Here is a 57,671-nt window from a genome sequence, read left to right as displayed (position 1 = left end):
GCGGTTACTTGGTACCGGGTTTACTCAGCTGGTTTGATAAATTTCAGCGTCATCCGGTCACTTTCGCCAATTGCCAGATATTGTTCCCGGTTGTAGTTGCCCAGTGCCAATGTTGGTGGCAGGGTGTATACACCTTTCGGGTGGTCTTTACTATCAAGCAAGTTTGCATTAATTTCGCTGCGCGCTACCAGTTGAAAGCCCACTTGTTCTGCTGCAGCAATAACATAAGCTTCGTCAAGATACCCCTCAACGGCCACGCTGGTGGTATCGGATAAAGGTGCGGCTCTGTGTTCCACTAAACCCAATACGCCACCGGGTTTAAGCAGATCATACAAAGTTTGCAAGGTCGCTGATAAGTGACCACTTTCATCCCAGATATGAGCATTACGAAATGACAGCACCATATCAAATTGCGCTGTAGCTAACGCTGGCTCAAAATAAGGGGGGTCAAGTTCAATCTGATTTACCTGGCCAAAATACGCTTGTTGCTCGAGGATTCTTGCTGACAATCCGGCACTCAAGCGGGCCCAGAACTTTGCCCGTTCATCTTTTAAGCTACCGTCATCATGCTTGAACTGGGCAATTGTCAGGTGGCCCCGCTCTTTTAAATAGGGTGCCAGAATTTCGGTGTACCAGCCACGACCAGGCCATACCTCAAGCACCGACATATCCGGCATTATGCCAAAAAAATGCAGTGTATCTGCCGGGTTTCTATATTGGTTACGAGCGATATGTTCAGCACTGCGTTCGTTACTTAGTGCAAATTCCGTTATTAGCTGACGCGGATCAGGCTCAGTCGCCAGCGTTTGCCAGGCAATACTAAGCCCCAGTGTCAGTACTATGTTTGTTATTATTCTTTTCATAGCTTCCTTTTACTACTATTGAGCTTACTAAACATCATACTTGTACGACCACAGCATAACGTGTTGGTTCTAAGATAGCCTGCCCCGCTAAAAATTGTCCAGCAAAACACTTCATTGATGATCTTTATTAAAAATTTAAATTAAAAAATGGTGCGCTTGTCTCATGGCACTTGGTTGGTCTGAAGAGTTAACGTACACTTCTGGTAGTACCGGAAAAGATAAAGGTTTAGTCAATGCGCATCGCTTTATTATGTCTTGCTGTGGCAAGCTTACTACCACCTTCAGCATTAGCTGTGCCGAAAAATATTATTTATATGATTGGTGATGGCATGGGGCCATCCTATGTTGCGGCTTACCGCTATTACCAGCGCGATCCGGCAGCCAGCGTGGTAGGCAATACAGTTTATGACGATTTACTGACTGGCATGGCCAGCACCTACCCTGATGATGATACTCTGGTAACCGATTCAGCGGCCAGCGCAACAGCCCTGGCAACCGGCATTAAAACGTTTAATGGTGCAATATCCGTTAACCGGCAACATATTCCTATTGGCACCATGATGCAGCTGGCCAAGCGCCTTGGCAAAGCAAATGGTATTGTCGCCAGTTCCCAGGTCAACCATGCCACCCCGGCATCATTTCTGGCGCACAACAGCAGCCGGCGCAATATGAATGCTATTGCTGATATGTATTTGGATTACCGGATTGATGGCAAACCGGTAGCCGATTTAATCATTGGCGGTGGTACTAAGTATTTTGTGCGGGAAGATCGTAATCTGATTGCCGGTTTTACTGAACTTGGCTATCAGTATACTGATGACTACAAGCAACTTGCTGGTTTAACCCGCTTACCGGCAATAGCCCTGCTAACAGACAATGCCTTACCTGCGGTATTAAACTCTGACTATGACAGCATGCTCGCGCCACTTACTGAAAAGGCGCTGCAATTATTGTCAACGGCTGATAAAGGTTTCGTGCTGATGGTCGAAGGCAGCCAGATTGACTGGTGCGGGCACGATAATGATATCGCTTGTGCCATGGCTGAAATGCATGACTTTGCCAAGGCAATCGAAGTGGCTAAAGCTTATGTCGATGCCAACCCGGATACCTTGTTAATTGTTACTGCTGATCATGAAACCGGTGGCTTATCATTAGGCGCCAACGGGGTATACCAGTGGCACACTGAGGTGATTAAAAGGGTTAAAGCGACAGGCCGGGAAATTGCCAAACAATTACAGCAATTGGAAAACCAGCAGGATATCAGTAAACGTTATACTGAACTGACCGGTATCAGCCTGGATAAAGCACAATTGCAATTACTGATCACTGCGCTTAGCAATGAAGATGAAAAAGTGGGACGCAGCCAGATACTGCAGTTTATTAACGATGCATCGTTAACCGGCTGGACCAGTGGCGGCCACACCGCAGCCGATGTGCCGGTAATGGCCTATGGTAAACATGCCGGCGAATTTAGTGGTTTTATGGATAACACAGCAATTGCCAAAAAGTTGATTCAGTACATTCAGCAGACTAAGTAAATTTACTCAAAACTCACAAGTAACAATCAATGTGCTCTGTTAGCACCGAGCACATTGATCCGACTTTTCACCCTACCCCTACTCTGCCGCTATTAACTGGCGACGTAATTTCGGAGCTGTGGTATCAGGGTGCAGCCAGATATCAAAAAAAGCCGGAGCAAAGTCTTTATCTTTAACCAAACCTATATCGGCGTCATTAAAATAAAACTGTACCTGGCCCTGCTCAGTCAGCAGCGCTGCTAAGCGATCACCTTCTTTGACATCCCGCCATAGTTCGGCAAGGCGCTCTGCCCACTCAGTTTGCTGTTGCTCGCTACTTCTGCCAAGTTTCTGCCATTGCTCTACGGTAGCATCAATAAACTGGTCTTTACTGATATCCCGTTTGTAAGTGAGTTCCAGTAACAGTGGGCTGCTTTGCTGATAAGTACTAAAAGTACCATCAGTACTGGCCAGCCTGGCGTCGTAAAGTTGCCAGAATAAATAACGGTAGCTGCCCTCACCTACCGTGGTCAGGCTAGGTGTCGCAGCTACCATACCAGCAAACCCCAGTGCGACAATGTTAACGATCAGTTTGTGCATAAAACCTCCTGCTGTAACCCAGTATCAGACCTAACAGCCCCCAAACCAGCACCAAAACCACAAAGGACACTGCTCCAAGCGGAAACTGCAGCACCCCACCACTTAATGCCGCGCCCCCAAGGTAAGACAGGGGGCCGCCGGTAGCACCTAACACCACACCAAGCCACCAGGGCTTTAAGAAGCCGGCCATAGTTTCAACTGCAGCCAGCGCAAACAGTGCCCACAGCAATACAAACCAGCCCGGCATTATCAGGCTGTCGTTAAAGGAAATAATGTGCAGCGAAACCAAAATTGCATCAATAACAATGCCCGCCACAGCGGTAAGCATTACGGCCAGGCGAGCCCGGTTCGGCAGCAAATACAAACCATATAGCAAGTACGCCAACACCGGTACGATCGCCATACTCTGAAAATAGACCAGCGTCAGCCAGGCCAGTTCAAAACCGACAATAGAACGCCAGTGAATACCCTTTTGAGGAGTTAAATAGCCAGTTGTCACCGTTACCGTGTTGCTATTGCTCATTGTTGTTTCATCTTTGCAGCCAGCTTATTCCGCAGGTTATACGGCAATAATCCCAGCATTTTTAAACTAAAACTTAACCGGCGCGGGAAGCGCAAGCGGCTTTTCATTGCCGTTATGCCGTCGAAAATACGTTTAGCTGCATCCTCGGGAGCCATTAAAAAAGGCATCTCAAAGTCGTTTTTCCGGGTAAGCGGCGTATCAATAAAGCCTGGTTCGATTAAACAGACATGAATATCAGTATCTGCCAGATCAACTCGTAAACTGTCTGCAAAATAACTCACCGCAGCTTTGCTGGCACCGTAAGCTTCAGAGCGGGTAAACGGGAAAAAATGGGCCATCGAACTGACAATAGCCAGGCTGGGTTTGTTACCTTTATTAAGGAATGGCATCAGGTAGCGGGTACAAGCAACCACAGCCAGCACATTAAGCGCAAAGGTTCGCTCAAAAGCCGCCAGGTCAAGGTCTGACGCCTCAACATATTCACAGTTGCCGGCATTGAGAATAACCACATCGAATTTTTCAGTTGCGGGTAACGCCGCTGTCCAACTGGCCAGCGCGACACTGTCTGTTACATCTAAGCTTACCGGCTTTATATTTTTACTATGCTTTGCCAGTTCAACCAGCTTATCGGCTGAGCGGGCAATAGCATACACTTGCCAGTCATTGGCGGCGTAGTGCAGGGCTGTTGCCTTACCCATGCCCGAACTGGCCCCCGTTATCAGACAAATTTTTGCCATAGTAAATCCTTTGCACAACACTGCCAGGCAGCTTGTAATCAGTTATTTATAAAAAGTATACGCGAAGACAGAAGATCTGGATTGGCTCAGGCGTAAAGATCAACGCCTAATAAAGACTGAACCTCAGCACGACGCTGTTCGTTCTGTTGGCTCTGGTAAGCGGCAACTGCCTGCTGGCCGCGGCTGCTATTACTGTTCTGAAAGTTGCTTTGTTTACTACGTTCGTTATCCAACTGATTAATTACCTGTTGACTGGCCCGAATACCGGATCCGGTATTGGCCGCACCTGACAACCGGTTGTCTGCCAGCAATGGCGCACGACGCTGTTCTGTACCGGCAAATACGCTGGCAACATTAGCGGGGGCATTCAGGCTTTGATTAACAGTCAGGCTCATAACATCTTCATAGTAAGCAAACTGGTTTAATTATAACCAGTTTGCCAGTTTAACCAAGTGTTTTATCTGCCAGGCAGCTTTTTCCAGCTGACGTCGTCGCGCACATATACCGGTTCAGCCTGTGAAGCGCTGACAAAAAGTCCATTGCTGAAGGCTGGCAGCGCCAGGCTCAGCATATCCTGGGCTGAAGGATACAGAATATCACTGGCGATATGAGCTGGCTGTGCCCGCAGCAGCTCGGAAGCATAGGTTTGCCAGCCAGTGCCTACCGCCATTACCTTACCACTTAAACCAAGTGGTGCCAGCAGCTGCGGTTTAATCGCCTGTTCGGCAGTTAATTGTTGCAACACGCCATTGCTGTCGCTGCTAAAACTTGCCAGATACACTTCTGCCATCCGGGCATCAATGGCGGCGACGATTTGGGTAGCCTGATGCAAACGCACCGCTGCCTGAGCCATGGCAGCCAGGGTCGAGACCCCAAAAACCGGTAAGTCGGCGCCAAACGCCAGGCCCTGCGCTACCGATACGCCAATCCGCACCCCGGTAAAGCTGCCGGGGCCGCGGCCAAATACAATACCATCCAACATGTTCAAGCTAAGGCCTGCCCCGGCCAGCAAGCCATCAATCATCGGCAGCACTCGTTTGCTATGTTGCTGCGGACATACTTCATCCAGGGCAATAATGTTACCCTGATGCAACAAGGCGACTGAACACGCTTCAGTTGAGGTATCTAATGCCAGTAACTTCACCTTAATTTTCCTGTGTGGTTTGTTGTAAAAACACTACCGCATCGTCCAGTGAACGGGTGCGGCGCATTGGTGGCAAACTCTTTAAAAAGACACTGCCGTAGGGCCGGGTAACCAGACGGTTATCACAAATAACCAGCACCCCGCGGTCGGTTACGTCGCGAATCAGCCGGCCGACACCTTGTTTTAAGGTTATAACCGCTTGCGGCAATTGCACTGTGCTAAACGGGTCGAGACCACGGCGCTGGCAATCTTCGCTGCGGGCTTGCAATAACGGGTCATCCGGCGACGCAAAGGGTAGTTTATCAATAATGACGCAGCTTAGGGTATCACCGCGCACATCTACCCCTTCCCAGAAACTGCCAGTGCCTAGCAGCACCGCATTTTCCAGGGTTACAAATTGTTCCAGCAACAGGCGCTTACCAGTACTGCCCTGCACCAGCACTGGCTGGCTGATCTGATCAGGTAGTGCGTTGGCCATCCATTGCAGCATGCGGTGACTGGTAAATAAAAAGAAACAACGACCATTATTGGCTTTGATCAGCTTTACTGCCAGTTCCAGCAGAGCCGGGCCCATTTGCTGCTGATGCGGCTCGGGTAAATAACGTGGCAGGCATAACAACGCCTGGCTGGCATAATCGAACGGGCTTTCCAGTAGCAGGGTTTGCGCATTGTCCAGCCCCATTTGCGAAGTGTAATGACTAAAACCCTCATTTACCGACAAGGTGGCAGAAGTGAAAATCCAGCTGCGCTGCTCAGCGGCCACTATGGCTTTAAAGCGTTCGCTAATACTTAACGGGGTTAAGTGCAAACTGACATGCAGCCGGCTGGTTTCGTACCATAAACTGACCCCGGTTTGGTTTAAGTCCTGCATTTTCAACAAGCGGTTTTTCAGCTGAGCGAGACGTTCAAACACACTGTCGACGGTATCACTGCGGCCCAGGCTGCTTTTTAATACCTGATATAACAAATCGATAGCATCGTTTACCCGGGTAAGCGCAGTTTGCATTGGCGTTTGCTGCGCTAAGTCACGCCAGTTACCACGACTGGGCTCAGCAGCAAACTGTAAGCGCCAGTCACGAACTAAGCTGGCCAGCTTCTCGGCTACTTTTACCAGTTGCGGGTGGTCGCGCAGCTCAGATTTGCAGGCCAGCTCTAAATCGCGGCATAAATCGAGCAGCAATCTGCTGGATACCTGTTCACCAAAATAGTCGCTGGCAATATCAGGCAGCTGGTGTGCTTCGTCAAAAATAATCACATCCATCTGCGGCAGCAGTTCACCAAAGCCGGTATCTTTTAACGCTAAATCCGCGAAAAACAAATGATGGTTCACCACTACTAAATCGGCCGCCTGGGCATTTTTACGGGCTTTAAGTAAGTGACAATCTTCATACACCGGGCAATCTTTGCCAAGGCAGTTGTCAGTGGTGCTGGTGACATAAGGCAATGCTTTAGAATCTTCGGCAATATAACTCAGCTCGCCAATATCACCTGACTGGGTTTCAGCTGACCATTTTTTGATCAGGCTTAGATCCTGAATAAGCTGCTCATCCTGCACCGGCACATGATTATAATGTTGCTCTAAACGAAATAAACATAAGTAATTGGCACGGCCTTTTAACAAAGCAGTATGAATAGGGCTGGCCAGCGCCTGCTGCACCTTGGGTAAATCACGTAAGAAGAGTTGTTCCTGCAGATTTTTGGTACCGGTCGACAGAATAACTTTTTTACCCGCCAGTAGCGCCGGCACCAGATAGGCATAGGTTTTACCGGTGCCGGTACCGGCCTCTACCACCAGTGCTGCATTATCGGTAATGGCCGTGGCGACCGCTTCGGCCATTTGTAACTGGGCAACGCGCGGGTTAAAGCCGCTGATATTACTGGCAAGCTTACCTTTGGCAGCAAAAGCAGCCAGTACCTGTTTAGCTAAAGGATTAGTCATGCAGTTGTTGGCCAACGCCGGGGGTAAAGCTATCCACTGCTGCGCCTGTTATAAATTAAAGAGCGCTATTATGCCTTTATCAGCAGAAAAATTCAGACAAAAATATCAAGATGACCGTCTTTGTCGACATGCTGCTCTTCTTCCGGCGTAGTGTACGGCGGTTCAGGATAGTCATCTTTGCGCCGGCCTCTGTTGACGCCTGGCCTGCGTAAAATAAGAAATTTATGTTCGTTTTGTTTAAGCGGACTTAACCTGGCGTCTTTAAATACCGGCACAACCTGTTTCGGATCAGGCTCTACCGGCGTGCCAGGCACCCGTTGTATAAACGGCAAAAATGCATCCATAACTATCCCCTGACCTAAATTATCCCCTGACTACAACGCTACTCTACATATCGGCCTGGCTAAAAATACCTTTAATAAATCCGCTCATTGACTATACAAGTTGACCATATTTCAACCGCAAAATTCATATTCAGGCTTGCCTTCGCAGTACTAAATTCAGGCAGCATTGCACAAAATAACCAAATGTGAAGAATAATCAATCACTTAAAAATAAATCGTTAAATGTATATTTACCAGAACACGCTTGCACTTTTGCCGCCGCACAGGTAACTTGTATAACATCTTAATACGCAAGAACACATAAATGCTGAACGTTATTGCCCTGCACCATCGTCATAGGTACTAGCCGTCCGATTTTTCGGAGGGCTGAAGTCTGGCGCTCCGGTGGTAACGTAACAAAAACCCCGAGCTCAGGCCCGGGGTTTTTGTTTATTGTATTAACCATTTTTTAGTTATCGTCATGGAGACCATTATGAGTCCGGCAACAGAAAGTAAACGCTTACGTATCGCTATGCAAAAATCTGGTCGTTTATCGGTTGATTCTCAGGCCCTTTTTACCAGCTGTGGTTTAAAGATTAATTTGCGTGAGCAACGGTTGATAGCCCATGTCGAGAATATGGACATCGATATCCTGCGGGTACGCGACGATGATATTCCCGGCCTGGTGATGGATGGTGTCTGTGACTTAGGCATTGTTGGCGAGAACGTACTGGAAGAAGAATCGCTGCAGCGCCAGCTGGATAATGACAGTTTCGATTATACCGTGTTAAAACGGCTTGATTTTGGTGGTTGTCGCTTATCTATTGCCGTGCCACAGGAAGATGAGTACCAGGGGCCAGTTTCGCTTGACGGCAAAACCATTGCCACCACCTACCCAAGGCTGCTGGGGCGTTATTTAAAGCAGCAAGGCGTTAATGCCCGGGTAGTTACCTTAAAGGGTTCGGTTGAAGTAGCGCCACGCGCCGGTTTAGCCGATGCGATATGTGATTTAGTATCAACCGGTGCCACGCTCGAAGCCAACGGCTTAAAAGAAGTCGATGTAATTTACCGCAGTAAGGCAGTGCTGATTCAGCGCAAAGACTTAACAGACAGCAAGCAGCTTAAACTGATTAATAAACTGATGCCGCGGATCAACGGGGTAATGCAGGCCAATGAAAGCAAATATATTATGCTGCATGCGCCACGCGCCCGCCTGGATGAAGTGATTGCCCTGCTGCCCGGTGCGGAAAACCCGACCATGCTGCCGCTGGCAGGTAACGACACTATGGTTGCTATTCATGTGGTTAGCAGTGAAACTTTATTCTGGGAAACCATGGAGCAATTAAAGGCGCTGGGCGCCAGCTCTATCTTAGTGCTGCCAATTGAAAAAATGATGGAGTAACTATGGCTTCAACTATGGCTACTGCTTCGGCTACCCTGTTTAACTGGCCGCAATTATCGGCAGAGCAACGACAAATAGCGCTGGCCAGGCCGGAGCTGGCCGACTCAGCAGGCTTAAGCGAACAAGTTCGTAGCATTATCACTACCGTCAAACAACAGGGCGACGCCGCACTTCGCAGCTATAGCCAACAGTTTGATGGTTTAACCGATAACCCACTGCGCCTGAGCGACAATAAAAAACGCAGTGTGCTGGCAACCTTACTACCTGAGCGTAAAGCCGCTATTGAGCTGGCCTATGACAATATTCGTAAATTCCACGCGGCGCAGTTACCCCGCGATATTGATGTCGAAACCAGCAGCGGCGTATTCTGTCAGCTGAAAAGCCGGGCTATCAGTGCAGTAGGCTTATATATTCCCGGTGGCAGTGCACCCTTACCCTCTACCGTGCTGATGCTGGGCGTACCGGCCCAACTGGCGGGATGTCCGCGGCCGGTATTAGTAACCCCACCGGGTAAACCGGCAGCTGACGATATCGCAGCGGAAATTCTGTATGCGGCGGAGCTTTGTGGTATTTCCGAAATTTACACCATTGGTGGCGCCCAGGCCATTGCCGCCCTGGCTTATGGTACTGAAAGTATTGCTAAAGTGGATAAAATATTTGGCCCGGGCAATCGTTATGTTACCGCAGCCAAGCAGCAGGTAAGTCAGGATGCTAAAGGCGCGATGATTGACATGCCGGCCGGCCCGTCTGAAGTGCTGGTGCTGGCCGATAACAGTGCCAACCCTGCCTTTGTTGCTGCCGATTTATTATCGCAAGCCGAGCACGGCCCGGATTCTCAGGTCCTGTTAGTTAGCGACAGTGCTGAGCTGATTAGCAAAGTACAAGTTGAAGTAACTAAACAACTGGCCAGCTTGCCCCGTAAGGATATTGCTCAAGCAGCACTTAGCCACAGTCGTTATATTTTAACAGCAGATTTAGCCGAAGCAGTCGCGGTTACCAATGCTTATGCGCCAGAACATTTAATTGTGCAAACCGCAATTGATGATGAGCTGATTGAGCAGTTTACCAGCGCAGCAAGTATTTTTGTTGGCCAGTGGACACCCGAGTCAGCGGGTGACTATGCCAGTGGCACCAACCATGTTCTGCCAACTTATGGCTACAGCAAAACAGTATCAAGTTTGTCACTGACTGACTTTTACCGTCGCTTTACCGTGCAAAAACTGTCAGCCACGGGTATGCGTAATATTGGCCCGGCGATCGTTACCCTGGCTGAAGCTGAAAGTTTAGAGGCCCACGCCAATGCGGTGCGGCTGCGCATGGCAGTGCTTAATGAGTCAGAGACGTGCAACAATAATAGCGGCGGAGGTAAAGTATGACTGAGGCAACAGGTTCCGGGGTGAATACGCTGGCCCGGCAGTTAGTTAAGGAGCTGGTTCCTTACGCTTCTGCCCGCAGCAGTATGAGCGGTGGCGCGGTGTGGTTGAATGCCAACGAAAATGCGCTGGCGCCGGCTTATCAGCTGGATGGTACTTTTAACCGTTATCCGTCATGTCAGCCAAAAGCTGTGATCAATGCCTATGCGGCTTATGCCGGCGTAGGCGCAGAGCAGGTACTTGTCAGCCGTGGTGCCGATGAAGGCATAGAGCTTTTGATCCGCAGCTTTTGCGAACCCAAGCTGGATAGCATTACCATTTGTCCGCCAACTTATGGCATGTATGCAATAAGTGCGGAGAGTAATCAGACTGCGGTTGATAAAGTATTGCTGTTAAACAGTGAACAGCTTGATCTGGATGGTATTTTTGCCACCCGCCCCAAGCTGGTTTTTATTTGCAGCCCGAATAACCCAACCGGCGATCTGATCCCACGCGAGCAGATTATTGCTGTGCTGGAACATTTCAGCGGCAAAGCACTGGTGGTGGTAGACGAAGCCTATATTGAGTTTGCGCCACAAGCCTCTGTGGTGCCGCTGTTAAGCCGCTACCCGCATTTGGTAGTGCTGCGCACCCTGTCTAAAGCCTTTGGCTTAGCCGGACTGCGCTGTGGCTTTACCCTGGCCTCAGCTGATGTAATAAACGCTCTGAAAAAAATGATTGCACCCTACCCGATTGCTGAGCCGGTTGCACAAATTGCTGCCCAGGCCTTGTCTGCAGCAGGCATAGCGCAAATGCAACAAAGCGTCGCTACTATTAATCAGCTACGCAGCGTCTTTATTGAGCTTACGCAGCAGCTGCCAGGCGTGTTGAGGGTCTGGCCCAGTAATGCCAATTATGTGCTGTTGCAAGTTGCAGATGCTGCTGACTGTGTCAGTGCCCTGATTAACGCTGATATTTTAATTCGGAATCAGTCCAGTCAGTTGGGCTTATCACAGGTGGTAAGGGTGTCGATTGGCAGCCCGGATGAAATGCAGCGCCTGCAGCAGGCAATGTTGAACTATTTTTCAGTTAATAAGAGAGAACACGCATGAGTGGCCAGCCTATTTTATTTATTGACCGCGACGGCACCATGGTGGAAGAGCCACCAATTGATAAACAATTAGATAGCCTGGAAAAGCTGGCATATGAACCAGAGCTGGTTCCTGCCCTGCTGAAATTGCAGGCCGCCGGTTACCGGCTGGTAATGGTAACCAACCAGGATGGCCTCGGCACCAGCAGCTTCCCTCGGGATACCTTTGATGCGCCGCACGATAAAATGATGCAGCTATTAACCTCGCAAGGCATTAACTTTGACGACGTACTGATTTGCCCGCATTTTGAGCAGGATAACTGCAGTTGCCGTAAACCGAAACTGGGGCTGGTGAAAGACTATCTGCAGCAGGGCAAAATCGACTTTACCAACTCTTATGTGATTGGCGACCGCTTAACTGATGTGCAACTGGCCGATAACATGGGCCTGCCTTCATTTCAGTATAATCGTGACACTCTGGGCTGGCGTGAGATAACTAAGCAGTTACTAAGCCGCGGCCGCAAGGCCACAGTGCGTCGGACAACCAGAGAAACCGATATAGAAATCAGTGTTGACTTAGATAGTACTGGTAACAACAGCTTTAATACCGGCGTTGGCTTTTTTGACCACATGCTGGAGCAAATTGCCACTCACGGCGGTTTTTCACTGCAGGTAAGGGTTGAAGGTGATCTCCATATTGACGATCACCACAGTGTCGAGGACACTGCATTGGCGCTGGGCCAGGCGTTAAAACAGGCGTTGGGCAATAAACGTGGCATAAATCGTTTTGGTTTTGTCCTGCCAATGGACGAGTGCCGGGCTGAATGTGTGCTGGATTTATCCGGCCGGCCGCTGTTTAAATTCGATGCCAACTTAGGCGAAGGTAGCGTTGGTGGCCTCAACCTGGAGATGGTACCGCACTTTTTCCGGTCATTAAGCGATGCCATGCTGATCAGCTTACACTTATCGATCACCGATGGTAACAAACACCATATGGTAGAAGGCTTATTTAAGGCGTTTGGCCGGGCATTACGCCAGGCCATTACCGTAACCGGTGAAGCCCTGCCAAGCTCCAAGGGAGTATTGTGATGCAGTTGGTTATTGTTGATACCGGCTGCGCCAATATCAGTTCGGTATACTTTGCTTTTAAACGGCTGGGGGTAGAGGCCACGATCAGCCGTGATGCAACGATAATTAAAGCGGCCGCTAAAGTGATTTTGCCCGGCGTCGGCACGGCCCACAATGCCATGGCGCAGCTGCAACATAACGAGCTTATCGACACTCTGCAAAGCCTGCAGCAGCCATTGTTAGGTATTTGCTTAGGCATGCAAATGCTAACCAGCCATAGTATGGAAGGCGACGTACCTTGTTTAAACCTGATCCCCGGTGACGTACAGCCAATGCAAAGTGCCGGCTTACGCTTACCTCATATGGGCTGGAATACCCTGCACAGTATCAGCAGCCACCCATTGCTTAAAGGATTCAGCAGCAGTGATTATGTGTATTTTGTGCATAGTTTCGCGGTGGCGCCCAGCCTGCACTCACTTGCACTATGTAACTATGGCAGTGACTTTGCAGCAGTGATTGGCAAAGATAATGTTGCTGGCGCCCAGTTTCATCCGGAACGCTCCGGTAAAACCGGCGCCCGTTTATTACAGAACTTTCTGGAGTGGCAATTGTGATTATCCCGGCGATAGATTTAATAGACGGTACCGTAGTGCGGCTATATCAGGGGCGCTACGACAACACAACAGAATACCAGTTCAGCCCGCTTACCCTGCGCAATCAATATGCGCAAGATGGTAGCGACTGGCTGCATATAGTTGATTTATCCGGTGCTAAAGATGCAAGCAAACGGCAGCTAGCACTGTTGACCGAGCTGATGACAGCCTCACCCTTGCATATTCAGGTTGGCGGCGGAATCCGCAACGAACAGGATGTGATTGATTTACTTGATGCCGGTGCTGGCCGGGTGGTAATCGGCAGCCTGGCAATCCGCGAGCCCGGGCTGGTGCAAAGCTGGATCCGTAAATATGGCGGCGAGCAGATTGTGCTGGCGCTGGATGTGGCCATTAATGATAAAGGCGAGAAAACCCTGCCTTCACACGGCTGGATTAAACAATCTGACATTACTCTGGAACAAGTGCTGGACGACTATATCACCGCCGGCGCCAAACACGTGCTATGCACCGATATCAGCCGCGATGGCACCTTAAGTGGTTCAAATGTGTTGCTTTACCGCGAACTTACCGCGCATTACCCGCAAATTCAGTGGCAGGCTTCAGGCGGTATCGGCTCGCTGGCTGATATTAAAGCGTTAATTGGCAGTGGTGTTGCCGGGGTTATTTTGGGCCGCTCTTTGCTGGAAGGTAAATTTACATTGAAGGAGGCCATTGCATGCTGGCAAAACGGTTAATACCCTGTTTAGATGTGCGCGATGGCAAAGTCGTTAAAGGCGTCCAGTTTCGCAACCATGAGATCATTGGCGATATTGTGCCATTAGCCCAGCGCTATGCCGAAGCTGGCGCCGATGAACTGGTATTTTATGATATTACTGCGTCGAGCGATGGCCGGGTGGTTGATAAAAGCTGGGTGCGGCGGATAGCCGAAGTAATCGATATTCCGTTTTGTGTCGCCGGTGGCATTAAAAGTGTGATTGATGCTGGCAAAATCCTGGAAATGGGCGCCGATAAAGTATCGGTCAACAGCCCTGCCCTGGCCCGGCCTGAGCTGATTAGTGAGCTCAATCATATTTTTGGCCAGCAGTGTGTGGTGGTTGGTATCGACAGCTTTTTTGATGTGGCCTCAGGCCAGTATCAGGTATACCAGTTTACCGGCGATGAAAGCCGCACCCAGAAAACCCGCTGGCTTACCCGCGATTGGGTGGCCGAAGTACAGGCGCGTGGCGCCGGCGAGATTGTGCTTAACTGCATGAACCAGGACGGCGTACGCCAGGGTTATGATATTGCCCAGTTAAAAAGCATTCGCGATGTCTGTAAAGTACCATTAATCGCCAGTGGCGGCGCCGGTACTATGGAGCATTTTAGTCAGGTGTTTCAGCAAGCCGATGTCGACGGCGCCTTGGCGGCCAGTGTGTTTCATAAAGCAATTATTGAGATTGCCGCTTTAAAAACGAAATTGATTGCCGATGGAATCAGCATACGGCCTTAGAGAAAACCTATGAACCAAGAACAAATCAGCCAGCTTAGCTGGCCCGAAAGCAAGTTACTGCCGGCAATAGTGCAGCATGCCATTTCCGGCAAGGTGTTAATGCAGGGATATATGAACCCGCAAGCACTTGAGCACACCCTGCAAAGCGGCCAGGTAACTTTTTTCAGTCGCAGCAAACAGCGGCTGTGGACCAAAGGCGAAAGCTCCGGTAATACCCTGCAACTGGTCAGCATTGCCAGTGACTGCGATAGCGACAGTATTTTAGTGTTGGCTCAGCCACAAGGCCCGACCTGCCACGTTGGCACCGAAACCTGCTGGCATGACAATAGCGCTAATAGCCCACAGTTAAGCTTTTTATACGATTTAGAACAGGTAATTCAAAGCCGTGAAGGCGCCGATCCGGCCAGCAGTTATACCGCCAGTCTGTTTGCTAAAGGTGTTAAACGGATAGCCCAGAAAGTCGGTGAAGAGGGAGTAGAGTCTGCTCTGGCGGCGATGGCCGGTGACAAAGAAGAGTTGGCCAACGAAGCTGCCGATTTAATTTTCCACCTGCTGGTGCTGCTACGCAGCCAGCAACTTGAACTGAACGATGTCATTAAGGTGTTGCAACAACGCCATAATTAAACGTTGAGCAAACCTCAAGGTAGCGCTGCTTAGCGCTACCTTGAGGTTTCTTAGTCTATCGACATCCAGTGCTGGACCGCTGAGGCCAGTTCATCAGGGTGAAACTTTGCTATGAACTGATCGGCACCAACCTTTTTAACCATTGCCTCGTTAAATACTCCGCTGAGCGATGAATGCAGCACAATATGAACATGTTTCAGATGCTCATGCGCTTTGACTTCAGCTGTGAGGGTATAGCCGTCCATTTCCGGCATCTCAATATCAGAGATCAGCAGTGGAACATGGTCAGAGATATCCCCACCCAGTTCATCAGCTTTTGCCAATAACCAGTTCAGTGCCAAACGTCCATCATTTACCACTTCGACATTGATGCCAATTGAGCTAAGTGCCCGTTTCACCTGATTGCGGGCAACAGCAGAATCATCAGCAACAAGTACCGTGAGTTTCGATAAATCCTTTTCAGACTTGCGTTGTTTAATCTGCTCACTCACTTCCTCGTCTGGCGGCGAAATTTCAGCAAATACTTTTTCGACATCCAGAATTTGCACCAACTTATCATCCAGTTGGGTCACTGCTGTCAGATAATGATTACGACCAGCGCCCTTTGGCGGCGGCATAATTTGCTCCCAGTTAATATTGACGATACGGTCAATGCCACCAACCAGAAAACCCTGGGTAGTACGGTTATATTCGGTTACCAGAATATAAGCTTTACTTAAATCCTCAATTGCCTTGCCACCCGTTGCTTTACTTAAATCGATAACAGTAACCGGTGTGCCGCGCAGATGAGCAATGCCTCTGACATGGTCGTTGGCGCCAGGCATATCAGTTAATTGCGGACACTGAATCACTTCCCTGACCTTAAACACGTTAATGCCATAAGGTTGTTGCCCGGTTAAGCGGAAAATCAACAACTCCAGACGGTTCTGACCTACAATGTTGGTTCTCTGGTCAACCGAACTCATTAATGAACTCATGGTGCTTCCTCACTGCAACCTGGGTTGCGTTAAAATCAGGTCTCAAATTTTGAGCTAACAGTTACCAGCGATTCAGAAAGTACCCTTAAATCGTCTGATATACCATGCAAACTCAACTGCAAGCTCTTGGTTTGGGCAAATGATCCTATCATTTTAGCGGTGTTACTGGCGATTTGCTCGGCAACCATGGTTTGCTCTTCAGTTGCCGCAGCAATTTGCGCATTTAACATGCTAATTTGCTGAACTTCCTGATTAATTTGCTCTATCGAGGTGCCGGCATCAGCTGCCAAACTAGCAGAATGTTCAGCATTACTTACCGCCTGGCTCATAATACTGACCGCCCCACTGACATTATCGTTCAGTTGCCGCAGCACATCCTGCACCATCGTTACCGATTTTGCCGTTTTCGAAGATAAGTTACGCACTTCATCAGCAACTACCGAGAACCCTCTGCCATGCTCTCCTGCTCTGGCCGCTTCGATTGCGGCATTTAATGCCAGTAAATTAGTTTGATCAGCTATATCGTTAATGCTTTTCAGAATTTCAGTGACATTTTTCGTTTTCTCTGCCAGCTCCGTAATAACATCCTGAGCATGCTTTATTTCATCAGACAAACCTTGTGAGTATTTGACAGCGTGGCTGGTTTTATCCAGTCCCAACTTGGCCAGTTCGTTTGCTTTGCCAGCACCAGTGGCAGCATCATTGGCCGACTGACTGATGTCTTGTACCGATAACTGCATTTCAGCCATGCTGTGGCTGACGGTTTCTGAATTGTCAGATTGCTCCAGTGTCATTCTTTCCATGTTATTCATGCCCGTAGCCAGATCCTTAGCGCTGCGGTTTAACGGATCTATGGTCTTGGCCAAATCGTTAAAAGATGACTGAAGCATCCCGATAAACAGGTTAAACTGCTTGGCTACCACACCAAGCTCATCATTACCTGTTACCGGCAACCGGCTCGCCAGATTCCCCTTACCACTGGCCAGCTCAGCCAGCGAGACCCCCAGGGTTCTGGCCGAGTTACTAATCCGACTGGCAATAAAGTGGCCAAGGCCAGCTGTTAACAAGATCAACACACTACCCAGTGCTAAAATCACTGTTAACGCTAAGTCCATATTGTCGGACATATTTTCAATGGCCTGAGAAAATCGCTCGTCAGCCTGTTGCTCAAACTGAGTAAATCGATTGTTCAGACTTTCGAACTGCTCAGTCTTCGTGGCAACACTCGCCTGAATCTTGGCAAAGTCGACATCGCCATCAATAAATTGTTGGGCAATGCCGCCAGCCAGGCTGGCATAGTTAGCAGCATCTTGCTGCAGTTTATCCATTAATTGCTGCTGTCCGGGATTAAGGGTTTTCAGCCGGTTCAGATTTTGCTGCAGCTTATTACTATTTTGCTGCGCCGTAGCCAATAAATCGGGATCTGATAACGTTACCGCCTGAGTAAAAAACTCATCCAGCGAGATAAAACCAGATTGAACTTGTGACGCCAGCTTTGACGTCTCGTACATATAATCACGCATGCTCTGGGTCGTGGCATTGTTTTTGGCCGTAAAAAACACACTAACCGCTACCACGGTAGAAAATGCAATTACCGCCAGACCAATAACCAGCCAGATCTTCATCACTATCGACATATTTTTCATATAATAATACTCTTCTCTGCCAGCCAGCAAACTACCTGCAATGTTGCATTCAGTTCAGGGTTAATACTACTTTTACTGTATCTGTTACGCTGGAGGCTGCAATATAGCCTATAGCATTAGGTTCTTGGCAACATGCTCAATTACCGCGGCTTCCGAAGCCAGCTCCAGTGGCGGTGAACCTTTACCAGTAAATACCAATTTCGACCAATGTGCTTTTAGTTGGGCAGAAGAGCGGCCCACTCCTTTCTCATCAAACTGGCCTCTCAGTGGTGAGCTTTCCGCCAGATTAACCGCAGCAAGTGCCGATGACCTGCCGGTATAAAGCCGGGTAAGTTCGTCAGTTGTTAAGGTTGTAGTGTTGGCCGGGTTAACAATCACAGCTATGTCAGCGGCTACCGGCATCATAGTGCCAGCAGCTGCAAGGAGTATAACAGTGGCTAAGAATCTGCTTAACATAAAGGCTCCTTAAAAAACCAGGTCGACACCAAAAGCCATTACGCCGTTACGCCGGCCAGTTGTCTTAATTGTGATACTTGAATATACAGTGGCAGGAATCAAAGCAACGGCCAGCGACAAGGCGACTAGACTTTTTATCATTATTTCCTCTCTAATTTAAATTAGTGCCTAACTTTGAACATTATCAACTACTGATATTTTAATTACCAGAATGAAACCATTGACTATTTTTAGCATTACCAAACAAAGCTTAGGCTATAACCAGAGAAATTGGCATAACATTTAATCAAATTAATTCACTGCCAGTGAAAACACTGAAAATTCTACTTAAGATAACTCAGCATTAGCAAAGTTAACTTCAAAAACTTTACCTCAGCAACATCCCAACGCGTAAAACCGGATGGCTGGCTTATTAAACTGTTACAGGATTTATCGACATCTTGACAAGCCGCTACCAGGCGCCGAGTATAACGGCGCCCGCGTAGAGTGCGCTCTAAATAAAATATAAGAGAAATTATGAAAAAATCCTTGTTGATACTGGCACTGACCGGTAGTTTTGCGATGGCTGATGAAGGGATGTGGATGCCGCAACAACTTCCCGATATTGCAAGTGAATTAAAAGCTGCCGGCCTGGAACTTGACCCGGCAAACCTGACCAAACTTACCGAATTTCCAATGGCTGCTATTGTCAGTTTGGGTGGCTGCTCAGCCTCTTTTGTCTCGTCTACCGGCCTGGTGGTTACTAACCATCACTGTATTTATAATAGTATTGCCCACAACTCTACACCTGAAAATGATTTGCTTGCCAATGGTTTTCTGGCCACTACAACGGCAGCTGAAGTGCCCGCGGCGCCGGGTAGCCGGGTATATGTTACTAAAGCAGTTGACAATGTCAGCGCACAAGTTATTGATGCAGCAACCGCCAAGCTAAGCGGAAAAAAGCGAATCGACGCTATTGAAGCAAACCAAAAGCAGTTAATAGCCCAGTGCGAGCAAGATGAAGGTCACCGTTGCCGGGTAGCTGCATATTATGGCAGCCTGGAATACTACCTGATTAAGCAGCTTGAAATTAAAGACGTCCGTCTGGTTCATGCTCCAGCTGAAGGCGTCGGAAAGTTTGGCGGCGATACCGATAACTGGATGTGGCCCCGTCACACCGGCGACTATGGTTTTTTACGGGCTTATGTCAGCCCGGATGGTAAATCTGCTGATTATCATAAAGATAACGTACCATACCAACCAGACCACTACCTGAAGCTGGCAGCAGAAGGCTTACAGGATGGCGATTTTGTGATGGCGTTGGGCTACCCGGGCCGGACCAACCGGCACCGGCTACCTGCTGAAGTAAGTGAAACTTTTGAGTGGAGCTACCCTAATACCGTGCAGCAGTTTAAAGACACGCTGGCTATTATCAACCAGGTAACCTCAACCAATAAGGACGCCGAACTTAAGTATGCCAGCAGAGTTGCGGGTCTTAACAACTATATGAAAAACCGCCAGGGCATGCTGGACAGTTTTGCCGACAGCGACTTTTTACAGCGTAAAACAGCTGAACATAAGGCACTGAGATCATGGGTTAACAGTAACAGTGACAACAAAAAAGCCTATGCCAAAGATCTGGATACCATTGAAAAGCTGCTAGCCGAACAACACCGTAAATCCCGCGCCGATTATGCCCTGAACAACGCTACGCCGCGCTTACTTAATGTTGCCCGTTCGTTATACCGTTTAGCGCAAGAGGGCACTAAGCCTGACACCGAGCGTAAAGCAGGTTATCAGCAGCGGGATATTCCCCGCTACCAGGCATTTGTTGCCGGCATGGAACGCAACTTTGATTCCAGCGTTGAAAAAGCCCTTGATTTACATAATCTGACTAAATATGTTGCTTTACCTAAAAAACAACGCAATAGCGATTTTGACAGCGCCCTCGGGATTAAAGGCAATATGAGTAGCAGTGAGCTGAGCGCGCTGATCGACAGCTGGTACGCCAAAACCAGTTTAACTGAGTTAAGTAACCGCAAGTCATTAATCGATAGTGCGCCTGCTCAGTTTAGTCAGAGTGCTGATCCTTTTGTAATGGCTGCCGTTGCACTGTACCAGGCTGATTTAAAGCGGGAAGCTGAAAGTGAAGAGCTGGCTGGAAAAATTCAGCAGGCTTATGCCAGTTACATGCGGGCCAAAATTGCGTATATGCAAGCTCAGGGGCAAGCTGTTTATCCCGATGCCAACAGTACCCTTCGGGTAACCTACGGCAATGTAAAAGGCCGGGCACACGGTAACGAAGACGGTAATGCCTGGGCCCCGTTTACTACCTTGCGTGGTATTACCGCCAAGGCAACGGGTGAGGGTGAGTTTAATGCTCCGGCTGAGCAACTGGCAGCAATTAGAGCGAAAGATTACGGCCCTTATCTGGAACCAACACTTAAGTCAGTACCCGTTAATTACCTTGCAACACTGGATATTACCGGGGGGAACTCTGGCTCCGCTATTTTAAATAGCAAAGCTGAGTTTGTTGGACTGGCCTTTGATGGCACCCTGGATTCAATTATCTCTGACTGGGATTATAATCCGGCAAACACCCGTTCTATTCAGGTAGATTTACGCTTTATGCTTTGGCAAATGCAGCAGGTAGATAAGGCCACTGCGCTATTGCAGGAACTTGGTGTTAACTAGCAACGAGCTACTTAAACTAAGTAAAGATTGAATTTTATAAAACCTCTGCCCGGCAGAGGTTTTTTTTATAGTGAAATACACTAATAAATTGGATAACCTTAGTTTAAACGACTAACATTAAAATCAGATGGCTAAACTCAGTAAGCATTTGCTTAAAGAATCCAGCTTAATTCAAATGCTCGATCCTCTGGGCGCTGACTGGAATAACACGCAGCGTTCAGTCCCGGACAATGCCGCAAGTCAACACGCGGTAGCTTCAGACTTTTCCCGATTAAACAGCTTATTTGACCACTTTCTGGAAGCTATGGGCATTGCTATTGCCTTAATTGGATTGGACGGCAGCATACTGGCCTCCTCGAAATGGCAGCGCGCCTGCATGCAGTTTCACCGGGTAAACGAAACCAGCCGCCAACGCTGTCATGAGAGTGATGTCGACTTAGCCAGCAAGATGCAGCAAGGCCATAATTATGCGTTGTATAAATGTCGAAATGGTTTAACCGATTGCTCAACGCCACTGATAATTAATGATGTTCATATCGCCAATTTATTTATTGGCCAATTTTTCCTGACTGAACCTGATTTAGCCTTTTTCAGCTCACAGGGAAAAGAGCTAGGATTTGACAACGATGAATATCTGAATGCTATAGCAGAAGTGCCGATAGTCGCAGAAGAAAAGCTACCGGCACTGTTAAACTTGCTGGCATCGCTGGCACAGCAAATTGCTGAGCTTAGTATGGCGAATCAGCAATCTGCCCGCACCATTAGTTCAGTTGAACAGCAAATTGCCGAGCGGACTCAGGAGTTGGAGCTGCAAAACCTGATTTTAAGCCAGATAAGTCAGGGTGCAGGACTAACCGACATTTTAGCTTGTATGGTCCAGCAAATTGAATTATTACACCCGGAAATGCGTTGTTCAGTGTTATTGCTAGACCCAAGTGGCAAATTCCTCAAACATGGCGCAGCGCCGTCCTTACCTGATTTTTACAATCAGGGAGTAGATGGCTTACCTATTGGCATGGGCCAGGGCTCTTGCGGCACTGCGGCCTATACCGGTGAGCCGGTCATCGTCGAGGACATTAACAACCACCCCTACTGGCAGCCCTTTCTGGAGTTAACTCAGGCCGCCAATCTGGCAGCCTGTTGGTCACAGCCAATAAAAAATGCCGACGGCAAAGTACTGGGCACTTTTGGGATTTATCACAGCGAGCCTTGTCAGCCAACTGCCAGCCAGCGTCAGAAAATTGCCAGATACAGTAACCTGGCAGAGCTGGCCATAAACCGCAGCTTATCAGCAGAAAAAATTCGCCGGCTGGCATTTTATGATGACTTAACCGGCCTGCCAAACCGCCGTTTGCTGGAGGAACGGCTGCAACATGCAATAAGTAACAGTAAACGCAGCAAAAATTATTGTGCAATGATGTTTATTGATTTAGATAATTTTAAACCGGTAAACGATTTATATGGCCATAAAACCGGCGACCAGGTGCTAAGCCAGATAGGAGAGCGTATTCGTCATGTCGTGCGGGAGGCTGACACTGTCGCTCGCTTTGGCGGTGATGAATTTATTGTGCTTTTACATGAAATTGCCGGCAATAAAGCACATTGCATGCAACGCGCTGAACAGATAGCGACCAAAATTGCAGCAACAATTAATGAACCGCTGGATCTTCAGCAAGATAGCCAGCTAAGTCACCGTTGCCAAAGCAGTATTGGTCTGGTGCTGTTTAGTGGCAAGCAAACGAGTGCTGACTTGTTATTACGTCAGGCTGACGCTGCAATGTATCAGGCTAAAAACCGCGGTAAAAACCAGTTTTGTTGGTATCAACCCTGAGCCGTTGGTTTTAACAAACGGGCTGCCAGTCTTACAAAATCTGATGACGTTAAAATACCAGTAATTTTGTTATCACCATCGACCACCGGCAGGCAACCGTGGCGATTTGTCACAAAAAAATCGGCAACCTCAACCAGCGGTTGCTCTGCGGTAACGGCGGCAAAATCAGTAGCCATTAACTCACTGACCAACAACTGCTTTTCTTTGCGCTCCAATGCGGTTGCACCATACTGGGCCATTAAGCCCATAACTTTAGCAATCATTATTTTCTGGGTCAGCATTCCTACAAGTTCGCCATTGGCTTCAATTACCGGGATATGCCGCACATTTTTCTGACGCATTAAATCATGAGCATCTTTCAGGCTGGCGCTCCGAAGTAAACACAGTGGATCAGCGGTCATCAGTTCTGCAACGGTAGTAATGGTCATAAAAATAACTCCTTGTTGGTTTAACCTCAGCAGCTGAATAACAGGTATAGCGAAAAATTTACTGTTTTGCCTGAAGCTGGATCATGTTTAAGATAAGTTATGCCGGTTTTTTAGCACAACTTTTCATTTATCCGCTGCAGCCGATAAACCATAAGCACTGCTGCTCAGTAATACTAGCTCGGCTGATACAAGCTGAAAATCAGCACATAAAGTGTTACTAAATTTCACAAATAGTGGCTGCAATTGTCTTTATACTGAGCCCTGAATTTTGATAAGGAGAGTCCATGTTTAAGCGCATGTTTCTGATGCTGATTGTTGCCGGCCTGATTTTCGGGGGTATTTTCGGCTATAAGGCTATTGGTAATCACTTTATGAACCAGTATTTTGAAACTATGCCAATGCCTGCCGCGACAATAACGGCAACGACGGTTACTACTGCAGACTGGCAGCCCTTTGTCAGCGCAGTTGGCAGTTTTGCCGCAATTAACAGCACAGAGCTTTCGACTGAAGCCAGCGGTATCATTACCAGTATTCAGTTTGAAAATGCCAGTGAAGTACGCAAAGGCCAGTTACTGCTAAAGCTGGATGATAGCGTAGATCAGGCTGATTTAACCCGGTTAACTGCGGCTCAGCAGCTGGCAGAGCTGGAACTGGACCGCTTGCAAACCCTGCTACGTGATAAAGGCGTTTCAGAGCTGGATGTCAGGCGACGTGAGAGTGAAGCGGCTCAGGCCAAAGCGGCGGTCGCCTCTCAACAGGCACGAATTGCCCAAAAGACCATTCATGCTCCTTTTGATGGTATTACCGGCATTCGTCAGGTAAGCCTGGGCCAGCTGGTGTCGCCAGGTGATAATGTCGTGTCGTTACAATCGCTAGATCCAATTTATCTGAATTTCAGTTTACCCGAGCAGCAACTTGCCAGTATCAGCAAAGGCCAGCAACTGACTGTCAGCGTTGATGCCTGGGCTGAGCAGCAATTCAGTGGCGAGATCACTGCGATTGCGCCGGCTGTGCGTCAGTCAAGCCGCAGTGTGGAAGTACAGGCGACTTTTGCCAACCCACAGCATAAATTACGGCCGGGCATGTTTGCCCGGATTCAGATGGATACCGGCCAGAGCAATGAAGTGACCCTGGTACCACAAACTGCTATTCAGTTTAATCCCTATGGCAATTCAGTATTTGTGATCCGCGATAACGACGGCAAACTCACCGCACACCAGCGGTTTGTCAGCACCGGCCAGAGTCGTGGCGATGTTATTGCGATTACGGACGGCTTAAGTGCCGGGGACCGGATTGCCACCTCGGGTTTGTTGAAATTACGCAATGGTGCTGAAGTCATCATCAGCGACAATCAGCAAGCAACCCCGACTGCAGATCCCAATCCAGCACCAGCCAACCAGTAGGGACAATGACTAATGCGCTTTACTGATGTATTTATAAAAAAACCGATCCTGGCATCGGTGGTAAGTTTGTTTATTGTCCTGTTGGGCTTAAGAGCCATTATGGATATGAATGTGCGGCAATTTCCGGAAATTCAGAATGCCGTAGTTACGGTCAATACCGTTTATGTTGGTGCTGATGCCGATCTTATTCAGGGTTTTATCACTACCCCACTGGAGCGGGAAATTGCGTCAGCCGAAGGTATTGATTATCTGGTTTCTACTTCAGTCGCCGGCTCCAGCACAGTAGAAGCTTTTCTGCGGCTTGATTACGATCCGAATGAAGCCCTGACTCAGATTGCGGCCCAGGTAAACAAAATCCGCTCAGAACTGCCAGAGAACGCCCGCGATCCGGTTATTTCATTAAAGGTTGGCCAGGATGTCGCCGCGATGTACCTGTCATTCTACTCAGAAGTATTGGGTAACAACCAAATTACCGACTATCTGGTACGGGTTATTGAGCCACAACTGGCCACCATTCCCGGCGTACAGCGGGCGGAGATCCTTGGCGCCCGGACCTTTGCCATGCGGATCTGGCTCGACCCGGCCAAGATGGCGGCCTTTGGCATTACCGGCTCTGATATCAGCAGCGCGCTGCGCAGTAACAATGTGCTGGCAGCACTGGGCCGAACCAAGGGCCAGATGGTGGCCGTAGATTTAAATGCAGCCACCGATTTACGTAGTGCTGAGCAATTTGCCGACTTGGTGATAAGTGCCGATAGCCGCGCCCTGGTGCGGCTAAAGGACGTCGCCACTGTTGAGCTTGGCGCCGAGAGCTACGAAAGCTCTGTGAGTTTTAACGGCCTTGCCGCAACCTTTATGGGCATTGAAATCTCACCCGATGCCAATGCGCTGGATGTGATAGCGGAAGTCAGAAAAGTCTGGGACCGGGATATTATTCCACAGTTACCTGAAGGACTGGATGCAGACATTCCGTATGATTCTACCGAATATATTGAAAATGCCATTGATGAAGTTGTTATTTCTATCGTACTGGCGCTGGTGATTGTCATTCTGGTGATCTACGCCTTTTTAGGCTCGATGCGCAGCGTTATTATTCCGGCAGTGGCCATTCCTGTATCATTAATTGGTACTTTCTTCTTAATGTGGTTGCTCGGCTTTACCATTAACCTGCTCACCCTGCTGGCGATGGTATTGGCTATCGGCATTGTGGTGGATGATGCCATTATTATGCTGGAAAACATCCATCGCCATATTGAAGAGGGTAAGTCACGCACAGAAGCCGCCATCCTGGGTGCCCGCCAGCTGGCCTGGCCGATTATTACCATGTCGACGACTCTGGTAGCGGTGTTTTTACCTATCGGTTTTGTCGGCGGTTTAACCGGCGTGTTATTCGTCGAGTTTGCCTTTACCCTGGCCGCCTCGGTTATTCTGTCCGGAGTAGTGGCCCTGACCTTATCACCGGTAATGTGCGCTTATATTTTAAAAGCACACCAGAGCGACAGCCAAAATGAAAAGTCGCTGGAGCACTGGCTGGATCAGCGCTTTGAAAAATTACGCAGCGGATATCAGCGCCAGTTACATGCCACCCTTAATTATTTGCCGGTGGTGCTAACATTTGGCGCCATTGTGCTGGTGTCGTGCTACTTTCTGTTTGTTACCAGCCCGTCTGAACTGGAGCCGCCTGAGGACCAGGGCTTTGTGTTCTCTATCCTGGAAGCCGACAGCTTCGCTACCCTGGATTATCTGGAGCGTAATACCAGCGAACTCAATAAGCTGAGCACCGAAGCGCCGGAGATAAAAAATATTTTTATTATCAATGGTACCGGTAGCACCAACAATGCGATTGCCGGTTTTGTATTAGCGCCCTGGGATCAGCGCAAACGCACCACGTCACAGGTACTGGAGCAGAATATTCAGCCATTTATGGCCGGCCTGCCGGGTATTAACAGTTTTGCGTTGGTGCCGCCTTCTTTACCATCCCCAGGTGGTGGCACCCCGGTAGAGTTTATTGTCGGTTCAACCCAGCCGTTTGCCGCCCTGGAAGAAGTGGTACAGGAGATTTTGGGCCGTGCCATGGCCTCCGGCCGCTTTATTTTTGTCGACAGTGACCTGAAAATAAACCGGCCACGCCAGACCGTGCAGGTTGATCGGGAAAAAGCTGCGCTGATGGGGGTGTCAATGCAGCAAATTGCTGCCGATTTGGGCAGTCTGATGTCAGGTGCCGATGCCGGCCGTTTTGCGCTGGACAACCGCTCTTACCGGGTTATTCCACAGGTATCACGCAGTGAACGGTTAAACCCGGAGCAATTAAAGGACTTTTATACCCGTAACCGTGAAGGTGAGCTGGTGCCATTATCAGCTCTGGTCAGCTTAACCGAATCAGTGCAACCTCAGGCATTAAAAGGTTTTCAGCAGCTTAATGCGGTAAAAATATCAGGTGTGCCCCGCCCCGGCGTGCCACTGGGTGATGCTCTGGCTGTGCTGGACCAGATTGCAGCCGAAGTGATGCCGGCGGGTTTTAGTGTGGATTACGCCGGGCAGTCACGTCAGTTTAAGGCGGAAGGTCAGCAACTGGTGGTTACCTTCTTTTTTGCGTTAATTGTTATTTTTCTGATTTTGGCAGCACAGTTTGAATCTTTTAAAAATGCCATCATCATTATGGTAACGGTACCCATGAGTGTCTGCGGCGCGCTGATATTTACCAGCTTAGGCTTTACCAGCATTAATATTTATACGCAGGTGGGCTTACTGACCCTGGTAGGGCTCATTGCCAAGCATGGCATTTTAATTGTGGAATTTGCCAATCAGCTGCAACTGGAAGGACGCAGTAAACGGGATGCCATTGAAGACGCGACCTCAATCCGTTTAAGGCCTATTTTAATGACTACCGCAGCCACGGTACTGGCGATGATCCCGCTGTTGATTGCCACCGGTGCCGGCGCTGGCTCACGCTATGCAATGGGCCTGGTGATTGCCAGTGGCATGACTATCGGCACCCTGTTCACCCTGTATGTGGTGCCTGCAATGTATCTGCTCCTGGCCCGTGATTATCAGCTGCAACCAGAGTATGACAGGACAAAAGAGCGGGTTAGCAACTAGCCCGCTGTAACGATACCGTTACTATAACATAAGCCCGCAAGCCAGAGCTTGCGGGCTTATTTTTTGGGCAAACTGATCGCATTGGCTAGCGGAGACGTTAATAGCCGGGACACCTTTGTCCTTAAAATTGTAACAGAAGGAAACATTATGAAAGTCTCACAATTGGTTACCGGTTCACTGTTGCCCGCCTCTTTAATGCTGACTGTGCAGGCGCACAATCACAAGAAATCTGCTGATATTGTCGACACTGCTGTTGCAGCAGGCGACTTCACAACCTTAGTAACGGCGGTTAAAGCAGCCGATTTAGTTGAAACCTTGAAAGGCGAAGGCCCGTTTACTGTATTTGCACCAAACGACGCAGCGTTTGCCAAAATACCTGCGGCTGATTTAAATGCACTGGTTGCCGATAAAGCGGCATTGACCAACGTTTTAACCTACCACGTGGTTGCAGGTAAAGTGATGGCTGCTGACGTGGTGAAGCTTACCTCTGCCACTACCGTGCAGGGCCAGGATGTTGCCATAGAAGTAAAAATGGGCAAAGTCTATGTTAATGGTGCTGAAGTTATTGCTACCGATATTAAAACCAGCAATGGCGTAATCCATGTGCTGGACAGCGTAATTATGCCAAAAATGTAACTAGCGTTCGTTAGTAACCGGCGGGGCTGCGCTAGCCCTGCCGGCAGTTAACGAACTGCCAAGTGACGCAATAATAACCAATGCAATCGCTAACCACTGCCAGAACGTCAACAATTCGGCCAGGATCAGAAAACCCGCCAACGCAGCAATAGCAGGTTCCATACTCATAAAAACACTGAAGTTTTGTGACGTCATATGGCGCAGTGCTACCATTTCTAATGTATAGGGTATAGCACTGGATAAAATACCCACCAGCAAGCCCAAAGGCAGCACCTGCCAGCTTAGCAACGCCATGCCCTGTGATACCGCGCCTACCGGCACCAGAACCACGGCAGCCACTGTCATGCCCAGCGCGACCGTAATGCCACCAGAGGCCTGTGAGCCGGTTTTTTTACCAAATAAAATATAGCCTGCCCAACAGGCGCCAGCCGCCAGCGCGAGCAGCACGCCAATGGGATCCAGAGCATCAACACCCCACATATCAGGCAGTAACAGTAAAATACCGGCAATAGCACAGCCCACCCAGAATAAATCCCGTTTACGCCGTGAAGCCAGCAAGGCCACTGCCAACGGCCCGGTAAACTCCAATGCCACACCAATACCCAGCGGAATTCGGGCAATCGCCAGATAAAACAGAATATTCATACCGCCTAAACACAGGCCATAAACAATAATTGCCTGCCAGTCGCGGCCCTTTGGCAACGCCCGCCAAGGCCGGAACACTAGCCACAAAACAATTGCCGAAAACCCCAAACGCAGAGCGGTTGTACCCTCAGGTCCGATAAGCGGAAATAGCTGTTTAGCCACCGACGCGCCGGTCTGAATGGTCACCATCGCCAGCACCACACAGCATATTGCCAGGAGCAGGGTTTGCTTAACAGTGCGGGCCATCTGGGGGGGTTCCAATTTATTTCCGATGAGGCGGCTATTTTAACTGAGGCTGCCCCATCTTGCAGCAGCTTGCTTTGTTTTAGTACACGCTCAATTTAATAACCTGAACTGAGGTCGCTAAACCCTCACAGATAAACCCAATCATTGTAATAAGTTAAGTACATACTGGCGCTGAGCGGCGGGCATCAGGCCAACTGGCACAGGATATGCCTGTTTTAACTTAACCGACTTCTTGCCTTTACGGTTTTTCTGTGACTGAGGACAACATGATGAGTAAGCTCAACTTACGTAATCACCCGCTACGCGATGCACTGGATAAAGAGTTGCGGCAGCGCACTTTTCCAGCCATTAGTGCCCCTTGCCGGCTGTGTCATTTTACGTTTACCGTGGCCAGTGCCTCACGCCAGCTGGAGTTTAGCCTGATGCAGCAGCATGCCGGGCAGCAAGGTGCCTATTTATCCGAAACAGATCAGGATCTAAATATTTCGTTATTTGCCGGCACGCTGCGCTGGGAACGCCATGGCGAGTTTTCCAGCTATACCTTTATTCTGCCTGGCTCAGCTCCAGCGCTGTTTGACGATCCGCTAAGTTTTTTGCCCAGCCGTGACTGGTTTGATGAATTACCCGGGCAGGTGTTCCGGGTGGTCCAACTTACTGTCATTCCCGCCGAAACGTTGCCAGCCGAAGCAGAGATCAGCCGCTATTTTAATGACGAAACCTGTATCAGTAGCATGCTGGCGGATCAGAAAGCCCGGATCTGGACCGATTTTCAGAAACATGCCGAAGGCGCAGGCCGGCTGTTACTGGTAGATTATGGTTTAAGCCCGGCCAGACTTGGCCGGTTGGTACAACAGCTGTTTGATTTGGGAAACTATAGAAAACTGTCATTGCTGGGCTGGCCGGTTGCCCGCCAGGCCCTGCATAAACTGAATAATCTGGAGCAACAACTATCCGGTTTAACCCAGCGACTTGAACAAGAGCGTCACAACGACGAACGGTTACTGAATCAAATTAGTCAACTGGCGGCGCAAACAGAGCATTTAATCGCTGAAACCAGCTCCCGCCTGGCAGCTACCACCGCCTATTACCAACTTACCCTCGATCGTTTAAAGGCACTGGACGAAACCCCGATCAGCGATTTAATGTCGCTACAGGATTTTACCGAGCGCAGGTTAACCCCGGCATTTCGCACCAGCGAGTCAGTACAAGCCCGCCAAACTGCATTAAGCGCCCGGCTGGGCCGTTCAACCGAGCTATTGCGCACCCGGATTAACTTAAAGCTGGAACAACAAAATCAGCAATTGCTGGTATCAATGGATAAAAAAGCCCGCATGCAACTCAAATTACAACAGGTGGTAGAGGGCTTATCTTTTGTGGCGATTAGCTATTATGCCGCGCAGCTGGCCGACAAGGCAGTAATAGCCGCTGCGTTCTGGTTACCGCAACTAAATGAGAGTTTATGGCGCAGTATCAGTTTACCGCTGGTACTGCTGGCTGTGGCGCTGCTGTTAATGTACTTAAGCAGACAGCTGCAAAAGGATAAAGCCAGCTGAAAATACCAACTTGAGATTTCGCCGGCATAGTGCTTTACTGGCAATCTCAGGTAAGATGGATAGAAACAATTGATACCTTTAGCTGCAAAAACTTGCTGGTTCTGGTTAGTGCTGTGCTCGCCGCTGCTAAGCCACGCACAGCAGGCCACAAATGCCAGTGATGATATTAGCGGTAATGAGTTCGCCGGTAATGATGTCACCAGTACCGAAGCAAAGCGTCAGTTGAAACTAAGCCCGGGTGAGCCGCCCACTCAGCAGCAACTGCGCCCGGCGCCAAAAACTACCGCGGCCAATAGTATTGCAGTGTTTAAATCGAATCAGGCTGATGGCACTGTACTTTTTTCTGACCGGCGACCGCTGAACCGGCCCTACCAGCAACTACATTTTGATTGTTTTGCCTGCGATCCAAACTCCAGCATTAACTGGTATAGCACACCACTGTTTGTCCGCCCCTATAACCGGATAATTGACCGGGTGGCGCTGGAGCAGCAACTCGAACCGGCACTGATCCGGGCTGTAATTCACGCTGAATCGGCCTTTCAGGCGCAAGCATTATCTAAACGCGGCGCTATCGGCTTAATGCAGTTAATGCCAGACACAGCAGCAATGCTGGGGGTAACTGATCCATTATCCCCTGATCAAAATATTCAGGGCGGCAGTAAGTATCTGGCGACGTTACTGAAGCAATATAACGGCGATTTGACGCTTAGTCTGGCAGCTTACAATGCAGGGCCTGGTAATGTCAGGCGTCATCAGGGGGTGCCCCCTTTTGCCGAAACTCAAGCCTATATAAAACGGGTGTTAATATTACATAAACGCTACAAACAAGCCGTCTGACGGCGGCCTGTTTGTGAGCATGATGGCGGGTTACTTATCGTCTTTGTTTTCAAAACCTTCCAGAGTGACACCGGATAAGAAACCGGCCCCCTTGGTTTCGTTGTTGCGCAATTTAATCATCAGACGTAAATCGTTAGGTGAATCGGCATGGTGAATAGCATCAGCGTAGCTGATATCACCCCGTTGATACATATCATACAAAGCCTGATCAAAGGTTTGCATCCCTAGTTCGCGGGATTTCGTCATCACGGCTTTTATTTCGCCCAATTCACCACGGGCAATTAAATCAGCAATCAACGGCGAATTTAACAGCACTTCTATCGCAGCGATCCGGCCCTGACCATCGGCAGTTGGAATAAGTTGCTGCGCCACTATCGCCCGCAAGTTAAGCGACAAATCAAACCGTAGTTTGTCATGCATTTCTTTGGGTACTAAATGCATTATCCGGTCAATGGCCTGGTTAGCATTATTAGCGTGCAAGGTAGCGATACAAAGGTGACCCGTTTCAGCAAACGACAAGGCATATTCCATCGTGTCCTGACTACGAATTTCACCAATCAGAATAACATCCGGCGCCTGACGCAATGAGCTTTTCAGTGCAGCTTCAAATGACTCAGTGTCAATCCCAACTTCGCGTTGGGTCACCAGGCTTTTATGGTGCTCATGCACAAATTCTATCGGGTCTTCGATGGTAAGAATGTGTCCCTTGGAGTTTCTGTTGCGATAACCCAGTAGCGCGGCCAGTGAGGTTGATTTACCAGTACCGGTACCACCCACAAACAACACCAGGCCACGTTTTGACATGATAATGTCTTTCATAATAGGTGGCAGACCAAGCTCGTCGGCATTCGGGATGGTGGTAACAATGCGCCGCACCACCATTCCTGCCTGATCACGCTGCCAGAAGGCAGAGATCCGGAAGCGGCCAGCTTCGTTGGCGATCGCAAAGTTACATTCTTTGCTATGGTTAAACTCGTGCTGCTGTTTTTCGTTCATCGCATCAAGCACCAGCTCCAACGACGCAGCATCTGTTAATGGCGTATCATCAATCGGGGTCATTTCACCATTTATCTTTGCGGCTACCGGCATGCCGGCAGTGACAAACATATCGGATGCCCCCATTTTCACCATTTTTGTTAAAAAATCTGTCAGTTCCATTCCGTCACTTCCAATCCGTCAAATCCGTAAAATCCGTAAAATCAAGAATACTGCTCTAAATCCGGCCCATTGCGCCAAAGGTGTTTTTATCCTGAGCTTTGGTTTGCGCATCTTTTTGCGAAATTAAGCCACGGTTTACCAGATTAAGCAGGCACTGATCCATAGTTTGCATACCATGAGAGGCTCCTGTTTGAATAACAGAATACATTTGGGCAATTTTGTCTTCCCGAATCAAATTACGGATAGCTGGCACGCCAACCATAATTTCATGAGCGGCGATCCGACCGCCACCAATTTTTTTCAATAGCGTTTGCGAAATAACGGCCCGTAGCGATTCTGACAGCATCGAGCGCACCATATCTTTTTCTTCACCCGGGAATACGTCGATAATCCGGTCAATGGTTTTAGGTGCAGAGGTAGTGTGCAACGTACCAAATACCAGGTGACCGGTTTCCGCCGCGGTCATCGCCAGCCTGATGGTTTCCAAATCACGTAATTCACCCACCAGAATAACATCTGGATCTTCCCGCAAGGCAGAACGTAAGGCATTACTGAAGCTATGGGTATCACGATGCACTTCGCGCTGATTAATCAGACACAGTTTATTGTTGTGGACAAATTCTATCGGGTCTTCAATAGTTAAAATATGGTCATGGCGCATGGTGTTAATGTAGTCGACCATCGCTGCCAGTGTGGTACTTTTACCCGAACCGGTTGGGCCGGTAACCAGCACCAGTCCTCGCGGGTTTTCAGAAATGGTCTTGAAAATATCTGGTGCGCCCAAATCATCTAAGGTAAGTACTTCACTGGGGATGGTCCGGAATACCGCTGAAGCGCCACGATTCTGGACAAAAGCGTTAACCCGGAACCGGGCCAGGTTAGGTACTTCGAATGAAAAATCTGATTCAAGGTTTTCTTCGTATTCTTTACGCTGTTTGTCGGTCATAATTTCATAAACCAGCGCATGTACTTCTTTATGAGTTAGCGGCGGTATGTTTAGCTTACGAACATCGCCATCTACCCGGATAAGTGGTGGTACACCAGCAGAAAGATGCAAATCCGACGCTTTATGCTCAACACTAAAGGCTAATAATTCGGTAATATCCATGACAACATCTACTCCAATTTGCCAACAAATATGAATAACATAGCAGAACAACTGAACGCCGCCTATCACAACATCGCAGAAAATTGCCATAAATACGGCCGGGATCCGGCCAGCGTGCGGCTGATAGCCGTTAGCAAAACCAAGCCGGCCGCAGCGATTAGTGAAGCTTATCTGAGTGGTCAGCGCCAGTTTGGCGAAAACTATCCGCAAGAGTTACTAAGCAAAGCCGCAGAATTAACTGAGTTACCCGAACTGGAGTGGCATTTTATCGGGCCGCTGCAATCCAACAAAACCCGGTTGGTGGCAGAGCATGCCAGCTGGGTTCACAGTATTGACCGCTTGAAAATAGCTGAGCGTTTATCAGCTCAGCGCCCGGTTGATTTGGGCCCGCTGCAGGTTTTACTGCAAATTAATATTAGTAATGAAGCCAGCAAAGCTGGCATCAGTGCCGCTGAGCTGCCGGAATTAGCGGCTGCAGTTGCTAAGCTACCGCTGTTGCAGTTGCGGGGGCTGATGGCGATTCCCGCTCCGGGCGACAGTGAGCGGGCTTTTGCCGAAATGCAACAGCTATCAAAAAGCTTGCAACAACAACACCCTGGCGCAACAGAGTTATCAATGGGAATGTCAGACGACTGGCCGCTGGCTCTGCAATACGGTGCAACTATGATAAGATTAGGCACTGCAATTTTTGGCGCAAGGACTTATGAAAAAAATGAATGACAACACCGTTGCTTTTATCGGCGCAGGCAATATGGCTCGCTGTGTCATTGCCGCCATGGTAAATGCCGGCTACCCACCAGCTAATATCATTGCTGCCAATCGCAGCCAGCCAAAGTTAACGGCGCTGGCAGCTGACTATGGTATCAGCACCACCCTGGATAACACTGAGGCGGTAACTAAAGCAGATATAATTGTATTAGCAGTAAAACCGCAGATGATGCAGGATTTGTGTGAGAAGCTGCTGCAGGAAGCACCTGAAATTAAGGAAAAGCTATTCGTAACAATAGCGGCCGGTATTGAAGTGAGACGCTATGAGCAGTGGCTTGGCCAGGTGAGACTGGTTCGCGCTATGCCCAATACTCCCTCACTGGTTGGCCAGGGTGTCACCGGGCTTTACCCCAGCCGCTGCTCTAACTACGAGCGCGCCTTTGTCGACCATATGTTCAGTGGCACCGGCATGAATGTCTGGTTAGAGCAGGAAGCCCAGATTAATCATATTATTGCGGTAACCGGCAGCTCACCGGCTTATTTTTTCTTCTTTATGCAGTCGATGCAACAGGTAGCCGAAAAGCTTGGGTTTGCACCGGAGCAAGCTAAAGCGATGGTTGCTAAAACAGCATTAGGTGCTGCGACTATGGCGTTACAGAGCGACGAAAGCTTTGCTCAGCTACGGGCAAATGTAACATCGAAAGGCGGTACCACCCATGAAGCGGTTACGACTTTTGCCAACCAGGGCTTGGAAAAAATGGTTGCCGACGCCATGTATGCCGCTATTAAACGTGCTGAAGAAATGGCACAACAAATTTAAGTTGCCGGAGAGCCAAGAATGCAGGCTATGCTTTTTTTGATTAACACCGCTTTTAACCTACTATTAATGTTGGTTATTTTAAGGGTTTGGCTGCAACTGGCCAGAGCTGACTTTTACAATCCGTTCAGTCAGCTTATTGTTAAAGTCACTAATCCGGCAGTATTGCCGTTGCGACGCTTGATCCCCAGCATTGGCAAACTGGATACTGCAACCGTGGTGTTGGCGTATCTGGTTGCAGTGACTAAACTTATAGTATTGCAGCTGGTTCTGGTAGGCAGTATTCAGGTGCCTGCTACCTTAATCAGTGGTTTTTTGGTGCTGCTTAAAGAATCCCTTAATCTGCTGTTCTGGATTTTAATTATCCGTGCCTTATTAAGCTGGTTTAGTCAGGGTCGTAACCCGATTGAACTTGTTATGCATCAATTGACTGAGCCAATGCTAAGGCCAATAAGAAGAGTAATACCACCTCTGGGAGGCCTGGATTTATCAGTATTTGTGCTGATTATCGCTATTCAGTTTATTACCATCTTATTGGGCGATCTGTTTCGGGGCCTGTGATCTCTCTTATTGAGAACAGGCTACAACGCAATAATCATTACAGGAGCCACCTTATGAAATACTCAGGTTTTTTAGCGTCGGTCTTTGCTATCCTCATGGTGTTAGTAAGTATGGGGCTTAAGGCTGAACAAAAGAAAAAGCTTGGTGACTGGGATGTGCATTATATCGCTTTTCCGGCCACTTTTTTAACGCCGGAAATAGCAGTTGAAAATGACATTCAGCGTAGTAAATTTAATGGCGTAATTAATATTTCGGTATTGGACAGCACCAGTCAGCAAGCACAGCAAGTTACTATCCGCGGTACCGCTAAAGATCTGGTTGGCCGCCAGCGTAAGCTGGAATTCAACCAGGTGGTGGAAGGCGATGCGGTTTATTACCTGGCAACAGTGCCTTATCAAAATGAGCAGCTGTATAATTTTATTATCGATATCAGCCAGGGTAATCAGCAACAACAACTGACCTTCAGCCATACCTTTTATGTCGATTAATCGTTTAAATCACTAACCAAGCCCGGAATATATGGAAAAACTTGTTCTTGCCAGTTCAAACAAAGGTAAAATCAGCGAGCTTAGTGCCCTGCTGGCGCCTTATCAGCTACAAATAATATCGCAGCAGGCGCTGGGCGTAGCAGATGCCGATGAAACCGGCCTGACATTTATCGAAAATGCGATTTTAAAAGCCCGCCATGCTTCGTTAGCTACGGGCTTACCGGCGATTGCCGATGATTCAGGTCTGGCAGTAGATGCCCTCAACGGTGAGCCGGGCATTTATTCGGCGCGTTACAGCGGTGAAGCAGCAACCGACAGCGATAATATCAGTAAATTATTACAGGCCATGCACAACGTACCTACAGCAGATCGCAGTGCCCGGTTTCATTGTGTACTGGTATACCTGCGCCATGCCAGCGACCCTACGCCAATAGTCTGTCACGGTATCTGGCCAGGCAGGATCAGTGAGACGATAAAAGGCGACGGTGGCTTTGGTTACGACCCGGTATTTATTCCCTCAGGCCATACTGTCAGTGCCGCCGAGCTGAGTAAAGAGCAAAAAGCGGCACTCAGCCACAGGGGCCAGGCATTGCGCCAGCTGGTAACACTTTTACAATCACAGCAGGCAGGTTAAGTGAGCCTGCAATTACCACCGCTCTCGCTGTATATTCATATTCCCTGGTGTATTCAAAAATGTCCGTATTGTGATTTTAATTCGCACGCGGTGAAACAAGGCATACCAGAGCAGGAATATATCGCCCATTTGCTGGCCGATTTAGACCAGGATTTGCAGCTGGTAGGCCAGCGCCCGGTAACTAGCATCTTTATTGGTGGCGGCACGCCCAGCGTGTTTTCAGCAGCCGGTATCTGCCGGATCCTCGAGGGGGTTAAGCAACGCTTAAACTGCACCGAGGACATGGAAGTAACGATGGAAGCCAACCCGGGTACGGTTGAGGCAGAGCGTTTTGCCGGTTATGTCAGCGCCGGGGTAACTCGTTTTTCAATTGGCGTGCAAAGCTTCCAGACTGCGCAGTTAAAAGCCCTGGGCCGTATTCACGATTGTGACGAAGCTATCCGGGCCGCGAAACTGGCCAGCAGCCTGCCCCTTGCCAGCTTTAATCTTGATTTAATGCACGGCTTGCCCGGGCAGGATATCAGCGGCGCGCTGGCCGATTTGCATCAGGCTATTGCGCTCTCGCCACCACACTTATCCTGGTATCAGTTAACAATAGAGCCCAACACGGCTTTTGCTTCGCGACCGCCGGTATTACCCGCTGATGATACCTTGTGGGACATTCAGCAGCAGGGCCTGGCATTGTTGCAACAACACGGCTATCAGCAATATGAGATTTCTGCTTACGCCAAGCCGGGCCATCAGTGCCGGCATAACCTTAATTACTGGCGTTACGGCGATTATCTGGGTATTGGCTGCGGTGCCCATGGCAAGATAACCTTAGCAACCCGCAATGCCATTTTACGCACAGTTAAAATTAAACACCCGAAAGGCTACATGGATATCAGCCGCGGTTATCTGGACAGCAAGGAGCAAGTGCCGGCAGAAGATCGGCCGTTTGAATTTTTTATGAACCGGTTTCGCTTGCTGGAGCCTTGTCCACACAGCGAGTTCAGCGCCTATACCGGTTTGCCGGTAAGTGGCATAGCACCGGCAATTAACGCTGCAGTAGCCCAGCAACTGCTGCTGGATTCGGGGCAGCACTGGCAAATTACTGACAAAGGCGCCCGTTATCTGAATGATTTGCTGACCCTTTTTATTGATTAACTGAGGTTTATTGATTCAGTATTGGTATAAATCAGTGACAGGTGACAGCAAATAATAACGACAACAGAGGACCAACTATGAAAAAGACAACTTTTCGCACTCTCGCTTTAATCCCACTGGCCGTCAGCCTGGCATTAGCAGGTGGCTGCGGTCCTAAAACCTCTCAGCCGGGGCTGACTGGTGAGCAAACTGCGGCAGTTCAGCTTGACGTTAACGAGCAAGCGAACCAGCTGTTTGAGCAAATTTTCATGGAGCAGGTTCGTCGTGACCCGGTGCTGCAAACCCGGCTTGGCATCAAAGATGATTATGATAAATGGCAGGACTTGAGTGATGCAGCCTATGACGCAGAACTGACCATGACCCGTAATCACCTTGATATGCTAAACGCTATCGACCAAAACCAACTGGACCCTAACACAGCTCTTAGTTATCAGTTAATGCGGCAGGATTTGCAAAACAGCCTGGAAGACCGTAAATGGCGCTTATACAGCTATCCGGTAAATCAGATGTTTGGTATTCATTCGATGGTACCATCGCTATTAATTAACCAGCATAAAATTGATGATGTCAGTGATGCCAAAGCTTACATTGCCCGCCTGAATAATGTGCCGCAGCTATTCAGCCAGCTGCAACAGCAACTCACTAAGCGCGCTGAGAAAAACATTATCATTCCGGAGTTTGTATTTGAACACGTGATCAGCTCCAGCCAGAATGTGGTTAGCGGTGCACCTTTTAACCCAGGTGATGACAGCACTCTGCTGGCCGACTTTAAAAAGAAAGTACAGGCATTAGAGCTGGATGAAGTTGACCAGAAATTACTGGTAGATGAAGCCAGCGTTGCGCTACTAACCAGTGTCGGCCCGGCTTACCAAAGCCTGATTAGCTACTTACAGAATTTGCAGCAGCAAGCTACCACTGACGATGGTGTATGGCGTTTGGAAGACGGTGCTGCCTTTTATCAGCACCGGCTGCAGCGGATTACCACCACCGACTTAACTGCAGAGCAAATTCATCAGCTGGGCCTGGATGAAGTGGCCCGTATTCATACGGAAATGCGTGACATTATGCAGCAGGTTGAGTTTGATGGCAGCTTAGCTGAGTTCTTCGTGTTTATGCGCGAAGACTCACAGTTTTACTATCCTGATACTGATGAAGGCCGCGCCGCCTATCTGACAGAAGCAACCCGGGTTATCGATGATATGAAAGGCCGGCTGGATGGTTTATTCCGGGTAAAACCGAACGCTGATATGATTGTCAAAGCGGTGGAACCGTTTCGCGAAAAGAGCGCCGGCAAAGCCTTTTATCAACGGCCATCAATGGATGGCAGCCGCCCTGGTGTTTATTATGCCAACCTGTATCAGATGCAGGACATGCCGACCTATCAGTTAGAAGCACTGGCATATCATGAAGGAATTCCGGGCCATCATATGCAACTGGCTATTGCCCAGGAGCTGGAAGACATGCCCAAATTCCGCCGCTTTGGTGGTTACACTGCTTACATTGAGGGTTGGGGCTTGTATAGTGAAGTATTGCCAAAAGAAATAGGCTTATACCAGGACCCCTACTCTGACTTTGGCCGGCTGGCGATGGAGCTGTGGCGCGCGTGTCGTTTAGTGGTAGATACCGGGATTCACGCTAAAAAATGGACCCGCGAGCAAGCTATTCAGTATCTGATAGACAACACCCCGAATTCTGCCACCGATGCCAGCAAAGCTATCGAACGCTATATCGTGATGCCAGGCCAGGCGACTGCCTACAAAATCGGCATGATTAAAATTCTGGAGCTGCGCGAAAAAGCCAAAACGGCTTTGGGCGAACACTTTGATATCCGCGATTTCCACGACGTAGTGCTGCGCAATGGCGCCGTGCCATTGGATGTACTGGAGCAACTGGTAGACGAATATATCGCTGCTGCTAAGCCTGAGTAATTAACCAACGAACAAGTAAAAAGCCGATCAGGGTTACTGACCGGCTTTTTATTTTGACCGCTTTCGCGCTTTCGAGATTAAAAGCCCAGTGGAATACCAAAACTAAAGAAACCCACCAGCAATAATAGCCAAACACCCAAAAAGGCCAGGGAATATGGCAACATCATGGCAATCATTTCACCAAAACCCAGCTCCGGATTATATTTGCGCATAAAGGCCAGGATAATGCCGGCATAACTCATCATAGGCGTAATAATATTGGTTGCCGAATCGGCTACCCGAAAGGCAGCGGACACTAAATCAGGGGTCATGGCAGGGTTAACAATGTACAGCATTGGGATAAAGATGGGTCCCAGTAACATCCACTTCGAGGTGAGACCACCAACAAAAAGGTTAATGATGGCGGTGACCAGCACAAAGCCGATAAGCAGTAAGACTGGATACTGCTGTAAACCTAATAAGATCAAGGCATTGGCACCAAGATAGGTAATATAAGCCCCCAGCCCACTATAACTAAGCACCCCTAAAAAGTTATAACAAAAGAAGGTGAGCACCAGGATATAGCCCATGGTATCCATTTGTTTTACCATGGCTTTGACTACATCGAGCATACTGTTAAATTTGCCACTGGCTACGCCAAAGGCGATACCCACCGCGGCAAAAACAAAGGTGATGACTAAGATAATATTATTTAAAAAGGGCGTCACTTGTTGCCCTGCAGCATTGGTAAAGCTTGCTAAAGGGCCTAGTGCCAAGCCGGTAATGGCTGCCAATACTAAGACTAACGCAACACCAGAAGCTCTGAGGCCCCGCTTTTCTGCTGGTGTCACATCAAAGTCAGATAGCTGTAAATCAGTTGGCACCGTATAAGGTTTTTGCTCCAATCTGGGAGCCACAAATTTTAAGGTCACCCAGGCACCAACGGCAGCCAACACAAAAGTAGAAATGAAAATAAAATAGTAATGCATGGTGGCTGGGGTAAGTGCTTCTCCCGCTGCATTAACAAAAGGTACGCCCTGCGCTTCGGCAAAAACCTTGGCATTCATCCCAATAATTACATCGATAGGCGTGGCCGGAATCAAATTGGCACTGAAGCCGGCCGAAACACCGGCAAAGGCAGCAGCCATACCGATAAGTGGGTTTTTGCCCAATCCTGCGTACAACAGCCCCGCTAACGGGATCAAAATTAAATACCCGGCATCAGTAGCGATCGAACTCATAATGCCAATAAATACCAAAAATAATGGCAACCAATTAACCGGCAAGCCTCGGCTTACCTTTTTTAAGATGGCATTAAATAACCCTGAATGCTCGGCAATACCCACTCCTAGCATCACAATCAGGATAACCCCCAGTACGCCTCCACCAAAACCCAGCCAATTAGCCAGCAGCGCATTATCAAAAAGCCAGACCACGTTTTCCCGCGCCAGCATATTTTTAATCTCATGCACCACGGGCACACCCGCAGCGCCATGAGTTTCAAACTGTAAGCCACCAATTAACGCGGTCAGAACGAGCGAGCCAACCAGAAAATAAATAAATATGATCACGGGATCAGGAATATGCTTCCCCATGCGCTCTACAAATGCAATAAAGCCTGTGGCTTGCTCAGTGACCGGAGTTGTCATCTTTACCTCTTTTTAATCCAAACAAGTTACTCTGACTTGCTATGTTTAAACAATATTTACACTTGCCTGCAGCCTAAAAGAAAAAGGCGCCTGAAACAAGGTTTCTGATAGTCAGTAATAGGCACTTTAAAACGAAAACATAAGTAATATTCAGCAAGGAAAAAGGGGGCCGAGATAATTAAAGGCGAGCCAGGTTAAATCTATGTACTTCAATACCTTGTAAAGGAATGACAGTTATTATATCCGCGCCCCTTTTTCCTGGCTCCGCCCCCTTTTTTCCAACTTGCTGAGGCATAACTGTAAACCAAGCTACTCCGCTAACGCGTTGAATGAATAGATCTATGAAAACAACTCGCTCCTAATCCGTTTGCAATGCTTTAAGTGCGGGACGCTATCGCCCCAGCCCGTTGGCGCCGCATCTGCTAAAGCAGGTCCGCCAGGACATTTTGTTGACGACTCGGCAGCTTGCACATTGGTAAAACAACAACCGATCAAGAGAAGGCTGGATATTAGAAAATAATGTATTTTCATTAAATTTATCCTTTTTCAGTTACATGATGGCAATATAAAAATACATTATGCGGTGCTAAAAAGTCGCGAACAATATATTAGCCTGAATGACTACGATGACCGCTACTATTGTAACCGCGGCCAGGTTTTTAAAGATGCGCTGACAGACGCTTATCTGAAACACGGTTTTTTACCACAAGATTTTGATATTAATGCTAATAACCGTGACCACAATGAGCTGTTACTCAATGGTGCGGTACTGCTGTATGAGGGTGGACCGGGTTTGTGCTCAGGTACCAACCTGAGTTCAGTGGACGGGATAAGTTATTTTCCACCCGGGGTGATTGCCGAACAAGCTATGCTGCAACCGTTCGCACTTGAAAGCCTGGCGCGAGACGATGAACCACACACAGCAATATTAGCAAGTATTAACGCCAATCTTCGGGTGTACAATAATATGCCGGAAACCGATGTTTCACCAGATGTCCTGTATAGCTGGACCCATGAGTTGGGACATTTGCTGTTGGGTTTCCCGGATTACTACTATGAAAAGTGTAATATGGGCTATTTCGCGTTATCAGCCCAACCCGCAGAGACACATTTAGCGACGCACCCCGCAGCATTTGAAAAATGGCTATTCGCTAAATGGTTTTCGCCAAAAGAAGCACAGCAAAATAATACCTACACCCTGACAAGCCATGATATTGCTGATGGTGCCGATTATCAGGCAGACACTGCGTACCTGCATAAACATTTAATCAACGGCGCTGAAGGACATTTTCTGCTGATTGAAAACCGCTGGTTTGATAATGCGGGCAATACCCACTCTGTCTGGGCAACCACATCACAATCAGAATACAGTATATTGCAAAGCGGCTTACAGATTGTTGAAGTGAATTTAGCTAATTCTACCTTTAGTGATGAGCCTCAAATAAAGCGTTTTAGCAAAGCAAGCCAATTTCCTGAACAAGCTACAGCTGCCTGGCAGCAAGGCGATACGTTTTATCAATGCTTCGCCAATAGCTACTGTATCCGGATAGACAATATCACTGCCGCCGGCGAGCAAGTTAGTTATCGGCTAAGTGCAACTGTCGACAGTGACCAGGACGGCATGCCTGATGATTGGGAAGTACAATTCAGCCTGAACCCACTGGATGCCAGCGACGCCAGTTCTGACAAAGACAATGATGGCTTTACCGCTTTGCAAGAGTACCAAAATGGTACTAATCCAAATGTAAGCAATAAAACCACTGCCGAACCTGCACCGCAAGCTTCGTCAGGCGGCACCATGCCTTACTCTGCCCTGTTGTTACTGGCTATTCTGGCAATACGTCGGCAGCAAAAAATGTAAACCTCTTCCCCAGCCACCCTCAACTGAGGGTGGCATTACCTGGTAATTGTTGTTTTTGTCTTACAACATCAGCTTTATTGTCAGCGAGCCCTGCAGTATTGGTGCAGGATGAATACGATGGCACTCATCGATGACCACGCTATCTGCCATAAAATTTTCGCAAAACCGCGCCAAGCTGGGTATGCTGTAATCATTATGCCCGGCCTGGAACAGCGTTATGATTTTACTCAATTATTTTGAACCGGAAACCAATAGCTGGCAGCAAATCAGTTTCGCCAGACTACCAAGCCAACTTAGCGCTGATGCCAGAGTGTGGCTTAACCTGAATGATGCCAGCGCAGAGGAAATACAGCAGGTACTGCACCGTTTTGCCATTGCCCCTACCCTTGCTGAGGATTTCAGTCGTAAGCGTCACCCGCCTAAACTGGAAACCCAACCCGATTTCAGTCTGCTGATTTTGCGCGGTTATGCCGACCCTGATTTCAGCGAATACACCAGCAGTGCCCAGGTTAACTTGTTATACTCTAAGCAAGTTTTGATTAGCCTGATGCGTTGTCATAGTGCGCCACTGCTCGAGCAACTTACCCCTAAAATTGCTGTAGGCCAAAGCCTGGTTGTTACCGATTGGGTAAAACAACTTATTTTATCGGTGTCAGGTAGCTATCTGGACAAGCTGATCGCCTTTGAAGACGTATTAAGCGAACTTGAAGACAATAAGCTGCAACGGGGCAATGATGAGCAAATGGCACTGATGATGCGTTATCGTTCGGTGCTGCGGAAAATAAACCGCAACCTGGCATACCAGAAAGATATATTTGCCGATGCCCTGTATGAAGAAAAAAGCCCTCTGCTTAACCATTTCAGTGGGCCGGATGTGCGCGATTTTTATGAAAAGTTTGAACGGCTGCATAGTATGACCGATTTGTACTACGATCAGCTTAGCGATTTGGTAGAAGGTTATATGTCTACCACCTCGCACCAGATTAACGAAAGAATGAAAGTGCTGACGATGGTTAGCACAATATTTATTCCACTGACCTTTATTGCCGGTTTGTACGGAATGAACTTTGTTAATATACCTGAATTGGCCAACCCCAATGGTTACTATTATGCACTGTTAGCCATGGCCGTGCTGGGGGTGGGCGGCTTGTTCTGGTTTAAGTTTAAAAACTGGTGGTAATAAGGATTTGTAATGGCAGAAAACCCGCTACTGGATATTGAGGATATTGTCCGCGGCAGCTTAACTGATGAGGACAGCAGCTCGCTGATCGAAAAAATCAGCCAGCTGGAGCCGGAAGAAATTGCCCTGGTACTTGAGGCAATGCCGGTTGAGCAACGGGTCAGCACCTGGCTCGACTTACACCCCGACGATCAGGTCGCTGCCCTGACCTACATGCGGGTAGATGCCCGGGAAAACATTTTTAAGCAACTTGATGAACAACAATTGCGTACTCTGGTTGAGGGTATGGAAGTTGATGATTTAATCGAGTTGCTGGACGAGCTACCGCAGCGGATCTATGCCTATGCCTGCTCAAGGCTGGATGCCAGTCAGCGTAGCTGGTTAGAAACAGCACTAACCTATAATGATGACCAGTGTGGCCGTTACGCCGACCATGATTTACTGATCATCAATAAAAATGCCAAGGTGCGCGATGGCATCAGAATGTTTCGTAAGCTGGCTGACGATGCCGAATATCAGGATGCACTGTTTGTGATAGACCGCACCGGCCGTTACGCCGGTCTGGTGCATGCTACTGCCCTGCTGGGCCAACCAAGCCATTTACCGGTGGAAAACTTTCTTGATAAAGAAGCCCCGGTGGTTAGCGGTGAGATGGAACTCGAACAAGGCTCAGATCTCGTATCGCGCTCTGGTTACACTGCGCTGGCAGTAGTGGATGCTGACGATAAGCTATTGGGCCGTTTGTCGATTGGTGAAGCGCTGGAGAACGTGCGCCGGGCGCTGGAAAGCCAGTTTATGCATACTGCCGGTCTGGACGAAGAAGAAGATTTATTTGCGCCGGTTTTCGACAGCGCAAAACGTCGCGCTTTATGGCTGGGGATTAACCTGTTAACCGCCTTTCTGGCGGCCTGGACCATTGGCCTGTTTGAAGCAACCTTGCAGCAGGTGGTAGCGCTGGCCGTGTTAATGCCTATTGTGGCCAGTATGGGAGGCATAGCCGGTAGCCAGACCTTAACGTTAATGATCCGAGGCCTGGCGCTGGAACAAATTACTCCGCAAACCTATATGATGCTATTTCGTAAAGAGCTTGGGGTCGGGGCAATTAACGGGGTGCTCTGGGCACTGGTTATTGCGGTTATCACATATTTTTGGTTTGGGGACTGGATTATTGGCGGGGTAATTGGCCTGGCGATTGTTATTAACATTATAGTGGCAGCAATATCCGGGGTATTTATTCCTATCTGGCTGGAAAAGCTGGATATCGACCCGGCGCTGTCTGGTTCTGTTATTTTGACTACAGTTACCGATGTTATTGGTTTTTTTGCTTTTTTAGGTCTGGGTTCATTGTTTTTATTAGCTTAGTTTTTACTGGTTTCGTATTTAATAGCTTAAGCAGCAGCCCAAATTTAAGTTTAACGGAGAATGAATGAAAATTGCGATATTGTCGCGAAATGCTGAACTATATTCGACCAAGCGGCTGGTTGCGGCGGCCGAAGCTGCCGGTCATCAGGTGCAGGTGATAGATCCATTAAGCTGCTATATGAATATTAACCGCACCAATTCTTCTATTCATTATAAAGGGGAAGTGCTGGATGGCTTTGATGCAGTGATCCCAAGGATTGGCGCCTCTATTACTTTTTACGGTACTGCTGTGCTGCGCCAGTTTGAAATGATGGGCGTTTACTCACTGAATGAATCAGTCGCGATTGGCCGGGCCCGCGACAAGCTGCGATCAATGCAGTTGTTAGCCCGCCAGGGCATTGGTTTGCCGATTACCGGTTTTGCTGATAAACCGGGCGATATTCCCGATCTTATTAATATGGTAGGTGGTGCACCGCTAGTGATTAAACTGCTGGAAGGCACCCAGGGAATTGGTGTAGTACTGGCCGAAACACGCACCGCGGCCGAGAGCGTAATTGAAGCTTTTATGGGCCTGAATGCCAACATTCTGGTGCAGGAGTATATCAAAGAAGCTAAGGGTGCAGATATCCGCTGTTTTGTGGTTGGTGATAAAATTGTCGCGGCAATGAAACGCCAGGCTAAAGACGGTGAGTTTCGCTCTAACCTGCACCGCGGTGGCTCTGCCACCGTAGTAAGGTTAACCCCGGAAGAGCGCAGCACGGCAGTACATGCCGCCAAAACCATGGGCTTAAATGTGGCTGGGGTGGATTTACTTCGTTCAAACCATGGTCCGGTGGTCATGGAAGTGAATAGCTCGCCCGGGCTGGAAGGCATTGAGAGTGCCACCAGCAAAGATGTCGCAGGCCTTATTATCAGCTTTTTAGAGAAAAAAGTCGCGACGCATAAAACCCGGCGTAAAGCCAAAACCAAAGGAACAGGCTAATGAACAGCCGCGCTGCTTTTACCCTCGGGCCTGATAAAATTGCTGCGGGTAGCCGGGCCGTGGTCGATATTCCGTTTGGTAAGCTATACACCCACACTGAACTTAATATTGGCGCCCATGTTATTCATGGCCGCCAGGACGGGCCGGTACTGCTGATTACCGCAGCATTACATGGTGACGAAATTAACGGCGTTGAAATTTGCCGACGCTTGCTAAAGCTGCCACGCTTAAACCGGATCAAGGGCACCTTAATAGTAGTGCCTATCGTTAATACCTATGGCTTTGTCCAGCAATCACGCTACCTGCCTGACCGGCGCGATTTAAACCGCAGCTTCCCCGGCAGTGAGAAAGGCTCACTTGGCAGCCGGATGGCTTATCAATTTACCGATAAAATTCTTAAATGCTGTACCCATGCTATCGACCTGCATACCGGTGCCATTCACCGGGCTAACCTGCCACAAGTGCGGGCCAGCGCCAAAGATAAAATAGCATTAAGGATGGCAGAGGTATTTAACGCCCCGGTTATTATTAAAGCCGCCAGTCGTGACGGCACCATGCGCGGTACTGCCAACAACCTGGGTATTCCATTGTTATTGTATGAAGCAGGAGAAGCGCTCCGCTTCGACGAGCAGTCAATAAAGATCGGGGTGCGCGGCATTGTTAACGTGATGCAGGATTTAGGTATGTTAAGTGGCAGAACTAAAGCTCCGATAAACCGTTCAGTGTTCTCGAAGAAAAGCAGCTGGGTGCGGGCTGAACATGATGGTATTGCCCGCTATTACGTCACGCTGGGTCAAACGGTAAAAACCGGCGATATCATGGCCCATATTTATTCACCCTACTCCGATTTTGAAGTCGCCATTCCGGCAACCTTTGATGGCGTGGTAATCGGCAGGAATAACCTGCCGCTGGTGAACGAGGGTGAAGCATTGTTTCATGTCGCTGAAGTCAGCTCACTGGACGAAGCAGAGAAAACCCTTGATGCTATAAGTGACGAGGTAGACAACGCCATGCCGGCAGCACTGCGGGACGAATATGGCGTAGTTTAGTTAAGCGTGTATTTATAGCGTGTTACTATTTTTTCTCAGTAACCACATCATACTGGCTTAGCAACGGGATCCGCTGTTGCAGGCTGGTTTCTATTTCGTCCAGTTCGCGCATACGCTGACAAAACAGCGCAGATTTGGCCTCAAGTTCAATTACTTTCTCATCAAGGCCAAAGCTGATATTGTCGACCAGTTGCTCAACAGACTTCAGGCCCTGGTTATCAGTGCGCTCAAAATTGCTGTCAGACTGGCGCAAAGCGTCACGCAGCGCTCCCCACACAGCACCTACCGTATGGCGGGCCAGGTTACTTAACTGAGGTTTTAGTTCCCGGTTTAAAAAGTGATCAAGCTCGTTTAAGCTTTGCGGCGCCAGATAAAAGTATTCACCGGTACGGACAAACCGTGACATAAACTGAAATGTGGTTTCCCTGATTAACGCCTGCCACTCAGCCTGCTGTGATTTACTGCCCAGACCGGAAAGCATCGATTCAATACTTGACAGCCCCACTTCAACCCCATCCACTGCCAGACTGACAATTTCCGGCACAAACTTGCGCAGCCCCTGGCTATACTGCTGCAGTAACTCGGTATCAGCATCATTTAGCTGTACCCACTGTCCGACTACAAACAGCTGGCGATCATTATTGATCTGGACATAGGTACGGGTATTTTGCATAAAACGGATATGATCCGGCGCAATTAGCAAGCCATAGCGAAACGCCATGTTGCAATCAGCCAGCGCAATCGAAGGTAAGCACAGTAACAAAACAAGCAGCCAAGCTTTCACAACAACAGTCTCTTTAAAAACACTATTTAAGCCTAATAGATCCGCGCAACAATGGCACTACCTTATGCCGCATAGCTGATACAGCTTGTCGCGTATTACTATTTACAGCGGCTCAATAGAGGGACTGCCATCAACCAATACCACCTTGGAGGGACCATATTCGCGCCGGCTCTTAACCTGTTCTTTACCAAAATGAATTTCAACCGCCGAAAACAGTTGCTGACGCACGACTATTAGCAGCTCTGCCAGTTTTTCCTGACGCTGAGTCTCAAGAATTTTGATATCACTAATCAGTGATACCGCCAGCTCTTTATGCTCTTCAAATTTTGCCACCAATTCATGGCGACGCATTTCAATCTGAGCATTACCTTCTATTTTCTTCAGTTTTTCCAATTGCTGTCTTATCTCTTCCATTTCGGTTCGTTCGGCAGCAACACTTGAGCGCAAGACCTCTTGCTTTTCAACAATGGGATCCAGCTGTCGGTTCAACTTAACTAACACTGCACTGCTGGAAGGCGCCCCCAGATTACCGCAGAACAGGCCCTGATCCAGATAAAAGTAACCGCCAACTAACTTACCATTTGGGTTATCCTCCGGCCCGGCATACACAATTGCTGCTTCCACTGCACAATGCATAAGTTGCTTGCTGACATAGAGATTACCGCCACAAATGATCCTGCTGTATTGCGCCAGATTACACTGAATATCACCTGCGGCCTTCAGTTCAGTACTATATTCGCTTTGTTGATCGACCTGAGCAAGTTGGTGGCCGATAACCGAGCCATTAATGGTGATATCACCGCCCGCTTCAATTAACGTCCCCTCAACCATGCCTTTAACAAAGACATTGCCACCCGCGACAACTTTCATCCCTTCAGAGACACTTCCAGTCACCACTACTGAACCGTGAAACACAATATGACCAGTTGCCAAATCAACGTTTTTTACTGTAAAGACTTCATCTACAGTCGCGCCTGATTCAATAACACGTGGTAAACCATCCCTTGCAGCTAATAGCAAATCGCCGTCTGCCGGCGCTAACTCAACACCTTCACCCAATTGCCACTCTATATGCAAACCAGGTGTTGCCGGGACCATTTCGCCATTAACCAGCATGCCCGGCACGCCAGAAGTAGGTGGATGGCGCCGCATAATAGCCTCTCCGATTTTAATAGAGGGAATCACCCCAAAATCACGAAGGTCAGCTTTTTCATCTGCTTTAACTATAGGGCGATTTCTGCGACTTTCCATCTCCGCCAATAGTGGTTCAAAGCGGGAATTAACACCAGACGCCATAACACGGCCACGGGCAATCATCAACTTTACTTTACTGCCAGGCTCTGCTTTAGCGGCATAAGAAACCAATTTAATTATTTGCTCTTTGCTAAAACCAAATACAACACCATTGGCCTGTGCACTCTTCACCAGCGCATTGGCTGAAACAGGTTCCCCGCCCCAAGCAGCAGTGATAATAGCAGTTGCTGTCATTTTATCTTCACTGATGTCAAAGGTCAGTTCAGCGTCACGTTTTTCAGCAATCCGATAACTCAATTCCTTACTGTTTTCAGCCAGCAGGTTATCTTTAATTTTTTGTTGGATTTGCTGATACTCAACCAGCAGATTAGTCAGCTGGTCCTGCAAAACCAGGCAGCGCTCGAAACCGTTATTATTTAGTTGCTGCTGAATTTCGGCTGCACTGATGGCATTTAACGAGACCGGCACCGTTATTTTTATAGTATTATTGTGCTCAGAAAATTGCATGTAAGTTGTCTGCTTAAACTACGACAAAAGTATTATGCTTAATGAAACAAATATCAGCCAGAAAGGCAAGCCCTTACTGCATTTCAGGGCCTTAGAAGCTTAAAAAACTAAATATAATTATCCTGGTGGATCTTAATAAACAAATCTGTACCTTTCTTACTGTAATCAACTTTATACTCTTTGTTGTTCAGTGCCTGCACAAATAGCAAGGTTTTGGTTTCACCAAACACATCGGTACTGGAAATGTCGACAATTTCCATATAGCGTTCCTTTGCCTCTACTTTATTAGTTGGCACTGCCTCCCCAAACATTTTCACGCCATGACGGGTTACAACTAATGGTGGATCGCTGTCATCATTAATCAATATCAAATCAAGTTTTTTATTTTTATGGATCAGGGTATTACGCCCGCTAACCAGAAATGCTTTATCGTAGCTGTTCATGCACCATCCTACCAGAAAAAAAGGTTTTACTTATTATGATACACAGTCAGCTGTGTGTCTAGGTAGCTGTATTTTGTATTATTTGTAAGCGGGCCCTGTTGATTTCCTGGCAAAGCGCCGTTGTCTGGTCAGCGGTAAGCGAGCTTGGCACAAATAAATCAAAGTCACTGGCTACTGCCAACCGCTGCATTCTCTGCCCGAACACGGCCTTAATGCCAGTGTAATTATGCTTTGCAGTAGCAAACTTGTCTTTTTCAGCAAGTAATTCGCTGGCACATTGCCCCGTCGCACACCCCTGCTTCACAGCTGAGATAAACAATGGTCGCTGCTCGGTCATCAGCCTCACGGCAAGGCGCAGCCGCAGCGGTTGCAATACAGCGTCATAATCTGTCACTTTAAAACCAATAAACGACAAGTCCTGCTGTTCCAGCTGCGGCACAGCGCAATATATAAAGCTGTTCCAGGGTAATAACCAGCTACCATAGCGATGATAGTAATGCACGCCCTGCTCATCGCATTTCAGAAAATGTCTTGGCTCAGCCAGCTTGGCAATTCCCAGAAACACCGCCATTGTTGCCGCAATGTAGGCAAGTGCCAGCAACAAATTAAACTGACTGGCAAACAGCGCGGTAAAAACGAACAAGCTCAGCAACGCTCCCAGGCCACAAAGCAGTAATCTGGCACCGCCCTGATGGCTGGTCTGACTAACTAAAATCGGTTCCATGTGCTCCCCTTTGGCTTCTCTGATACTTGTTTTCCCACAAACAGATTATCATTACAGCAGCTACTGTTATGCTGGATCATGCTAAATTACGCCGGAATACGACCAACGCCGCCGTGATTGCGATAACGGATAATCTGTTTCACCATTTAAAACATACAATACACTCAAAGTATTTTCATGCGGTAAACGGAGTCATTGTGACAAACACTCATTCTCGCCTTATCTGGGTAATCTTAACAGCGTTAGCTGTGTTTCTGGGCTATCTGTATTGGCAACAACAACAGCCAACATCAGGCAGAGGCGCCGGTGCACCAGTCGCAGTTAGTACTGCCATGGTATCCGTTAAACCAATGATCCGGCAAATTACCTCACTGGGCAATGGCATTGCCAATAACTCGGTGCAAATTGTCACGCCTGCCAGCGATTTCTTAATTGAGCTGAATATTCAGGAAGGTAAGCAGGTAACTGCCGGTGATGTTATCGCCCGGCTTAATAACGTGCAGCAGCTTGCCAGAGTCGCTGAGTTATCAGCAGTACTGACCGATCAACGCCGCCAGCTTGACCGCTTGCAAAACCTGGCGACCACCCAGGCTACAGCGCAATCATTGCTGGACGAGCAGCAAACCCGGGTAAATACCACCCTGGCACAACTGGACATTGCCAAAGCCCAATTAAATGAGCTGACCATTCGCGCCCCTTTCGATGGCTACCTTGGCTTGCGCCGGGTAAGCCAGGGTGCCTATGTTAACGCGGGGACAGTGCTTACCACCCTGGACGATTTAAATACGCTGAAAGTAGAGTTTAGCGTCGCTGAGCATTATCTGGCTGAAATTAAACGGGGTATGCCGGTTAATGTCACTAACGTGGCGTATGGCAATATTGATTTTACAGGCGAAGTGAGTGCAATCGATACCCGGCTGGATCCGGTAACCCGCTCAGTCAGGGTTCATGCCACGCTGGACAATAGCGATTTACGCTTGCGGCCAGGCATGTTACTAAACGTGAAAGTTGAGTTAGCCAACGTGTCGGCATTACAGATTTCAGAGCGGGCCTTGATCCCGCAACAAAATAAACAATTTGTGTTCGTGGTTAACAGCGACAATACCGTCAGCCAGCGCGAGATAGAAGTTGGCCAGCGTATTCCGGGCTGGGTAGAGGTTGTCTCGGGACTGGAAGAAGGCGAAGAAATTGTGGTCGAAGGTATTCAGAAAATCCGGCCAGGTGCAGTAATTAATAAAGTCGGAGCGCGATAATGCTGTTATCAGATTTATCGGTTAAACGGCCGGTATTTGCAACGGTCGTTAATTTACTGCTGGTTGTGTTCGGTATCGTTTGTTTTACCATGCTGCCACTTCGTGAATTTCCAGACATTGACTCGCCAATTGTCAGCATTGACACCAATTACCCCGGCGCTTCTGCGGAAATTGTAGAAACTAAAATAACCCAACTGCTGGAAGACAGGATCAGTGGGGTTGAAGGCATTAAAAGCATTAACTCTAACAGCCGTAACGGCCGTTCCAGTATTACCATTGAGTTTAATGTTGAGCGCGATATCGATTCAGCAGCCAACGATGTGCGGGACCGGGTTTCACGGGCGTTAAATAATCTGCCGGATCAGGCCGACCCACCAGAAGTGTCTAAAGCAAACGCTGATGAAGACACCATTGCCTGGTTTGTGCTGAACAGTGAAAACATGACCTCCCTGGAGCTGACAGACTATGCCAACCGCTATATTGTCGAACGCTTTTCAGTAGTTGATGGTGTCGCCCGGATCCAGTTGGGTGGCTCGCGGGATTATGCCATGCGGGTCTGGCTGGACCGCGATGCCATGGCGGCCCGCGGTGTCACTGTGCAGGACATAGAAAGTGTCTTGCGCAGCGAAAACGTTGAGCTGCCAGCCGGTAATATCAAATCTTTCGACCGTGATTTTACCGTGCGGGTTATCCGGACATATAAAACTGAACAGGATTTCCGGCGCCTGGTGATCAAGCGCGGTGACAACAACTATCTGGTGCGGCTTGGTGAAATTGCTGACGTCATGCTGACCTCAGAAAATGAGGAAAGTGAGTTTCGTGGCGATGGCAAAAACCTGCTGGGGATAGGGATCATTAAGCAGTCGAAGGCTAATACCCTGGAAGTAGTTAAAAGCGCCAGGGTTGAAATGGAGCGGATCAAAGCGCAGTTGCCGCAGGGAACCACCATTGAGCCCGGCTACGACTCATCGTTATTTATCGCTGAATCTATTAGAGAGGTCTACAACACGCTTGGCATTGCCATGGGCATGGTGGTGTTGGTTATCTTTTTGTTTCTTGGCAATATCAGAGCGACCTTTATCCCGGCAATTACTGTCCCTGTTGCTCTGGTTGCGGCGGTTACGGTGCTGTTCGCTCTGGATTTCTCCATCAACTTATTGACTCTGCTGGCGATGGTACTGGCGATTGGTCTGGTGGTTGATGATTCTATCGTGGTGCTTGAAAATATTTACCGGCGGATTGAGACCGGTGAAGCGCCACTATTGGCCGCTTACCGTGGTGCCCGCGAAGTAGGTTTTGCCGTTATTGCCACAACACTAGTACTGATTTCAGTGTTTGTACCACTGGTGTTTATGCAGGGCCAGCTGGGAAAACTGTTTACTGAATTTGCGCTGGCTATCGCCGCAGCCGTGGCCTTCTCCAGCGTCACCGCTCTTACCCTGTCACCGATGCTTTGCAGTAAGTTGCTACAGCATCGCAAACGTGAATCCAAAATGGGTCAGGCTCTGCATCGTGGTTTTGCCAAACTGGAAAATGGTTATCGCAAGCAACTGGATGTGGTTACCCAAACCCGCTGGCCGGTATTAGTGGTAGTAGTGTTATGTTTTGCAGCCAGCTATCAGCTGGTGAAAATGCTGCCCTCTGAACTGGCGCCAACGGAAGACCGCGGCACCTTCTTTATTTCAATGTCGCCTGCTGAAGGCGCAAGTTATCAGAGTAACAGCCGTAATATGCGGTTGATTGAAGATATCCTGATGCCCTACTACGAAAACGGCGAATTTAACCGGCTACTGCTGCGGGTTCCCGGCTGGGGCGGCAGTGGCGGTATTGCCATTGTAGGCGCTGAAAACTGGAATAATGGTAAAAGACGCACCGCCGAACTGATGCCAGAGGTTGCCGCTAAGATTAACGCCCTGCCTGATGTGCGGGCATTTACCTTTATGCGCAGTGGTCTGGGCGGTGGCGGCGGTAGCAGCCGGCCGGTACAGTTTGTATTACAGGGCAACACTTATGAAGAGCTGGCCCGTTGGCGCGATACCGTAATTAGCAAAGCCAGTGAAAACCGTAATCTGCTGATGCTGGACCACGACTACAAGGAGACGGTACCGCAGGTACTGGTGGAAATTAACACCGAGCGCGCCGGTGATCTGGGGATTTCAGTTGGCGCAATTGGCCGGGCACTGGAAGCCATGCTGGGTGGTCGCCGGGTAACCACTTTCTTAGACCGCGGCCGTGAATATGACGTCATTCTGGAAGGCTGGGACGACGATTTCCAGGCACCAGGATCGATAAAAGATGTGTTTATCCGCTCCGACAGTACCGGCCAGTTAATTCCATTGGATAACCTGGTTACGCTGCGGGAAGAGGCCACCTCTGCCGCACTGAACCGCTATAACCGGATGCGATCTATTACTATTTCAGCCAGCCTGGCACCGGGCTACAGCCTGGGCGAGGCCCTGGAGTATCTGGAAACGATAGTACAAACTGAAATTCAGGACACTGTGGGCATAGATTACAAAGGCGAGTCGCAACTGTTTCAGGAAAGTGGCGAGTCAACCTTATTGGTCTTTTTACTGGCGCTGGTTATTACCTATCTGGTATTAGCAGCCCAGTTTGAAAGTTTTATTCACCCATTGGTGATTATGATCACCGTGCCGCTGGGGCTGGTGGGCGCGCTCTCTGGTCTGTACTTTTTTGATATGTCGTTAAATATCTACAGCCAGATTGGGTTGGTAATGCTGATAGGGCTGGTCGCGAAGAACGGTATTCTGATAGTCGAGTTCGCCAACCAGTTGCGTGATGCCGGCGTGGCGTTTGAAGACTCAGTGCGCCGCGCTGCCATCCAACGGCTACGCCCCATTACTATGACGTGTTTTACCACCATTATGAGCAGCTTGCCGCTGATCATGGCTTCCGGTCCTGGCTCTGAAAGCCGGATGGTAATAGGTATGGTCATCTTCTGCGGGGTAGCCTTGGCAACCTTATTGACTCTGTATGTCGTGCCGGTAACGTATATTGCAATAGCAAGAAATACAGGCTCACCCAGAGCACTCAGCCGGGAGCTGGAACGCCTGGAGCAGCAAGCCCCGGACGAGCATGCTGCTGATGAAGTAATACCTAAGTAGCTAGCCAGTTCAAATAAGATCGTTAACCCTAAAAGGGTAACACGGTGCCATCCCAGTTCAGTAGCTTGCCGCTGAGCTCGGGATTTAACCCCGACGCCACTGCTGCCAGCCGTTCAGCGGTAGCAGTGGCAGTTTGTAGTTGACCGGAAGGAAGATTTGTCTGAAAAGGCGCAGAGAGTGCTGTATCTGTAGTGCCGGGGTGCAGGCTTACCAGCGCTGCTGTTTTATTATACCTGCCAAGCTCTATACTGCTGGTCTTGACCAGCATATTCACTGCCGCTTTACTTAAGCGGTAACTGTACCAGCCACCCAACTGATTGTCGCTGATACTGCCTACTTTGGCACTTAGCACCAGCACTTTAACCTGTGGCTGCTTAGTCAAATAGCCAAACAATGCTTTTAAGTACATTGCTGGCTGCAATACATTGACAGCAAAGCTTTTGTGCATTTGAGCGGCAGTTAGCTGACGCAGGGTTTTCTCAGGGCCATGCTGATTATCATGCAGCCAACCGTGACAAATGAAAATGGTAGTGGGCTTTGCGGTAACGGCCTGTGCCACAATTTTATTAATCGCAGCTTCTGCGGCATCCTCCGCAGCGTCAGCTGCAGCAACGTCAAGCTGCAGCCAGTTTACTTTGGTCTGTAACAATGCGGCCGGGCATGCATTGCGGCTAATAGCCTGCACTGCTTTACCCTGTTGCAGATAATGCTGCACCAGGCCATAACCAATACCGCTACCAGCACCAATAATCAGAATTTGCTCAGACATCAGCTAGCACTCCTTTTGCCGCCGCAACCCCACTTAACCAGGCGTTCTCTACCCTGCCACCTAATAGCCAGTCGCCAGCAATAGCCAGTTTTAAGCCGGCACTGTACTCAACGAGAACCTGCTCTGCAGCGGGATTAATCTGGGCATATAACCAGCGATGGGTCAGGGCATCAGTCACATCAATCCCCTGCCCGAAAATCAGTTCCAGTTCCGCTTTTGCCAACGCAATTAATTGTGCAGGCTCTGCCTGAAGATGCAAGGCGGAACACTGCGGACTAAAATGCACCAACCAGTTGTCAACAGTATTTCCTCTGCCCGGCTTGCTGTTCTGCCGGGCCAGCCAGCTAACATTCCCCTCCTTTACGAAAACTGCATCGGCTGCTGTCTGCAGCGGCTTTGCCAACTCTAAACTTACCGCCCAGCATGGCAACAAGGCCTGCGGTTGTATTTGTGCTGATAATTGTTGCAGTTCGCTATATCCGGGCTC

Annotated in this window: 52 protein-coding genes (1 of these 52 only partly in view); 30 read left to right on the top strand and 22 right to left on the bottom strand. The window is 48.7% G+C overall.

What is annotated here, in order from left to right:
• Nucleotides 1-20 precede the first annotated feature (20 nt).
• Complete coding sequence (locus H141_RS0106525) at nt 21-863, bottom strand: class I SAM-dependent methyltransferase (protein WP_019675447.1); 843 nt, start codon at nt 861-863, stop codon at nt 21-23.
• A gap of 233 nt (nt 864-1,096) precedes the next feature.
• On the opposite strand from H141_RS0106525, the gene H141_RS0106520 reads away from it, so the two are divergent.
• A complete protein-coding gene (locus H141_RS0106520) occupies nt 1,097-2,401 on the top strand; it encodes an alkaline phosphatase (RefSeq protein WP_019675446.1) in 1,305 nt (434 codons plus the stop codon).
• Between the two features lie 78 nt (nt 2,402-2,479).
• On the opposite strand, the gene H141_RS0106515 is transcribed toward H141_RS0106520, so the two are convergent.
• From H141_RS0106515 to H141_RS0106485, 7 genes are all read right to left on the bottom strand, one after another.
• On the bottom strand, nt 2,480-2,980 hold the full coding sequence (locus H141_RS0106515; RefSeq protein ID WP_026349278.1) for a chalcone isomerase family protein: 501 nt from the start codon (nt 2,978-2,980) through the stop codon (nt 2,480-2,482).
• Nucleotides 2,961-3,503 carry a DUF2878 family protein gene (locus H141_RS0106510; protein WP_019675444.1) on the bottom strand — a complete coding sequence of 181 codons (543 nt, stop codon included), beginning with the start codon at nt 3,501-3,503 and terminating at the stop codon, nt 2,961-2,963. The genes H141_RS0106515 and H141_RS0106510 overlap by 20 nt, the downstream gene beginning before the upstream one ends.
• Nucleotides 3,500-4,240 (bottom strand): SDR family NAD(P)-dependent oxidoreductase, encoded by a 741-nt coding sequence (locus tag H141_RS0106505; RefSeq protein WP_019675443.1) that lies wholly within the window; start codon nt 4,238-4,240, stop codon nt 3,500-3,502. Before H141_RS0106505 ends, H141_RS0106510 begins: the two co-directional genes overlap by 4 nt.
• Nucleotides 4,241-4,326: 86 nt before the next feature.
• Nucleotides 4,327-4,635: a hypothetical protein gene (locus H141_RS0106500; RefSeq protein WP_019675442.1), complete on the bottom strand. Its 309-nt coding sequence runs from the start codon at nt 4,633-4,635 to the stop codon at nt 4,327-4,329.
• Nucleotides 4,636-4,697: 62 nt separating this feature from the next.
• Nucleotides 4,698-5,384: a tRNA (adenosine(37)-N6)-threonylcarbamoyltransferase complex dimerization subunit type 1 TsaB gene (gene tsaB / locus H141_RS0106495; protein WP_019675441.1), complete on the bottom strand. Its 687-nt coding sequence runs from the start codon at nt 5,382-5,384 to the stop codon at nt 4,698-4,700.
• A 1-nt stretch (nt 5,385) separates the two neighbouring features.
• Complete coding sequence (locus tag H141_RS0106490) at nt 5,386-7,323, bottom strand: DNA repair helicase YoaA (RefSeq protein WP_019675440.1); 1,938 nt, start codon at nt 7,321-7,323, stop codon at nt 5,386-5,388.
• Nucleotides 7,324-7,415: 92 nt separating this feature from the next.
• Entirely contained in the window at nt 7,416-7,667 is a 252-nt protein-coding gene (locus H141_RS0106485) for a hypothetical protein (RefSeq protein WP_019675439.1), read from the bottom strand.
• A gap of 472 nt (nt 7,668-8,139) precedes the next feature.
• Between H141_RS0106485 and hisG the strand changes: the two genes are divergently transcribed.
• From hisG to hisIE, 8 genes are read left to right on the top strand one after another with little or no spacing between them, the layout of a single operon-like run.
• On the top strand, nt 8,140-9,048 hold the full coding sequence (gene hisG, locus H141_RS0106480) for an ATP phosphoribosyltransferase (RefSeq protein ID WP_019675438.1): 909 nt from the start codon (nt 8,140-8,142) through the stop codon (nt 9,046-9,048).
• A gap of 2 nt (nt 9,049-9,050) precedes the next feature.
• Nucleotides 9,051-10,424, top strand: coding sequence for a histidinol dehydrogenase (gene hisD / locus H141_RS0106475; protein WP_019675437.1), 1,374 nt, complete (start codon nt 9,051-9,053; stop codon nt 10,422-10,424).
• Entirely contained in the window at nt 10,421-11,512 is a 1,092-nt protein-coding gene (gene hisC / locus H141_RS0106470; protein WP_019675436.1) for a histidinol-phosphate transaminase, read from the top strand. The genes hisD and hisC overlap by 4 nt, the downstream gene beginning before the upstream one ends.
• The gene (hisB, locus tag H141_RS0106465; protein WP_019675435.1) at nt 11,509-12,579 is read left to right on the top strand and encodes a bifunctional histidinol-phosphatase/imidazoleglycerol-phosphate dehydratase HisB; all 1,071 of its coding nucleotides are present in this window, start codon (nt 11,509-11,511) and stop codon (nt 12,577-12,579) included. Before hisC ends, hisB begins: the two co-directional genes overlap by 4 nt.
• Complete coding sequence (gene hisH / locus H141_RS0106460) at nt 12,579-13,172, top strand: imidazole glycerol phosphate synthase subunit HisH (RefSeq protein WP_019675434.1); 594 nt, start codon at nt 12,579-12,581, stop codon at nt 13,170-13,172. The genes hisB and hisH overlap by 1 nt, the downstream gene beginning before the upstream one ends.
• A complete protein-coding gene (hisA, locus tag H141_RS0106455; RefSeq protein ID WP_240473102.1) occupies nt 13,160-13,906 on the top strand; it encodes a 1-(5-phosphoribosyl)-5-[(5-phosphoribosylamino)methylideneamino]imidazole-4-carboxamide isomerase in 747 nt (248 codons plus the stop codon). Before hisH ends, hisA begins: the two co-directional genes overlap by 13 nt.
• Complete coding sequence (gene hisF, locus H141_RS0106450) at nt 13,888-14,661, top strand: imidazole glycerol phosphate synthase subunit HisF (protein ID WP_019675432.1); 774 nt, start codon at nt 13,888-13,890, stop codon at nt 14,659-14,661. The genes hisA and hisF overlap by 19 nt, the downstream gene beginning before the upstream one ends.
• A 9-nt stretch (nt 14,662-14,670) precedes the next feature.
• The gene (gene hisIE / locus H141_RS0106445) at nt 14,671-15,285 is read left to right on the top strand and encodes a bifunctional phosphoribosyl-AMP cyclohydrolase/phosphoribosyl-ATP diphosphatase HisIE (RefSeq protein ID WP_019675431.1); all 615 of its coding nucleotides are present in this window, start codon (nt 14,671-14,673) and stop codon (nt 15,283-15,285) included.
• 50 nt (nt 15,286-15,335) lie between these two features.
• On the opposite strand, the gene H141_RS0106440 is transcribed toward hisIE, so the two are convergent.
• From H141_RS0106440 to H141_RS20755, 3 genes are all read right to left on the bottom strand, one after another.
• Complete coding sequence (locus H141_RS0106440) at nt 15,336-16,262, bottom strand: chemotaxis protein CheV (RefSeq protein WP_019675430.1); 927 nt, start codon at nt 16,260-16,262, stop codon at nt 15,336-15,338.
• Between the two features lie 35 nt (nt 16,263-16,297).
• Nucleotides 16,298-17,908 (bottom strand): methyl-accepting chemotaxis protein, encoded by a 1,611-nt coding sequence (locus H141_RS0106435; protein WP_033425413.1) that lies wholly within the window; start codon nt 17,906-17,908, stop codon nt 16,298-16,300.
• Nucleotides 17,909-18,016: 108 nt separating this feature from the next.
• The gene (locus H141_RS20755; protein ID WP_019675428.1) at nt 18,017-18,364 is read right to left on the bottom strand and encodes a hypothetical protein; all 348 of its coding nucleotides are present in this window, start codon (nt 18,362-18,364) and stop codon (nt 18,017-18,019) included.
• Nucleotides 18,365-18,880: 516 nt separating this feature from the next.
• Here H141_RS20755 and H141_RS0106420 point away from each other — a divergent pair.
• Together H141_RS0106420 and H141_RS0106415 are read left to right on the top strand one after the other, a co-directional pair.
• Nucleotides 18,881-21,037, top strand: a complete 2,157-nt coding sequence (locus H141_RS0106420; RefSeq protein WP_019675426.1) for a S46 family peptidase — start codon at nt 18,881-18,883, stop codon at nt 21,035-21,037.
• Between the two features lie 127 nt (nt 21,038-21,164).
• The gene (locus H141_RS0106415) at nt 21,165-22,868 is read left to right on the top strand and encodes a diguanylate cyclase domain-containing protein (protein WP_019675425.1); all 1,704 of its coding nucleotides are present in this window, start codon (nt 21,165-21,167) and stop codon (nt 22,866-22,868) included.
• Here H141_RS0106415 and H141_RS0106410 read toward each other — a convergent pair.
• The gene (locus H141_RS0106410) at nt 22,859-23,296 is read right to left on the bottom strand and encodes a CBS domain-containing protein (protein ID WP_019675424.1); all 438 of its coding nucleotides are present in this window, start codon (nt 23,294-23,296) and stop codon (nt 22,859-22,861) included. The two genes, H141_RS0106415 and H141_RS0106410, sit on opposite strands and share 10 nt — an antisense overlap.
• A 284-nt stretch (nt 23,297-23,580) precedes the next feature.
• Between H141_RS0106410 and H141_RS0106400 the strand changes: the two genes are divergently transcribed.
• The 3 genes from H141_RS0106400 (at nt 23,581) to H141_RS0106390 (ending at nt 28,434) form a co-directional block, all read left to right on the top strand.
• On the top strand, nt 23,581-24,699 hold the full coding sequence (locus tag H141_RS0106400) for an efflux RND transporter periplasmic adaptor subunit (protein WP_019675422.1): 1,119 nt from the start codon (nt 23,581-23,583) through the stop codon (nt 24,697-24,699).
• Nucleotides 24,700-24,711: 12 nt separating this feature from the next.
• Nucleotides 24,712-27,798 (top strand): efflux RND transporter permease subunit, encoded by a 3,087-nt coding sequence (locus H141_RS0106395; RefSeq protein ID WP_019675421.1) that lies wholly within the window; start codon nt 24,712-24,714, stop codon nt 27,796-27,798.
• Between the two features lie 147 nt (nt 27,799-27,945).
• Complete coding sequence (locus H141_RS0106390; protein WP_026349277.1) at nt 27,946-28,434, top strand: fasciclin domain-containing protein; 489 nt, start codon at nt 27,946-27,948, stop codon at nt 28,432-28,434.
• Here H141_RS0106390 and H141_RS0106385 read toward each other — a convergent pair whose 3' ends face one another.
• Nucleotides 28,435-29,340, bottom strand: coding sequence for an EamA family transporter (locus tag H141_RS0106385; RefSeq protein ID WP_240473101.1), 906 nt, complete (start codon nt 29,338-29,340; stop codon nt 28,435-28,437). It abuts the gene before it with no gap.
• Nucleotides 29,341-29,591: 251 nt separating this feature from the next.
• Here H141_RS0106385 and H141_RS0106380 point away from each other — a divergent pair, with 251 nt between their 5' ends.
• A complete protein-coding gene (locus tag H141_RS0106380; RefSeq protein WP_240473100.1) occupies nt 29,592-30,878 on the top strand; it encodes a DUF3422 family protein in 1,287 nt (428 codons plus the stop codon).
• Nucleotides 30,879-30,947: 69 nt separating this feature from the next.
• Nucleotides 30,948-31,715, top strand: coding sequence for a lytic transglycosylase domain-containing protein (locus H141_RS19910; RefSeq protein WP_019675417.1), 768 nt, complete (start codon nt 30,948-30,950; stop codon nt 31,713-31,715).
• A gap of 30 nt (nt 31,716-31,745) precedes the next feature.
• Here H141_RS19910 and H141_RS0106370 read toward each other — a convergent pair whose 3' ends face one another.
• The gene (locus H141_RS0106370) at nt 31,746-32,873 is read right to left on the bottom strand and encodes a PilT/PilU family type 4a pilus ATPase (protein ID WP_019675416.1); all 1,128 of its coding nucleotides are present in this window, start codon (nt 32,871-32,873) and stop codon (nt 31,746-31,748) included.
• A 55-nt stretch (nt 32,874-32,928) separates the two neighbouring features.
• The gene (locus tag H141_RS0106365; protein WP_019675415.1) at nt 32,929-33,981 is read right to left on the bottom strand and encodes a type IV pilus twitching motility protein PilT; all 1,053 of its coding nucleotides are present in this window, start codon (nt 33,979-33,981) and stop codon (nt 32,929-32,931) included.
• A 30-nt stretch (nt 33,982-34,011) separates the two neighbouring features.
• Between H141_RS0106365 and H141_RS0106360 the strand changes: the two genes are divergently transcribed.
• From H141_RS0106360 to H141_RS0106330, 7 genes are all read left to right on the top strand, one after another.
• Entirely contained in the window at nt 34,012-34,701 is a 690-nt protein-coding gene (locus H141_RS0106360) for a YggS family pyridoxal phosphate-dependent enzyme (RefSeq protein WP_019675414.1), read from the top strand.
• Complete coding sequence (gene proC, locus H141_RS0106355; RefSeq protein ID WP_019675413.1) at nt 34,685-35,509, top strand: pyrroline-5-carboxylate reductase; 825 nt, start codon at nt 34,685-34,687, stop codon at nt 35,507-35,509. Before H141_RS0106360 ends, proC begins: the two co-directional genes overlap by 17 nt.
• 18 nt (nt 35,510-35,527) lie before the next feature.
• A complete protein-coding gene (locus tag H141_RS0106350; RefSeq protein ID WP_019675412.1) occupies nt 35,528-36,067 on the top strand; it encodes a YggT family protein in 540 nt (179 codons plus the stop codon).
• A gap of 53 nt (nt 36,068-36,120) precedes the next feature.
• Nucleotides 36,121-36,555, top strand: a complete 435-nt coding sequence (locus tag H141_RS0106345) for a DUF4426 domain-containing protein (protein WP_019675411.1) — start codon at nt 36,121-36,123, stop codon at nt 36,553-36,555.
• A 31-nt stretch (nt 36,556-36,586) separates the two neighbouring features.
• Complete coding sequence (gene rdgB, locus H141_RS0106340; RefSeq protein ID WP_019675410.1) at nt 36,587-37,189, top strand: RdgB/HAM1 family non-canonical purine NTP pyrophosphatase; 603 nt, start codon at nt 36,587-36,589, stop codon at nt 37,187-37,189.
• Nucleotides 37,190-38,335 (top strand): radical SAM family heme chaperone HemW, encoded by a 1,146-nt coding sequence (hemW, locus tag H141_RS0106335; RefSeq protein ID WP_019675409.1) that lies wholly within the window; start codon nt 37,190-37,192, stop codon nt 38,333-38,335.
• A 77-nt stretch (nt 38,336-38,412) separates the two neighbouring features.
• Nucleotides 38,413-40,263: a DUF885 domain-containing protein gene (locus tag H141_RS0106330; protein ID WP_019675408.1), complete on the top strand. Its 1,851-nt coding sequence runs from the start codon at nt 38,413-38,415 to the stop codon at nt 40,261-40,263.
• A gap of 77 nt (nt 40,264-40,340) precedes the next feature.
• Here the strand turns inward: H141_RS0106330 and H141_RS0106325 are convergent, their stop codons facing one another.
• Complete coding sequence (locus H141_RS0106325) at nt 40,341-41,891, bottom strand: AbgT family transporter (protein WP_019675407.1); 1,551 nt, start codon at nt 41,889-41,891, stop codon at nt 40,341-40,343.
• 583 nt (nt 41,892-42,474) lie between these two features.
• Between H141_RS0106325 and H141_RS0106320 the strand changes: the two genes are divergently transcribed.
• The 5 genes from H141_RS0106320 to H141_RS0106295 all read left to right on the top strand — a co-directional run bounded on the left by H141_RS0106320 (nt 42,475) and on the right by H141_RS0106295 (nt 48,325).
• The gene (locus H141_RS0106320) at nt 42,475-43,752 is read left to right on the top strand and encodes a GlyGly-CTERM sorting domain-containing protein (protein WP_019675406.1); all 1,278 of its coding nucleotides are present in this window, start codon (nt 42,475-42,477) and stop codon (nt 43,750-43,752) included.
• 217 nt (nt 43,753-43,969) lie between these two features.
• Entirely contained in the window at nt 43,970-44,932 is a 963-nt protein-coding gene (locus tag H141_RS0106310; protein WP_019675404.1) for a magnesium transporter CorA family protein, read from the top strand.
• A 12-nt stretch (nt 44,933-44,944) separates the two neighbouring features.
• Nucleotides 44,945-46,294, top strand: a complete 1,350-nt coding sequence (gene mgtE, locus H141_RS0106305; RefSeq protein ID WP_019675403.1) for a magnesium transporter — start codon at nt 44,945-44,947, stop codon at nt 46,292-46,294.
• Nucleotides 46,295-46,358: 64 nt separating this feature from the next.
• Entirely contained in the window at nt 46,359-47,276 is a 918-nt protein-coding gene (rimK, locus tag H141_RS0106300) for a 30S ribosomal protein S6--L-glutamate ligase (RefSeq protein ID WP_019675402.1), read from the top strand.
• Complete coding sequence (locus tag H141_RS0106295) at nt 47,276-48,325, top strand: succinylglutamate desuccinylase/aspartoacylase family protein (RefSeq protein ID WP_019675401.1); 1,050 nt, start codon at nt 47,276-47,278, stop codon at nt 48,323-48,325. Before rimK ends, H141_RS0106295 begins: the two co-directional genes overlap by 1 nt.
• Nucleotides 48,326-48,350: 25 nt before the next feature.
• Here the strand turns inward: H141_RS0106295 and H141_RS0106290 are convergent, their stop codons facing one another.
• From H141_RS0106290 to H141_RS0106275, 4 genes are all read right to left on the bottom strand, one after another.
• Complete coding sequence (locus H141_RS0106290; RefSeq protein ID WP_019675400.1) at nt 48,351-49,109, bottom strand: DUF2884 family protein; 759 nt, start codon at nt 49,107-49,109, stop codon at nt 48,351-48,353.
• Nucleotides 49,110-49,211: 102 nt separating this feature from the next.
• A complete protein-coding gene (locus tag H141_RS0106285; protein ID WP_019675399.1) occupies nt 49,212-50,870 on the bottom strand; it encodes a DUF342 domain-containing protein in 1,659 nt (552 codons plus the stop codon).
• A gap of 107 nt (nt 50,871-50,977) precedes the next feature.
• Nucleotides 50,978-51,313, bottom strand: a complete 336-nt coding sequence (locus H141_RS0106280) for a hypothetical protein (protein WP_019675398.1) — start codon at nt 51,311-51,313, stop codon at nt 50,978-50,980.
• 58 nt (nt 51,314-51,371) lie between these two features.
• A complete protein-coding gene (locus H141_RS0106275; RefSeq protein WP_019675397.1) occupies nt 51,372-52,037 on the bottom strand; it encodes a DUF2982 domain-containing protein in 666 nt (221 codons plus the stop codon).
• Nucleotides 52,038-52,234: 197 nt separating this feature from the next.
• Between H141_RS0106275 and H141_RS0106270 the strand changes: the two genes are divergently transcribed.
• A complete protein-coding gene (locus H141_RS0106270; RefSeq protein ID WP_026349275.1) occupies nt 52,235-53,290 on the top strand; it encodes an efflux RND transporter periplasmic adaptor subunit in 1,056 nt (351 codons plus the stop codon).
• Nucleotides 53,290-56,415, top strand: coding sequence for an efflux RND transporter permease subunit (locus H141_RS0106265; protein WP_019675395.1), 3,126 nt, complete (start codon nt 53,290-53,292; stop codon nt 56,413-56,415). The genes H141_RS0106270 and H141_RS0106265 overlap by 1 nt, the downstream gene beginning before the upstream one ends.
• A gap of 28 nt (nt 56,416-56,443) precedes the next feature.
• On the opposite strand, the gene H141_RS0106260 is transcribed toward H141_RS0106265, so the two are convergent.
• Together H141_RS0106260 and H141_RS0106255 are read right to left on the bottom strand one after the other, a co-directional pair.
• A complete protein-coding gene (locus tag H141_RS0106260; protein ID WP_019675394.1) occupies nt 56,444-57,184 on the bottom strand; it encodes an SDR family NAD(P)-dependent oxidoreductase in 741 nt (246 codons plus the stop codon).
• Nucleotides 57,177-57,671, bottom strand: partial view of an NAD(P)/FAD-dependent oxidoreductase gene (locus tag H141_RS0106255; RefSeq protein ID WP_019675393.1) — the end only. The gene runs 537 nt beyond the window's last position; only the last 495 of its 1,032 coding nucleotides appear in the window; its start codon lies off the right edge, out of view; its stop codon occupies nt 57,177-57,179. Before H141_RS0106255 ends, H141_RS0106260 begins: the two co-directional genes overlap by 8 nt.

The organism is Arsukibacterium perlucidum DSM 18276 (assembly GCF_000382165.1).
In the GTDB taxonomy this organism is placed as follows: Bacteria; Pseudomonadota; Gammaproteobacteria; order Enterobacterales; family Alteromonadaceae; genus Alishewanella; species Alishewanella perlucidum.
This window is presented reverse-complemented; position numbering and strand designations above follow the sequence as displayed.

Excerpts from the sequence above, each read along its gene's own strand:
- H141_RS0106525 (WP_019675447.1), bottom strand. The coding sequence starts at position 863 with ATGAAAAGAATAATAACAAACATAGTACTGACACTGGGGCTTAGTATT.
- H141_RS0106520 (WP_019675446.1), top strand. The coding sequence starts at position 1,097 with ATGCGCATCGCTTTATTATGTCTTGCTGTGGCAAGCTTACTACCACCT.
- H141_RS0106515 (WP_026349278.1), bottom strand. The coding sequence starts at position 2,980 with ATGCACAAACTGATCGTTAACATTGTCGCACTGGGGTTTGCTGGTATG.
- H141_RS0106510 (WP_019675444.1), bottom strand. The coding sequence starts at position 3,503 with ATGAGCAATAGCAACACGGTAACGGTGACAACTGGCTATTTAACTCCT.
- H141_RS0106505 (WP_019675443.1), bottom strand. The coding sequence starts at position 4,240 with ATGGCAAAAATTTGTCTGATAACGGGGGCCAGTTCGGGCATGGGTAAG.
- H141_RS0106500 (WP_019675442.1), bottom strand. The coding sequence starts at position 4,635 with ATGAGCCTGACTGTTAATCAAAGCCTGAATGCCCCCGCTAATGTTGCC.
- H141_RS0106490 (WP_019675440.1), bottom strand. The coding sequence starts at position 7,323 with ATGACTAATCCTTTAGCTAAACAGGTACTGGCTGCTTTTGCTGCCAAA.
- H141_RS0106485 (WP_019675439.1), bottom strand. The coding sequence starts at position 7,667 with ATGGATGCATTTTTGCCGTTTATACAACGGGTGCCTGGCACGCCGGTA.
- hisG (WP_019675438.1), top strand. The coding sequence starts at position 8,140 with ATGAGTCCGGCAACAGAAAGTAAACGCTTACGTATCGCTATGCAAAAA.
- hisD (WP_019675437.1), top strand. The coding sequence starts at position 9,051 with ATGGCTTCAACTATGGCTACTGCTTCGGCTACCCTGTTTAACTGGCCG.
- hisC (WP_019675436.1), top strand. The coding sequence starts at position 10,421 with ATGACTGAGGCAACAGGTTCCGGGGTGAATACGCTGGCCCGGCAGTTA.
- hisB (WP_019675435.1), top strand. The coding sequence starts at position 11,509 with ATGAGTGGCCAGCCTATTTTATTTATTGACCGCGACGGCACCATGGTG.
- hisH (WP_019675434.1), top strand. The coding sequence starts at position 12,579 with ATGCAGTTGGTTATTGTTGATACCGGCTGCGCCAATATCAGTTCGGTA.
- hisF (WP_019675432.1), top strand. The coding sequence starts at position 13,888 with ATGCTGGCAAAACGGTTAATACCCTGTTTAGATGTGCGCGATGGCAAA.
- hisIE (WP_019675431.1), top strand. The coding sequence starts at position 14,671 with ATGAACCAAGAACAAATCAGCCAGCTTAGCTGGCCCGAAAGCAAGTTA.
- H141_RS0106440 (WP_019675430.1), bottom strand. The coding sequence starts at position 16,262 with ATGAGTTCATTAATGAGTTCGGTTGACCAGAGAACCAACATTGTAGGT.
- H141_RS0106435 (WP_033425413.1), bottom strand. The coding sequence starts at position 17,908 with ATGAAAAATATGTCGATAGTGATGAAGATCTGGCTGGTTATTGGTCTG.
- H141_RS20755 (WP_019675428.1), bottom strand. The coding sequence starts at position 18,364 with ATGTTAAGCAGATTCTTAGCCACTGTTATACTCCTTGCAGCTGCTGGC.
- H141_RS0106420 (WP_019675426.1), top strand. The coding sequence starts at position 18,881 with ATGAAAAAATCCTTGTTGATACTGGCACTGACCGGTAGTTTTGCGATG.
- H141_RS0106415 (WP_019675425.1), top strand. The coding sequence starts at position 21,165 with ATGGCTAAACTCAGTAAGCATTTGCTTAAAGAATCCAGCTTAATTCAA.
- H141_RS0106410 (WP_019675424.1), bottom strand. The coding sequence starts at position 23,296 with ATGACCATTACTACCGTTGCAGAACTGATGACCGCTGATCCACTGTGT.
- H141_RS0106400 (WP_019675422.1), top strand. The coding sequence starts at position 23,581 with ATGTTTAAGCGCATGTTTCTGATGCTGATTGTTGCCGGCCTGATTTTC.
- H141_RS0106395 (WP_019675421.1), top strand. The coding sequence starts at position 24,712 with ATGCGCTTTACTGATGTATTTATAAAAAAACCGATCCTGGCATCGGTG.
- H141_RS0106390 (WP_026349277.1), top strand. The coding sequence starts at position 27,946 with ATGAAAGTCTCACAATTGGTTACCGGTTCACTGTTGCCCGCCTCTTTA.
- H141_RS0106380 (WP_240473100.1), top strand. The coding sequence starts at position 29,592 with ATGATGAGTAAGCTCAACTTACGTAATCACCCGCTACGCGATGCACTG.
- H141_RS0106370 (WP_019675416.1), bottom strand. The coding sequence starts at position 32,873 with ATGGAACTGACAGATTTTTTAACAAAAATGGTGAAAATGGGGGCATCC.
- H141_RS0106365 (WP_019675415.1), bottom strand. The coding sequence starts at position 33,981 with ATGGATATTACCGAATTATTAGCCTTTAGTGTTGAGCATAAAGCGTCG.
- H141_RS0106360 (WP_019675414.1), top strand. The coding sequence starts at position 34,012 with ATGAATAACATAGCAGAACAACTGAACGCCGCCTATCACAACATCGCA.
- proC (WP_019675413.1), top strand. The coding sequence starts at position 34,685 with ATGAAAAAAATGAATGACAACACCGTTGCTTTTATCGGCGCAGGCAAT.
- H141_RS0106350 (WP_019675412.1), top strand. The coding sequence starts at position 35,528 with ATGCAGGCTATGCTTTTTTTGATTAACACCGCTTTTAACCTACTATTA.
- H141_RS0106345 (WP_019675411.1), top strand. The coding sequence starts at position 36,121 with ATGAAATACTCAGGTTTTTTAGCGTCGGTCTTTGCTATCCTCATGGTG.
- rdgB (WP_019675410.1), top strand. The coding sequence starts at position 36,587 with ATGGAAAAACTTGTTCTTGCCAGTTCAAACAAAGGTAAAATCAGCGAG.
- H141_RS0106330 (WP_019675408.1), top strand. The coding sequence starts at position 38,413 with ATGAAAAAGACAACTTTTCGCACTCTCGCTTTAATCCCACTGGCCGTC.
- H141_RS0106325 (WP_019675407.1), bottom strand. The coding sequence starts at position 41,891 with ATGACAACTCCGGTCACTGAGCAAGCCACAGGCTTTATTGCATTTGTA.
- H141_RS0106310 (WP_019675404.1), top strand. The coding sequence starts at position 43,970 with ATGATTTTACTCAATTATTTTGAACCGGAAACCAATAGCTGGCAGCAA.
- mgtE (WP_019675403.1), top strand. The coding sequence starts at position 44,945 with ATGGCAGAAAACCCGCTACTGGATATTGAGGATATTGTCCGCGGCAGC.
- rimK (WP_019675402.1), top strand. The coding sequence starts at position 46,359 with ATGAAAATTGCGATATTGTCGCGAAATGCTGAACTATATTCGACCAAG.
- H141_RS0106295 (WP_019675401.1), top strand. The coding sequence starts at position 47,276 with ATGAACAGCCGCGCTGCTTTTACCCTCGGGCCTGATAAAATTGCTGCG.
- H141_RS0106285 (WP_019675399.1), bottom strand. The coding sequence starts at position 50,870 with ATGCAATTTTCTGAGCACAATAATACTATAAAAATAACGGTGCCGGTC.
- H141_RS0106280 (WP_019675398.1), bottom strand. The coding sequence starts at position 51,313 with ATGAACAGCTACGATAAAGCATTTCTGGTTAGCGGGCGTAATACCCTG.
- H141_RS0106275 (WP_019675397.1), bottom strand. The coding sequence starts at position 52,037 with ATGGAACCGATTTTAGTTAGTCAGACCAGCCATCAGGGCGGTGCCAGA.
- H141_RS0106265 (WP_019675395.1), top strand. The coding sequence starts at position 53,290 with ATGCTGTTATCAGATTTATCGGTTAAACGGCCGGTATTTGCAACGGTC.
- H141_RS0106260 (WP_019675394.1), bottom strand. The coding sequence starts at position 57,184 with ATGTCTGAGCAAATTCTGATTATTGGTGCTGGTAGCGGTATTGGTTAT.